The sequence below is a fragment of the Synechococcus sp. CS-205 genome, from assembly GCF_025128255.1.
GTDB lineage: Bacteria > Cyanobacteriota > Cyanobacteriia > PCC-6307 > Cyanobiaceae > Regnicoccus_A.
This window is the reverse complement of the sequence record NZ_JAHLZB010000039.1, coordinates 1-51,412: the sequence shown is the minus strand read 5'-3', so window position 1 is coordinate 51,412 and position 51,412 is coordinate 1. Positions and strand designations below refer to the sequence as shown.

The window sequence follows — 51,412 nt, the reverse complement described above, 5'->3', positions numbered from 1 at the left end:
TGGAGCGGGTCCAGGCCGCGATGGCAGCGGAGGCCACAGCTGTGGGTGTCTGATCGTGGCCGCCACAGGTGGTTCGGGTCCTGCAAGTCGCTCGGCCATGGGATCGGCGATGAATCACCAGCACTGCCCCGGCCCGCCTGGCGGACGCCAGGCTCGGCGCGGTCTGGCGAGGGTTTCACGAGCCGCTGTGCGGCCCTTGCCAGGCCGCACCGGCCGGGGCGATGGGGCGGGCGTTCCTCGCCTCCTTCCCATGGCCTCCTCTGCTCCCCTGGCCTGCCCGATCCGCCAGCTGGTGGTGCACATCTATCCCGCTGGCCTCAAGGTCGCCGGTGCCGAGAGGCTCACGGTCTTCTATGGCCGTCGCGGTCGCCCGGTCAAAAAGCCCCGCTACATGCCGGCTGAGCGGGCCCATGCGCTGGCGCGCAAGCTGGCGGCCAAGCGCCTCGGCACCGTCTCGGTGCTCTGAGGCGGCGGCCTTTCTGGCCCGGCGCTGCCGGGCCTTTCTGCTGCTCAGCGGTGGGAGCCGCGGCCGCTGGTCACGAAGCCAGCCCGGTAGAGCTCACTGGCACTCATGGCATGGGGGTTGAGCACTTCCCCGAAGCCACTGGCCGTGGCAGGGGCTGCCGTCAGGGCGCTGGCGGCCCCCATCGCCCCGCGCTGCTGAAACAGGAAGCCGTAGACGGGATGGATGCGCAGCTGATCGAGGAACTCGGCGGTGCTCAGCGGCCGGCCGTCATCCCCCAGCAGCGGCTGGCCCTGGCCGTCGAGCGGTTCGAGCACGTCGGTGCCGTCCTTGTCGCTGCTGAGGCGGAAGCTCTCGCCCAGCTGGCCCTTGAACACATCAAAGAACGTGCCGCGGCTGTCACCGCCATTGCGGCCCTCGGCTTCTGAGAAGGCGCGCTCCAGCAGCCGTTCCTTGCGGAGCTGCAGCACCAGGGTGGAGGCCGCATCGCGCTCAGCGGCCACAGCCGCCACCTTCTTGGCGGAGGCCTCCTCCATCTGCCGCTCGCGCAGCTCCACCTGTTGCTCCAGCAGCTGCTTCTGGCGTTCGGCCTCCTGGAGGCGGGAGTATTCCTCCGGGTTGATCTCCGAGAAGCGGGTCAGCTGCTGGCGCAGACCGCGCAGTTCTTTCTCCAGCTGGTTGGTGCGGCGGCGTTCGGCCTTGAGGGCCTCGCTGAGGCCGTCTTTCCCCTGGGGGGCCGGATCGATACCGCTGGGAGACGGATCGCCGGACTCTGTGGCGAAGGTCTCGCAGCTGCCGGCCCGTGCATCAGCATCGCCCCCGTCCTGGGGGTCGTCGCTGTAGGAGCGCGGCTCGAGCTGGTCCGTCTTGCTGGGCGCACCTCTCGGTGCGACCTGATCGGTGCTGGTGCTGCTGGTGCTGGTGGCCATGACCCGTCGCGGCTGTCAGTGGATCGGCAGCCCGTCGCGGCGCTGCCTGTTCCCTGTTGCCGAGGAGCTCAATCAGCAGCCCTGAGCCACATAGACAGGGATGCTCACAGAGTCCCCTGGCTGACCGGAGTGGATACGGAGAGCACCGTTCCCACCCGAGGTCTCGTAGCCCGTGCGCTTGGTTGTGAAGGTCAGATCCACCTGGTAGTTGCCTGCCCTGCCGCTGTAGACGCTGGGAGTGCCTGCAGGAGCCCCCTCAATCGGATCCGAGCGGGTATAGGCGATCGAGCGCAACTGGTCATCGAGTTTCAGCACCATCGAGCCGTTGAAATCCCAGGCGGCATACAACGGTCCCTCCCAGCCTTTGCTGCCTCGACTTGAGGCGGCACCACTGCAGCCCATGATCCCCGTGTCAGAGAAGGCAAAAGTGCCCACGGCTGGGACCGCAGAGACAGCTGCCGGCATCAGCGCCAGGCTGAAAGCCCCCAGAGACAACCAGAGTTCTTTCATGGGGACTGCATCAGTGGTCCCAAGCTATTCAGAGCGGCGCCGTTGGTTCGATTGGGCTTGAGGGTTCCAAACACTCGCTCACCGATCAGGGGCTGAACCAGGGCGCCGATGCCGCCGGAGCCGTAGTTGGCGCCGAACTCCAGCACCGAGAACTCTGTGTCCTGGGCGTAGGGATCCACATCGGCATCACCGGCGGGGTTGAGCAGCGACAGGTTCCCCAGCCAGATCCAGCCCTCGCAGGGGGCCACCACGGTGATGCCGCCGGAGGCCACCCGCCGGCCGTGTTGCTGCCAGACCAGATCGCTGCTCAGCCAGAGGGCACCGGGGTTGGGCGGCAGGCGGGCGCTGCGGCAGAGGGTGCCGTTGTAGGTGAAGTCTCCGGTGTCCACGCCGGGGCCGTTCTCCTTGGCGGAGATGTAGTTGGCGCGCTCGAGGAGGCACTCGAGCACGTGGCTGGCCACCACCGCGGAGCTGGTGTCGCCAAGGATGGCGTTTTCGGCCAGCAGCAGACGGGCATTGGCGAAGGGCTGCAGGGGGGTGGGGCCCCACAGAGCTGCATTGCGCTGGTGCTGGCTGCTGGTGCAATGGCGCGGGCTGATCATTGCCATCGCTCAACCCCGCAGCAGAGCCGTGCTGCCCAGCGTCCCGGCGGCGGCAGCTCTGAACTGAACCCAGCTGGCCAACGCTGGCAGGAGCAGCAGGAGCTGCTCGGAGTAGCGTCGTCGCTGGCTGAGCAGGGCCGCCGAGCTGGAGCGGGGATTGGCGTAGACGGTTTCGCTCTCCTGGCGCAACAGAGCGGTGTCGTAGGCGATCACGTCGGCTTTCTGCAGCGGGGCATCCCCAGCGGCTGCCACTGAGCCGGCGATTGGTCCGGAATGGGAGTGCTTCTCGATCGCCTGCTCCTGCTCGGGGCCGGCCGCTAGCAGTTGCTGATCGATCAGGGCCACTGCATCGAGCAGGGCGCGGGCGCAGAGCACGCCGGCGGGGTGGTGGCGCTCCAGATCCGCCATCGCCCGGCCGATGGCATCGAGGCAGGGCACCGTGGCCGGTAGGGCCAGAGCCTGCCGGATCGACTCTTGATCGCTGGGTTGCCAGATTGCAGCCAGGGTTTGTGAATCCGGCACGGCGGTGGCGATCGAGAGGACAACTCCTGTTGCCGGGGGCCTGGTGCTGGGGTTCGATGCGGCCTGGACGGCGCATCAGCCCAGTGGTGTGGCCCTGGTGCAGCAGCACGGAGATGCATGGTCGTGTGTGGCCCTGGCTCCCAGCTACCAGGGCTTCATCAACCTGGCCCATGGCACCCCTGTGGACTGGGCGGCACGGCCGCAGGGCAGCAGGCCAGAGATCGATGCACTGCTGGACGCCGCTGAACGCCTTGGCGGTCGGCCGGTGGATCTGATCGCCTTCGACATGCCGCTTTCCACCGAGCCGATCGCCAAGCGACGTGCGGCCGATCGCGAGGTGTCGCGGTTGTTCGGCAACCGGGGCTGCGCCGTCCATAGCCCAACGGCTCTACGGCCAGGAGCCATCGCTGACCGGATCCGTCAGGAGCTGCAGAGCAGGGGCTACCCCCTGCACACCGCCACAGATTGCCCTGGGCCTCGCGGGGTGATCGAGGTCTATCCCCATGTCGCCCTGCTGGTGCTGCTGGCGCGCGACTACCGGGTTCCCTACAAGGTCAGCCGCTCGCTTCTGTACTGGAAGGCTGAGCACTTGCCGGTTTCCGAGAGGATCCGCCGGCTACTGGTGGAGTTCCGGCAGATCCGAACCGCCCTGAATCAGCACATCGGGGCCATTGCCCTACCTCTGCCGGAGCCTGAGCAGGTGTCCGCACTTGCTGCCCTCAAGCCGCTGGAAGACAGCCTCGATGCACTGGTCTGCGCCTGGGTGGGGATGGAGCACCTACAGGGCCGCACGCGGGGCCTGGGCGATTCCATTGCCGCAATCCGGTGCCCTGAACAGGCCTTCCGCTCATGGAAGGATTCGCCGGGTTAGGTGGGGGCTGGTGCCACACCGGCCAGATCCCCCAGCCATTGCTGCAGGGCGGCGTCGCTGACGATGCCCCTCTCGTGCAGCTGCAGCATCTCCGTCACGGTGGGCTGGGGTTTGGGTGCCGGTGCGAGCGGGCTGATCTCCACCACCAGTGCTGGCCCCGTGCCATCGGGACCGCCCTGCTGCGGCAGCGGTTCACCGGTGATGGCGCACCAGTGCTGCAGCAGCGACGAGAACATCGAGGCTTTCTGGATCGCCTGGCTCTGCAGCAGGGCATAGGCCTGGGAGGCCGCCATCGAGATCTCCATCGCCGTGCGCGGTGCTCCCTGGGCGGCAGCCGGGATCAGGGCATCGCGGCGCATGCCCCGATCGAGCGACTCCAGCCAGGCCCGGTGCTCGGCCAACGAGCGGGCCTGGATCTCCACGAACTGGAAGCTGGCACCCTCCGGCAGGTCGATCACGGTGTTGGGCCCCAGCACCACCGGTTCACTCGGCTGTCCCGTCCCTATCGGACCTGCCACACCGGTGCGCACTCCCACCGGTAGGGCTGTTCGGTAGAGCAGCTCCTGGTAGTCGCTCTGACAGCGGAAGTGGTTGAGGTATTGGTGTGCCAGGCCCAAGTGGGGCAGCTCCCCTTCCCCGAAGGGCGCGCCATGGCTGGCGTACCAGATGGCGGGGAGTTGGCTGATGCCGCGGTAGTGGCGCTGATCCAGGCGCTGCTTGCGCCAGCCCGATGGCGCCTGGGGATCGACCACCAGGGTCTCGGTCGTCAGGGTCATGCCAGGCCCCCCGGGGCCATCGGTAACAAGTGAGGCCGTCAGGTACTGCCAGCGGTGGGGCGGGGGATCCTGCGGTGGGGCGCCCTCAGAAGCCAGGGTGATGGTATTGGGGCGCCGCTCCCGCCAGGTGATCGCATCCGGCAGCGCATGGTTGCCAGGGAGGTGCCAGTGAAGAACGTCTCCCCGCTCAAGCAGCAACAGCCGCGGCAACGACAGGCGATCGCCATTTCGCAAGGCCTGCTGCCGGTCCCCTTCGCTGGGCCAGAGGTGGGCCGGTGGGATCACCGCCACCAGGGCCGCCCCATCGCGCAGCACCAGCAGATCGGCGGCTTCCAGGAACACTCCCAGGTCGGTGCCGCACCCGTCCACGTCACTGATCACCTCCTGCAGCGAGGTCGGCAGCTCGCGCCAGTGACTGGAAGCCAGCATCCCGGCAAAGGTGCGCAGGGCGTCGCGGAAGAAACCCGAGGGCAGGGCAGCGTCGACCCGGCGTCGGTAGGCGGACTCAGGCTCCCGCTCGCCGCGGGGCAGGTAATGCTCCTTGCGGCCTGCCCCGGTGGGGCCGGCGAGCAGGTGCCAGCAGTCCTGCACCAGCTGCAGGCGGGGCAGCAGAGCCGCCAGGGTGGGGTGAAGCGGCCAGGAGAGGGGATCCGAGGAGAGCTGGGACAAGCCCGATCAGCGGCTGTTGGCTATTGCCGGTGAAGCGCACCATGCAGTGCCACTGGTCCCGATCAGAAAGGCGGCAAGACCTAAGGACCTGAGTCCGGGTGGTTCTCAGACCCGCGAACACCACCTACGGTTTGAGGGGATCAGCTGAAAACCACTGCAATCACAACCGGCTCAACCCGTTCAGCCCATGATTTGCGGCTGGATATCGGAAAGAGATTTACCCCTCGGAGTGGTTCACGGAAACCACCGAAGAATAAGTTGTACCTACCCCTAAGCTATGTGTCATCAATTCATTGACTGTTGCCAAGCCATCAATTATGTGCTATAGTTGCCGAAAATAATGAAACTTGCATGAAAGGCACTGTTTCGCCAGAGCTGCGAACTATCTTCTGTGATCCGGAGATGCGCAAAAAGTTTATGATGGGATTCTCCGAGTCAGATCATACAAGTAATGCAATTATCGACTTGGGCAATGATCAGAATGTCGTTGTAACTAGATTTTCGGCAACTCGCCCTTCACCCAAAACCACAAGGAGCTGTAGAAGAAGGCGAAATATATTTGAAATCCTGAGCGGCAAGTAGTTCTGAGTGAATATCGCATTTAGCGCAGTTATTATATTTGCGCTTTTGCTGCCAGGCTTGATTTTCTTAAGTGCATATCAGAACGGAATAAGAAGCTGGATAAGCCCTGATGGCGGCGACTCGCTTGCGAGGGATATTGCCGGAGCTTTAATTGTATCTATTGTGCTCCATTCTGCCTGGATTGGCCTTGCCTCCAAGGTTGGGTATACCATCGATTTTCAGTCAGTGCTGGTTTTCCTTACTGGATACAGCGAGGAGAAGGCTAGTCTCTTTGCGAATGCTATTCAATCTGCAGCCAAGTCGAGCCAGCTGCTGGCAATATACTTTTTAACGCTTTATTTTGGTGCTGCGGCCTCAGGGTTTCTTTTTCATTCGGTTGTTGTATGGTTTGGGCTTGACGGAATTATACCTCTACTGAGACTCCGAAATCACTGGAGCTACCTATTGTCTGGCAGGCTTTCATGCTTTAGCGAGCTTGCACAGGAATTTGGTGGAAGGCCTGTCTACGGAGTATTTGCCACGGCAGTCGTAAGGCACGAAGAGGGCTCATACCTATACCGAGGTCTAATAGTTGATTGGGTATGCCGCTCTAATGGTGAGCTTGATCGCATTATCATAGAAGGTGCGCACCGAAGGAGACTTGATGATGATCGAAAACCTCGGCGAACTCGATTGCCATCTGATTACTATCTACGAGCAGATAAGCGCTATTACTGGATAGAGGGAAACTATTTCACCTTAAGATACTCCGAGATTAGCACGCTTAATCTTGAATATATTCCTGATTTCCAGTTCAAGCCTGTAAGTCGACGTTTCCCGATGAACTGGTGGGATTTCCGTCGGGTGCTGTGGATTAACTATCTGAAGCGGCTGGCAAGGTGGAGAAGTTTCGTAAGAATCAGAGTTCGACCAGCCATCGCTTCATGGAAGGAAAGAGTACGCAGTGTGTTTCATTCTTAGTTTCTTAGATAGCGTGGCGGCAGAGGTCCAACATCATCGTTCACCCGACCCGGCGAAGGGGGTCGGCAAGGCGGCTATGATTTTTGCAGGCGGGTGATGATGTGCGTTAGCTCCACCGCCACCACCGGTTCAACGAGAATTACAAAGTATTTCCAGCTAGTTACGGGCATAGAGAGGTTTGTCGTAGTTTATGAGCAAGAGGAATCCAAGTATGTCTACTAACCCACAGCTTCTTGACGAATTAACTCCAGATCAAGTTGCCGCATTTAAAGAGAGAGCTCTTCAGAATCAAAGATCATCTCTACTTAGAGTAGCAGGAATTGATTCGATGAGAAATAGTCCCCTCAGTATGTGGGCTGAAGTGCCTGAGCAAGCGGATCTTCCTCGGCTTGAGCTGAGCTCGGAAGGCGCGAGACTTGGCCCAGTCATTGCGGAAGGCGATTCCTGGTTTGATTATTTTCCTGGAATTGATGTTATCGATCAGTTGCGTGCATTGGGTTATGTCTTTGACAAAAACTACGCAAAGGCGGGAGACACCCTGGAGAATATGATTTATGGCTCTAAGTACGATACATTGACTTATGCTCGATTATCTCCAAGTCTCACCGAAGTCCTCAAACGCCTTGAATCGACTAAACACAAGATTTTCTTTTTTTCGGCGGGAGGAAATGATGTAGCAGGCGATGGGTTCGCTCAATTTCTGAATCATAAAGATTCGGGTCTACCCCCATTTCGCGAATCACACGCAGAAATAGTAATTAGTCAGATCTTCAAGAAATACTTGATTGATCTAGTTGATAAGGTCTCGAGTGTTTCGCCTACAACAGTAATAATGATGCACGGCTATGGTTACACCATGCCAACAGGAAAAGCTGTAATTAATGCTGGACCGCTACGCTTCGTTGGACCATGGCTTAGGCCAGCGCTTACCGAAAAAGGCATTATTGATCAAACCGAGCAACAAGACATCGTTTTTCGAGTTATCGACATGTATAATGAAACTCTTCAGGCAGTTGCAGCCGAAAAGCCATCTTTTAAATATGTTGATCTTCGCGGATTAATTGATTCCAAACAGGATTGGGTCAATGAGCTTCATCTGCGAAACTCAGCATATTATAGAGTTGCTCGGCATATCCACTCGGAAGTCATGAGCCTCTTTGGGATGGGCATGTGAAGATAGAAGTGAATATCTAGGTCCGAGGGGCTAACACGGCCATTCAGCAGAGCCGCCACTAAGGAATATGCTGATTAACTGAGAGGGGAACTGCGGCCCGCTGACGGCAGCGTTGATAGTAGACAGAAAAGAGAGGCATAGCCCATGAAGAAAGTGAACAAGGCTGGGGCGTCCTGGTCAGACGTCAAGAGCAAGGTTACAAAGCTGGACTCACCTCAGCTGGTCAACCTAGTCGCAGACCTTTATCGGCTCTCCAAGGAGAATCAGGCCTTTCTTCATGCTCGGCTAGCGGTCGTTGAAGACCCGCTGGAGTTCTACAAGAAAATCATCAACGAATGCATGTACCCGGATGTTCACAAGAACAAGCCTATCCAGATTGCAAAGGCCAAAAAAGCCATCAGTGACTACAGCAAGGCCGTCGGCGACGCATTGGGAGAAGCGGAGCTGATGACTTTTTTCGTGGAGCAAGGAAACGCCTTGACGATCGACTACGGCGATATCGATGAAGGATTCTACGCTGCCCTCAACCTGATGTTTCGTCGCGCCATCGAAAAGGTTTGCAGCTTGCCCGACTCAAGCCGGGACGCGTTCAAAGTGAGACTGGAAGCCATTATGAGGTCTTCTGCTCATATTGGCTGGGGTTATCACGATGAGCTGCGCGCCGACTATTTCCGCGCCTTTCCAGAGGACAAGTAGTCGGCGAACAAGGCGCTGGTTCACACCAGCGTGGGCGCCTGCCACTCAGGTGCAGCGTTAACCCCCCAACTCCTCATCAGCACTCACCGCCATTGCCACCACGCGAACGGCACAAGCCTGGCAGATCTCAGCCCAACGATCGATGGTGATGCCCAACCGCTCTGGAATCTCGTGGGCTGCTGTTCCCTCCCGCAGCAACTTCTGCCCTCGCGCATGCAGCTCCCGCCAGCGCCCCGGCACCGAGATCAAGAACCCCTTGTCGCGCAGGTAGTGGGTGATCTCACCGTTCACGTAGGGCCTGGCGTAGGCGATGAAGTGATTAGGGCTGCGGCCGGGACGCTGGTTGTCGTAGCGGCGTGAGGCCTTGATCAGACCGATCGCCGCCAGCTGCTCCAGGTCTTCTCTGGGGTGGCCGGTGCGGCGGGCGTAGTTGGCCGCCACTTTCGCCGCAAAGGGCAGGTGTTCCACCACCAGGGCATCCGTATCGGCATGGGGTGAGCGCAACGCGCCGCGCCGGTTGCTGGGCGGTGTTTTGCCTGGCGCACCTCTCGGTGCGACGACCCGGGCGGTGGCCTGCTGGGGCCTGGGGCGGTGGGTAGGTGGGTCCGTGGTCATCGTCAGAGGGGGTATTGCTCGGGGCCTGGCCCCTCAGCGGGAGAACAGCAGCGGCCGGGGGGCGGCCTTGCCGCTGCCGCGCCAGTGCTGGGTCTGCAGCCAGATCACGCCCTGGCAGAAGGCATCCACGAGGTCGTCGTGGGCGGCATTGGGGAAGCCCAGCAGCTCGGTGATCAGGGCGTCGTTGCCGCTGCGGAAGGCCAGCTGGCCGGCCTCGAGCAGCGGGGCCACGGCATGGGCGCGGCTCACCTTGCTGCCCTGCGGACGCACGGCGATCAGACCAGGGATCTGGCGCCGGAGCAACTGGCAGAGGGCCGGGCCATTGGCGGCGTCCTCGATCAGCACCGCATCGGGACTTAGACCCTGGCCCAGCGATGCCAGGGTCTGGCTGAGGAATTTCATGACACCCGGCAGATCGAGGCGGTGGTGCTGGCTCCAGAGCACCTCGATCCGGTGGGCAAAGCCCCCCTGCTGATCGGCTTGGGCCGTTGCCGCCATCGATGGCATGGGCTGCGACGGGGGCCGCACCCGGGCGGCAGTGGGGTGCAGGTGCTCACCCCTGGCCTTCGCCTGGGCGACGGGATGACGGGAATCCGGGTCCGGCAGCAGACCCAGCAGGCAGAAGCCGCAGTAGTCGTTCTCCTGCCCGCCCTTGAAGCTCAGGTCGCAGCTGAGCACCACCGCCGCATAGGGCCGCTGACCGGTTCGCCCGCCTGGAGCAGGGGCAGGGGTGCCCGTGCAGCGACGGATCCAGGAGCGCTGAAACAGCAAGCCCTCCGCCGGCGACGGTCGCTGCTGGTAGAGGGCGTTCCACCAGTAGCTGCCGGCGCGGATGCGGATCTGCTCCAGCTCCTGAGGCGGAAAGCGCTCGGGGCAGAGGGCCTCGCCCGGCTCCCGCCAGTCCGGCTCCAGGCTGCAGCTGGCCGGGAAGACCAGTTGCTGTTGCTTGGGTTCGGCGATGGCCGGCAGATTCAGTACATGCCAGTGCTGGGGCGCATCGCCCGCTTCCTGCGCCAGCAGCCAGCCGATCAGGTCGTCCTGGTGCCAGCGGGTCAGCACCACCACCTGGGCGGCCCCTGCAACACCCCGTTGCGAGGGCCCCTCGGGGGCCGGTTCGGCGCGGGTGAGCCACACCGACTGGAACCACTCGATCAGCTTCAGGCGCTGGCCGGCAGAGTTGGCGTCTTCCGGACCCTTGTAGGGGTCATCGATGATCCCGAGCGCGTAGCCCTTGCCCGTGAAGGGGCCGCGCACACCGGCGGCGATGCAGCCGCCGCGCTCAGGGGTGAGCCAGTTGCCGACGGCGGTGGAGTCCCTGGAGAGGGCATGGCCGCAGGCCCGGTAGTAATGCCGCGCCTCGCGGCTGTGGGCATAGGCCAGCTCCGCCGAGTAGGAGGCGATGGCGCAGAAGCGCTGCGGGTAGCGGCTCACCCAGTAGGCGGGGAACAGCTTGGAGACCAGGAGGCTTTTCCCCAGCCGCGGCGGGCAGCAGACGATCAGGCGGTTGAGATCACCATCGGCCACACGCTGCAGCAGGGCGATCAGACGTTCGGCCCAGGTGTGGAAGGCGTAGCCGGGATAAGCGGCCACGATGAAATCGCGGAAGGCCTGCTGGAGGTGGCGCTGCTGCTGCCGATCTGGATCCGGCACGCCCAGCAGGCCCCAGTCGGCCCAGAGGTCGGTGGCTGGATCGAGCAGCAGGCCAGCAGTTGTGGCAGCAGGCGAACTCAAGGCCGGCTCTCCGGTGGCTTGATCGGCGCGCGCAGCAATCCACCAATCTCAGCGATCACCCGAAAAGCACCCACCGCCGCTGAAAACTGATCGGCGTCCATGGCCCGCCGGGCGCAGTCGTTGAGGGCAAAGATCTGCTCGGCCTGGTGTCGGCGCCGGTCGGAGATGAGTTCTTCCACCATCCGCTCGCGGGCGAGGTTCAGATAGCGATTGATGGTCTGGCTGTTGTTCACCCCCCAGCTTTCACGACCTTTTTCGTAGATCAGGGCCAGCGGAATCCGCTGGGCGATCCACAACTGAGCCTCGGCGACGCGCCGCTCCACCTCCAGCCGCGAGGGCCTCGGTGGCCGTTGGGCCGCCATGCCCTTCGGGCGGCGTGGGGGGTTGGCATGACCGATCGGCCGAGCGGGATCGGTGGGCTCATAAAGCGGCTGGCCGTTGTCATCTTCTGCGCTGGCAGCGCAGCGCAGGTCCTCCACCGGATCGGCAGGCACCTGGCAGTGGGAGCGCAGGGGCATCGGCTCAGAGCGGCAGGGCCTGTGCCTTGGGCGCTCGGATGGTCCAGAAGGGCCTGCCGCGCTTCTCGGTGGCGCTGCTCTGCTGGATCGCCGCATCACGGGCGGCCTTGAGCTGCTGCTCGATCTGCTGCACAGCCAGGGGGAAGTCGTAGCTCAGCCGACCCGGGTTGTGGCTGAACGCCCAGTCGTTGTGCGAGAACGCCGGATCCAGCTCACCGGCGTCCATCGCCGCGCTGAGCGCCTCGAGCAGGGGTTCGAGCTCCTGCTCCAGCTGCTTCTGCTGCGCCTTGAGCGCGGTGACGGCATCGAGCAGGGCCTCGATTGGCTCCGCCGCCGGAACAGCGGCATCAGCGGCGGCAGGGGCGATGGTCATGACGGCCGGCACAGCAACAAGCAGGCCAGGGGAATGGAGCCTGGCGATCAGCTCACTGTATGGGCTCTGCTCTTTGAGCCGCAATCACAACAGCTGTTAATTCCTAATGGGTGCTGGTTGAGGCTCAGAAGGGTCTGTGGGCCTGGCAGTAGCGGCTCCAGGCGGCGGCCCAGGCCGCCAGGCACTGCTCACGGCTGTAGAAGGTGCTCGTGAACGCCTCGCCCGGCTTGCTCCAGATCGTCTGGCCCAGCTCGTAGGCGTTCCCCTGAGCAGCCTCCAGCACCATGTAGCCCCCCAGCTGGGCGGCAGTGGAATAGGGCTTCCCGTGGGCGGAGAGGGTCTTGAGGTCGTAGAGCACCCGCACCTCGCGGCCCCGGCGCTCGCTGAGGGCCGGTGAGATGTAAGCGCCGTCAAAGGCGCCGGCCACGTTGCGGCTGAGGCAGCAGCTGAGCCGCTCGCTGGCGATCACCTGCACCTCCTCCCAGAGCGGCAGCTGCAGCAGCGGCAGGATCCAGTCCCGGTAGGCGTGATGCCCCGGCAGCTCCTCCACCGCCAGCAGGGCATCGGCCTGGCCACAGCCCACCAGGAAGCGGGCCTGGGTGTAGCGCTCCAGGGCCGCATGCACCGTCACCCCACGCGGCTCCCAGACGGGCCGCGTGGCCTCGATCGCCCGGCGGGCCGTGGCACTGAGGCCATGGGCCAGCACGCCGGTGATCGACACCGGGAACAGGTGATCGCCCAGCCAGTAGCGGTGGGCCGCCTCATCCCGCCACAGGCCGGGGATGGGATCAAGCCAGGTGCTGGTGGTCAGCATGGCCGTTGCACCAGCAACCCGGCGTGACAGAGCGCGTCACGCCCCAGATCCCGCTCGGCAGCAGAGATCTGGAGCAGCCCCCGCTTGAGTAACCATTCATCTATCAATAAAGGCATTAGCAAGCAGCAGGGAGTCAGGGAGATGGGGTGAATCGGGGGGTGTGAGTAGGAGGGTGTCTCTCCCCCCAGCCAAACCGTCACGCTGTTACAGCCACCGAGAACGACTGCACTGCAGGCGGTCTGGCCATAACTGCAGGGTGTTTCCGGCGCTTGTGGCAATGACATGGGCGCTCAGAGAACCGCCAGGGGGATGGCCACCGCGCGTGTGACCATGCCGGCGCCGCAGAAGCGCACCGGCCCGCGGCGCTGGGCGCCACTGAGCCGCAGCAGCAGCACCGACCAGCCATTGGCCCAGGCCGTTTCCCGCAGGATCGCTCCGATCGGCTGGGCCGTGTTGCTCACCAGCAGCTGGTCCTGCTCCAGCCGGAGTCCCTGGCGAGCCAGGGTCTGGGCCGCCAGCTCGGCGCTGATCTCCAGGTCGTGGGCCTGGTGGGCCGCCAGCTCCACCAGCTCGCCGATGGTGCGGGTCACGGTGCGATCGGCGCACTCCACCCTGGCGGGGTACTGCAGGATCATCTGCAGGCAGCGCTGCTCATCGGCCAGCTCGGTGCTCTGGCTGTAGCTCTCCCACTCGTGGGAAGCGATGCAGAGCTCGGCCTCCGCTTCAGTGGGGGCCACATCACTGAGCAGTGACCAGGCGCCGGCCAGCAGGGTGCCGTACTGATCGCCGAGGCGCTGAGAATCGAAATGCCGCGCCGCCGCGCGGGTGAACACCCCGGCGGCCTGACGGATCATCGGGATCAGGCCCACGGTGCGGGCGATCAGCTGCCGGCCCAGCTCTGGGGTGATGTGGCGCTCAAGGTCCCGATCCAACCCAGCCCAGTGGGCCTCGCGTTCGGCTTTGGCCAGATCGGCGGGGTTGCGCAGGCTGAGCTGGGCAAAGCGGCTGTGGTCGGCCCCCTGCTTGAGGGCGGTGGCGATCGAACTGAGCAGGAACATCGAGCGCACCCGATAGCGGCTCACCTCACCGCTGGGAGAACCCTTGAGCAGGGCGGCGCCGCTCTCACTGCTGGCCACCCGCGCCAACGCCAGGATGCCCTGCATGCGCTGCTGATCCGGCCGCTCGTTGCTCTCGGCCTCGTCAAACACCACCGGCACCGCATCGGAGCCGATCGACTGGCGCAGCCCCGCTTCTGTGGTGGAACCGCTCACCAGCAGGGCGAAGTCCCCCAGCAGCGGGGTGACATAGCGATCGAGGATCGCGCTCTTGCCGGAACCGGCACCGGCGGTGAGCCAGATATGGGGACGCCAGCGCAGCGAGCCGCAGATCGGGCCCAGCACCACCCAGCCCACCAGCAGGGTGCCGGAGGCCGGCACATCCCAGCGGAAGCGGTTGGCGATGCCAACGATCACCGCCGCCTCCTGCACCGAAAGCGGTGCCACATCACCGGGCCCATCAAGGCGTGACATGCGCTGATAGACGAACCGCGAGCGATAGGGGGCCGTGATCGGCTGCTCACCCTCCTCAGAAACCAGGCGATCACCGAGATGCAGCAGCGGCCGGCCGTCGTCCCACCAGGCCCCGCGGCCGCGGACGCGCTCCGGGCAGAAGAGGCCGGCGGCGATCGAGCTCTCGTAGAGGTCGCTGGCCACTGCCGCCCAGTTCACCCCCGTACGGCTGGGGTAGAGAGTTTCCCAGTGGCGCAGCGGCGCCAGGGCTACCAGGTGGGTGGCGGTGTGGGCGGAGCGGGCCAGGCGCAGCACCTGCCCGCTGCGGCCGGAGCGGTAGTAGCTGGCCTCACCGTCGTAGCCGAGGCACTGAAACGGATCCCCGGTGCCGCCACCAGCAGGGGGCTCATCGGAAGCGGGCTCCTGGTCTTCCGGATCTGACGCCCCTGCCGGTCTTGCGGCCTCTGCTGGCAGGGGCTGCAACCACTGCTGCAGGTGCTCGGCTGCTTCTGCCAGGGTCCAGTTGGCGTCAGCCAGATCCCAGCCCTGCGGGAGTTCAGCTGACGGGTCCACCAGCTGCACGAGGCAGCCCTGATCCCTCAACAGAGCAGCCAGCCGCGCCATGGCCTTGCGGCCAGGAGCGTCGGCATCGGGCCAGAGCGTCACCGCCCGCCCCGTCAGCCCCAGTGGGGCCAGCGGTTGCCAGTCGGCCTTGCCGATTGCGTTGGTGCCGTTGGCCCAGCTGATCACCACGTGCTCTGGGAACAGCCGGGCGGCGGCATCGGCCGTTCCCTCTCCTTCCACCACGAGCACCGGTGCTTCTGAGCGTTGGCCCAGGCGCGGCAGTCCGTAGAGGGGCCGTGGCGCCGGCCACTCGCAGGAGAAGGGATCGCGGCGGCTGGGGCGGTGCCAGCCGCCATCGAGCCAGACCCGATGCAGAAAGCCCTTGCGGCCACTGCGGCCAGGGCAGAGCCGCTGAATCCAGAACAACTGGGCGCCGCTGGCGTCGCGATAACACCACTGGGCGATCGCACCCCGCTCCAGCTCTGGCGGCGCGGCGTCAGCAGGCGGCACCTCGGGTTGGCGCCAGGGCCGACTGCCGTGGCCGGGGAGTCCTGTGGCCGCAGGGGCCTTGCCTCCGCTGCCGTTGCCGCTGGACACCGGCTGGGGCCGATGCAGGCCATTCCCCTGCGGCTCCAGACCGAGATAGCGCTCCACCTCCTCACAGGCCAGGCGGAAGCTCCACCGGCGCACCCGCATCAGCAGGTCCATCCCGGTTCCCCCACCGCCCAGGTGGTCCTTGCCACCGCACTGGTTGCAGAACCAGGAACCGTTGCCATCGCGGTCGTCAAAGCGGTAGCGATCCCGCCCCCCACAGGCGGGGCAGGGCTGGTGGCGGTTGCTGAGCTGCTCGGCAGGCAGTCCTGCCAGCGCCTCAAGGATTTCGCGCCAGCGGCCGTTGGCCGCAGTCATCAGGTCGGTTGCCATGGCTGTCGCTGCGGATCAACGACGCTCAGCGGTTGCCACAAGCAGTGGCCCCGGCAGGGCCGGGCCGGCCTGCTCTGCAGCGATCGCCGCGTCGATCACCTGGCGCAGCACCGCCGAGCGACTGAGGGTTCCGTGCAAGCGGCGCTGGTCAAGCCAAGCCAGCTGCGCCTCGGTGATGGAGACGCTCAGAGGTGGCGCAAAGGAAGCCATGAATGCCTGGATTTCTGAGCACAGCCTAAGCGCACCTAGCAGAGCTTGATAAGTTGAACATCTCTGAGGCACCCGACTCAGTGCAAAGCCTGTCGACCCGCCCATGGTCCCGATCGTTCTGCGCGACTACCAGCAGCAGCTGCTGGCCGAGCTCCGCGCCGCCCTCAAGGCCCACCGGCGGGTCTGCGCCGTGATGCCCACCGGTGCGGGCAAGGGGCAGACCATCGGCGCCATCGTCCAAGGGGCGGCGGGCAAGGGCCGGCGGGTGCTGGTGCTCGCCCATCGGGCTGAGCTGATCGACCAGCTCACCGGCACAGTGAGGGCCTGGGGCCTGGAGCCCGACGTGATCGCCCCCGGCCACCAGCTGCTGGGCCGGCAGGTGGCGGTGGGCTCAGTGCAGACCGTGGTGCGGCGGCTCAAACGGCTGCCGGCGCCGGATCTGATCATTCAGGACGAGGCCCACCACCTGGTGGCCGGCAATGCCTGGGGCCGCGTCATCAACGCCTGGCCTGAGGCCCACCTGATCGGGAAGACCGCCACCCCCGAACGCCTCGACGGCAAAGGGTTGGGCGTGGAGGCCGGCGGCTATTTCGAGGCCCTGGTGCTGGGGCCCTCAGCCGCCTGGCTGGTCGAACAGGGCTGGCTGGCCAGGCCCAAGGTGTTCTCCTGGCCAGGTGCCAACAACAGCAAGGGGCAGGGCCCCGAGCTCCGCCGGCGCATGGGCGAGTTTGATCTCGAGCAGGCAGCACGCGCCTTTGGCGATCGGACCGCCATCGGCGATGCCGTCTCCCACTACCGCCGCCGGCTGCACCCGGGCACAGCCATCTGCTTCTGCTGCACGATCGAGCACGCCGAGCAGATGGCCGCGGCCTTCCGCAGTGCGGGAATTCGCGCAGCGATGGTTAGCGGCGGCACCCCAGCGGAAGAGCGCAAACGCCTGATCGCCGGGCTCGGCACTGGGGAGGTGGAGGTGCTCAGCAGCTGCATGATCATTTCCGAGGGCACCGACATCCCCTCAGTCGGCGGCGCGATCCTGATGCGCCCCACCGCCTCCTTGAGCCTGTATCTGCAGATGGTCGGCCGTGCCCTCCGTCCCGCACCTGGGAAACAGGAAGCCGTGATCCTCGATCACGTCGGCAACGCCCATCGCCATGGCCTGCCCACCGATGAGCGCGACTGGAACCTGGCCGGGCGGCGCCGCCGCGAGGGCGTCTCGATCCCCATCAAGGACTGCCCGGTCTGCTTCTGCAGCTGCCCCAGCGCAGCGCAGGTCTGCCCCGACTGCGGCCATCTGTTCCTGACCGATGAGCGCGATGAGCTGCGGCGAGGGGTCCTGCAGCTTGAGGGTGAACTGGTGGAAGTCACAGGCGCAGCCCGCCACCGGCCCAAGCCCAAGCAGCAACAGCCGCGGCGCACGCACCCGGCCGCAGGCTGCCGCACCTTCGAGGAGCTGCTGCAGCGCGAGCAGGAGCGGGGCTACAAGCCCGGCTGGGCCAGGCACGCCTGGGCGGCACGGCAGCGAACCACGGCTAGAAGCAGTACGCTTTGACGTACGGGCAGCAGGAATGCCATGACCACCGTTTCAGCCACAGAAGCCCGCAAGCGGTTGTACGCCCTGATCGATGAGGTGGGCCAGTCCCACGAGCCCGTGCAGATCACCGGCAAGCGAGGCAATGCCGTCCTGCTCTCGGAAGACGACTGGCGCGCCATCCAGGAGACCCTGCATCTGGTCTCGATCCCAGGCATGCGCGAATCGATCCTGGAAGGCATGGCCACCGAGGTCTCGGAGCTGAGCAGCGAACCGGGCTGGTGAGCTGGACCGTTCTCTTCACCAAGCAAGCCCAGAAGGACGCCCGCAAGCTCGCCTCCGCTTCTCCGGCGCTCAAGCAGAAAGCCCAGGCGCTGCTGGAACTCCTGGCCGTTGACCCCTATCAGCAGCCACCGCCCTATGAAGCCCTGGTCGGGGAGCTGCGCGGAGCCTGCTCACGGCGCATCAACATCCAGCACCGGCTCGTCTACCAGGTGCTCCGCGAGGAAGGAATCGTCAAGGTGCTGAGACTATGGTCCCACTACGAGTAGGCGCGCCGTTCGCGATCAGGACGTATTGGCGGCCGAGCCAGATCAGCCAATACAAGCCAGGTATTTGCTGATCAGCCAATACCTGCTGATAGCTGTCAACCAGCCCGGCAACAGGAGGCATGGCCTCCTCCTCTCCCAGCGAACACGAGATCCAGCAGCGCATTCGCCTGGCCTGCGGCCGCGGGTCGGTGCGGCTCTGGCGGAACAACACCGGTGCCCTGGTCGATCAGCAGGGCCGTTTCGTGCGCTTCGGGCTGTGCAAGGGCAGCAGCGATCTGATCGGTCTGCGGTCGCTGGAGATCACGCCCGAGCTGGTCGGCCTACGGCTCGCCCAGTTCGTCGCCCTGGAGGTCAAGACAGCCCAGGGCGTGCTCAGCCCAGAGCAGCGGGCCTTCCTGCGGCTGGTGCAGCAGCTCGGCGGCATGGCCGCGGCCTGCCGCTCTGTGGAGGAAGCCGAGCAGCTGCTTGCCGCGCCGAGGCATGTGCCGCTGGGACACTGATGGATCCGGCAGAACTGCAGCAGCGGCTGAACCGTCTCGCACAGGCCCATCCCGGCGAGCACCCCTACACCCTTGCTCTGAGGCTGCAGGCAGAGAAAGGGAAGATCATCACTGGGCAGCTTGCCAAGCAGATCCTGCAGAGGCTCGGACAAGATCAGACCTGATATGCCAGGTCGTGTCAGGAAGTGACTAGGAGTGCCAAGTTTGCCGTATGGTTTGGGAAATCCCATTCAGGATCCTGAACGTGGCCATCACCTACGCGGAGCTGCTTGAGCGCCAGGAGGAGAACCGCGCAGCGTTCGGTCGGATGCTGCTGAACTGGCGAAGAACCAACGGCTGGACCCAATACACCGCCTGCAGCTGGGCGGAAGAGGCCGGCTTCGATGCGATCTCCTACGGCAACCTCTCGGTGATCGAGCAGGGCAAGGCCGGCGAGCTGCGCCAGAAGGCCTTCTGGCAGCTGGGCGAACTGAACCGCCGAATCGCCGAGAAGGACTGGGGCCCGGTCAAGACCCAGGCGATCAAAGAGAAGCTGGAAGGCGCCATCCCGCTGGGCGACGACGAATGCCCGGCCTGGACGCCACTGGAACTGTGGGCCTGCTACTGCGGCCTGAGAGATGTGCCGGAAGCGTTCCGCACTACGCCCGCGCCGACCGTTGGTCAGCGCAAGGCCACGGAGCTCTCCAGCAAGTGGCGCAACCAGATGCGCCGGGTTGTCGACGAGTGCGGGCTGGAGCCAAGCGACGCCCTCAACTCCCTGGCGGTCGAGGCCAGCGAAGAGCACCGCAAGCGCTTCTTTGCCGTGCTCACGGGCTTCGGCGACTACAAACCGGAGGAGCTGGCGCCGCTGTGGATCGAGGGCGACCTCTACCTGCCCAAGCGCTGGCTGGACCAGTGGGAGGCCGCCAACAGAAAGGGCACCAAGTCCAGCGGCCGCAAAGGCAAGAAGCCAGTCACAGCCTGATGGCTAGGAATTAACAGCCGCTGTGAGTGCGGCTTCCAACAAAGAGCTCTAAGATCCGGATCAGCGGGCAACCGCCCGATTCGATCCGCCATGGTTCCACCATCCAGGCCCGCGGACGCCGAGCCCCTGCCGGCTGACCTGGGCCACGCCACCCCCGAGCAAGAGCTCACCCATGCCCTGGCCTGCTTCCAGGCCGAGGTGTCCCCCATCACCGCTGCCGATCTGGCGGAGGTGGTGCATTCAGCCCGCCCCGCTTTCCGCAGCGGCATCGGCTGGTCCGCCCAGCTGCGTGAGCAGCAAGGCCGCTCCAGGCTGCAGGTCACGGTGATGCATGTCGCCGGCGCCCGAGCTCTGCAGCGAGTCCTGGGCGGATGAGGCCAGCGATCTGGCCGAAACCACCGGCCTGATGCTGGCCATGCTGCTGGGCATTCCTGTGTCTTCGCAGGCTCGGGCTGTACAGCCCAATGCAAATGCCGAAAAGCAGACGGTCGAAAAGTCTGATGTGAATTCTACGCAGCAGGCTTGCCCAGATCCGCAAGCCGACGATCAGTCTCCACAGGAGCCAGTACCCCTGGCTGACTCCTGTGCTGATGGCAGTCCCGCAGACGGTGATCCAGCCCTGGCTCCCCTCTCCCCTGAGGAGGTCAGCGAGGTTCACCGCCGCGTCCTCGAACTGCCCCAGGCGAGCCGTCAGGAGCTGACCAAAGCTTTCCGCGAGCATTTCCAGGTGCCGCGCAATGCCCGCTCCATCGGTGATCGCATCACCCAACGGCAGCACAGCGACTTCATCGAGCTCTTCCTCGCAGAAGCGCAAGGCCAGGTGCAGGCGGCAGCTCCAGCGGAGCCAGGCCCATGAGCACAAGCCATCGCCCCCGGCCGCCACGCCGCTATGGCGAGCAGCCCCGTTCTCAGGCTGGTCGCCATTTCATCCAGACCCAGGTGCGCACCGATGTGTACCTACGGATCCGCGAGGTGATGGAGCGCCACAACATCTCAGCCAGCGGAGCGGTGCATCACCTGCTGCGCGAGCGCTTTGACCTGCCGCCCCTTCCCCCATTCGATCAACACCAAGATTCCACCGATTCATCCCATGGCTAAAGACATCTTCCGCACGCCCCTCGCTGAAGTGCGTTGGGCTCACCTGATCACCCCCAGGCATCAGCTCGACAAGAGCAAACCCAAGGCCTGGACGGCCGATCTGCTGCTTCCCAACAGCGACGAGAAGGCCCAGTCCTTCCTCTTGGCGATGGAGGACCAGTTCATCGCTCTGCACGGCAGCCGCAAGCGCCGCGCCGAGAAAGGCTTCCCCTGGAAGCCCGACAAGGAGAAGCCCAGCGAGATCACGGTGGTGCGCTTCAAGGTGCCGCAGTTCCAGCGGCGCGATGGCTCCCTGTCCGAGGGGCCGCGCATGGTCGATGCCAAGAAGCAGCCCTGGGATGGGGCCGCCATCGGCAACGGCTCCAAGGTTGTGGTGGCCTTCGACATCTACGACTGGGACGGCGAGAACGGCTGCGGCATGACCTTCCAGCCCCGCGCCGTTCAGGTCGTTGAGTTCGTGCCCTACGAGCAGGTGGATCCCACCGACGGGTTTGAGGAGGTCGAGGGCTACACCACCACCGGCAACGCGGCCAGTGATTGGGCAGCTGATGGGGCCGATGACGGCGAGGAGTTGTTCTGATGCCGCTCGATCGTCAGGGCATCAACTCCGGGGCCTGGAGCGGGAGGCCCCCTCACCGGCCCGGTCCCCAGCTGCCTGCGTTCTGCCGCACCCGCAGGCCCACCGTCATGGTCACGGCCTCCAGCCTGTCTTTCCTTCGCGGGCTGGTGCTGTTGGGGCTGGCGTTTCAGCTCAGCACCCTGCTGCTCGTGCTCGCCGGGCCCGTACCGCCGCGGCCAGTCACCAGCCCCAACACCGTCTTCCGCTCCGATTCCGGCAGTGATGCCGCTGAGCTCCCACCCGTCACATCGCTTTCAGACCGATGAACACCACGACGACGTCGTCCCATTCCGCTGCACCTGTCGCCTCGATGAATCACCCTGCTCTGGTCTCCCGCTCCTGGAACGGCACGCCAATTTCTCGGCGCACCACCGATGGCTACGTCAATGCCACAGCCATGTGCAGGGCCAACGGCAAGCAATGGTCGAAGTACCGGGAAAGCGACCGCTGCCAGACCTATCTCGATGCCCTGGCTGAAACCTCCGAAATTCGGATGTTTGACCTGATCGAGTCCCGCCAGGGCCAGGGCGGCGGTACCTGGGTCCATCCCCAGGTCGCAGTCGACCTCGCCCGCTGGATCAGCGCACCGTTCGCGGTCTGGATGGACGGTTGGTTCCTGGAGAGCGTCCAGCAGGCGCAGTCTGCACCGGTGGAGACGACTGCTGCGCCCCGGCTCCGGGAAGCCGAGATGATCAGACTGGTGGAATGCAGCATCGTCCTGTTTGAGCGCCTCGGCGGCCTGGATGAACGCGATCAGCTCCTGTTCAAGGACATCGTGCGCAGCAACGTGCTCACCGCGAGCTCGGGTCTGCTGCCCGGCGCCCCGACTGACCAGGAGCTCACCTTGGGAGATGCCTGGCTGGAGGTGTTTCAACAAGTGCTGCCGCGTAGCCAGTTCTGCGCAGCCGGCAAGCTCGTAGCCAGGGCTTACCGCGAGGAGTTCGGCGAAGACCCCCCGCGCCGCCAACAGTTTGTTGATGGGGCCCCGCGCCAGGTCAAGAGCTATCGCCGCTCCTGGTTGATCGACACCCTCAAGCGCTTCCGCGCCCAGTTGACTGGAGGCTGATGGACACGCCGACAACAGCTGCACGTCACCGGGTCTGGGTGACGACCGCAGAAGCCTGCGCAGCTCTGGGGATGAGCCGCGAAACCCTCCGCCAGCTGCGGCTGCGGGGGGTGCTCACCCCCGGTAAGCACTACCGCCGCTGGGGCTGCACCCAGGGCCGGGGGCCACTGCAGTGGCACCTCGAGAATGTGGAGGCCACCATCACCGGCTGGAGCCGGCGGCATCTGCGCCTCTGATGCTTGATCCGCCCGATTGCGGAGGCGGAAGAGCACTGAGGGTGATGAACAACCGCTCCGGTCGTCCTGGGAGGGGCCGGAACCCCATCGACGCGTAGAAGCTGTGCAGGCGTGCGCGTTCCGCGTCTCTAGCGGCGCCCGCCACATCGAGCAACATCAGCCGCACCCCGAGGATCTGCCCCGCCCGCTGGCACTGCTGCATGGCATCCACCAGCAGGATGCGCCCCAACCCCTTGCCTTGGTGTCTCCGGTCGACAGCGAGGTGACTGAGAAAAACGCCTGGAATCAGATTCGAGCGTGGTGCCCGCGGGACAGCATCGGCAGGGACATCAGCCACGCCGATGGCATGGGCATTGATGGCGTAGAAGCCGAGGCAGGCCCGAGGTTCGCCTGCCTGGGCGGTGTCAGTGGCGACGTAGAGCCGGGTGTAGCCATCACGCTGCTGCCGCTTGGCGGTGCGGCGCAGAAAGTTGTCCTGGCTGTCGCTGCCGCAGCGGAAGTCTTTGGTGTCGTGCAGGCCAGGGTCAAAAGCTTCGATCCGGTAAGCCACCGGTTCAGGAGCGCACGACCTGGTCCTGGTGCAGCTGCCAGGCCTCCAGCAGGGCGGGCGTTGGCGTGGTCTCTTCGTCGAGGGCGGCGAGCAGAGCCTGGTGATCGCCCTGGCTGAGCAGGGTCTGCTGCCTACCACTGAGCAGCTCCTGGGCACGCGCATACGCCGACATGACCACGAAGGCAGAGGCCTCAATGCCCATCAGGTCTGCTGCCGCCTCAATGCTGGCCTTCACCGAGGGCTTGGTGCGCTGATCCATCCGAGCGGAGCGGGGCTCGTCGATCGCTTCGATCGCCGCATGGAGCGTGGTCTCGACCGACGACATGGCACACGAGGAAGCTTCACCATTGTACGGGGGATGGCCGTACATGAGCGCCGCCTAATAGGGGCTGCCGCGTCGAGGTCAGCTCGTACCCCATCGCCCGGTAGCCCCGCAGCCGCCGCTCCCACATGCGTTGCGGCACCGGATGGCCAATATCGAGCCAGTCGATGATGCGGACGCTGGTCTTGCCGCTCTGCTGCCGGTGCAGCCGGCCGGCGTATTGCTGCAGCGTGCCTTTCCAGGACACGGGCATCGCCAGCAGCAGGGTGTCGAGCGGAGGATGGTCAAACCCTTCCCCCACCAGTCGCCCAGTGGCCAGCACGATGCGGGGCGCCTCAGGAGGCAGCTGCTCCAGCGCGGCCAGGGTGGCGCTGCGCTGGCGAGCGCTCAGGCGGCCATGCAACAGAAACAGGTTTGGCAGCTCCTCGGTCAGCGCGCCGGCGATCGCTGTGATGTGATCCGTGCGTTCGCTCAGCAGCAGCAGTTTCCGGCCCTCTTCCCAGGCAGCCAGGGCCTCGACCACAATGCATTCGGTGCGGCGCTGATCCTCCGCCAGCCGGCGCATCAGCTCCTGAATCGGCAGATCGGCGGGTAGTGCTGGGAGCTGATGGGTGCGGCTCACCAGTTCCAGGGTCTGGGGCGCCCCGGCAGGTCGCTGGGCGGTGTGGCGAATGGGACCGCACTGCATGAACAGGATCGGCTGCAGACCGTCCCGGCGCACCAGGGTGGCCGACAGCCCAAGCACGTGGCGGGCCTTCACCTGCCTGAGGATCGCTTCAAAGGAGGCGGCGGCGATGTGGTGGCATTCGTCGACGATCACCTGCCCGTAGCCCTGCACCACAGGGTTCACCTCTCCCTTCCGCACCAGCGACTGCATCACGGCGATGTCGAGTTGGCCGGTGGGCTTGGCTTTGCCACCACCGATGCAACCGATCGCCTCAGGAGCGACATCCAGGAAGGCTTGGAGCCGCTCCTTCCATTGGCGCAGCAGCTCAGCCCGATGCACCAGCACCAGGGTGTTGACACCGCGGCGCGCCAGGATCGCTGCTGCCACCACCGTTTTCCCGAAGGCGGTCGGCGCCTGCAGCACGCCGATGTCATGGAGCAGCATCGCCTCCACGGCGGCCTCCTGGTCATCACGAAGTAGGCCCGTGAACACCAGCTCCAGCGGTGAGCCGTTTTGCCGTTCATCCACCAGCTCCCAGTTGATCCCCTGCTCCTGCAGCAGGGTCTGCACGGGTTCCAGGCAGCCCCGCGGCAGGGCAATGTGCTGGGGAAAGTTCTCGGCGCAGCCGATCACCCGCGGTTTGTCCCACACCGACAGGCGCATTGCCTGGGCTTTGTAAAAGGCCGGGTTGGCGAAGGCGGCGAGGCGGATCAGGCGATTGAGCAGTGGCTGCGGCAGGCCCGAGCGCTCCACATAGAGGCGATCAGCCAGGGTGAGATTGAGGGAGGTGGGCAGCGGTCCCCTGAGCCGCGATAGCGGCACCGCTGCCTTCCAGGGAGTCGCAAGGTCCTCCTCGTCGATGAACGCCAGATCGAGGGAATGGGCACCGCCCGTGGCGCTCTGGATCAAGGTCTGCAGCCCCGCCACCGACAACCTCTGCAGGGTTGCCAGATAGGCCCACTGATCGGGATAGGGATTCAGGTCGTCATCCACGAACACGCTGCAACCCCGCTGCCGGGCTTCCTTCTGCAGCGGCAGGGCGATCAGGTTGCCGAAGCCCCCCTTGGGCATGCTGTCCTGATTGGGAAAGAGCCTGTCGTAGGAGCTCAGCTGCAGCTGGCGCGATGCCTGACAGGTGTGACTGATCAGGGCTGCCCCGAGCTGACGGGCCTCTCGGGCTGGTACCGCCTCTTCGAAGAACACCCACACATGAGCGCCCTCCCCGGAACGGGAAATCTCCAGGGCGGCCGGCACCGCCAGCTCCCGGCAGGAGCGCAGAAAGGCCCGGGCGTCCTCGCGCCAGTCCTGCTCATCGAAATCCACTGCCAACAGATGACATGTGTCGTCCTCCAGCAGGGGGTAGAGGCCGAGGGTGTGTTCGCCGGCCAGATGGCCGTAGATCGCCGCATCGGTGAGGGGCAACAGCTTCCGGTGATGGCAGTCGCGGCAGCTGATCCTGGGCTTCTCGCAGACGCCGGGTTGCCATTCATTGGCGCAGGCCGGTGCATACCCAGAGCGTCCGCTGCTGCGGCTCTGCCAGCGCAGGGCATAGACGTCGTCACGACCGCGAAACAAACGACGGAACAGTGCCACCTTCTGCTCCGCCGAACCGGGAGCACTGGCAGCGGGCTGAGCTGAGTCCGGGGGTGGTTCCGACCGCGGGGGTTCGCTGGAGCGCCAGGCGATGCCGTGAGCCTCCAGCAGGCCAATCAGACGAGCGTTTTCCCGGCGCAGCTGATCCAGCTCAGGGTGCATGGTGACGGCCATGGGTTAGAGCCTCAGCGCTGGTCAGGCTGCCGGTAGCCAGCATTGCGCTCCCGCTTGCCCACCGCCACGACACTTACTGTTAGCTGACGTCTGCGCTCGATGGCCAGGAGCGACGAGTCCTCAGATCAGCTAGGCAGCTTCCAAAGGTGGTCCAGAATCCAGTCTGCGGGCCGCCTTAGCAAAAGCGTCATCCACCACATCGTCCCCGCACCAGCGGCTGTAAGCCGCCAGGTGGGTCTGCACGCTGTGCCCCATCGCCGCGGCCACGACCTTGGGAGGCAGGTCGCAGATCACATGGGCGCGGTGGGCGTAGCCATGGCGACAGGAGTAGGGAACGAGCTTTTCGCCCTTGGCCTCGTACTCACGGCGTAGCTCCTTCCAGAGTGGCCGATTCATCAGGTAGTGGCCCACATAGCCGCCACCCAATCCCGGCTGCATGGGCGGCAGCTCCTGGGCTGGGAAGCGTTCCTCCAGGCGCCAACCGTCAGCCCAGTCGTCACAGGGCAGAGGCCGCAACACCCTTGGCCGGGTCTTGCCGCGGGAAGCGACCTTCTCATACATGCACCAAAGGCGACCCTGGCGGAGCTGGAGATGTTGGAGCTCCTCCGGGCGGAGTCCATAAGCCGCCATCAGCTGAAAGGTAAATCGCCAGCGGGCATCCGGGATGGCCCGCACCAACGCGAGGATGTGCTCCACCTCCAACGGCGTCGTGATGGCTTTGGCTGTACGCGATCGCCCCACGAACACCGACAGGTCTTGCGGCGGCTCCCAGTCCTCACCCAGCCGTCGCTCCGCCACGGCCCAACGCAACAGGGCAGCGGTCGACTGAATCTGGATCTGGCGGGTGCGCCCGCCTGGCTTATCCGCCCAGATTCTGGCCAGGGCCTCCAGCAGCTGCTTGGCGTTCTGAGGCGGGGCCGCCACTGCCACGGCACCGAGCACGTGGTTCATGTGGTGCCGGTAGACCCGATGCCAGGTCGATGGCTTGATCTCGCCACTGATCAGCTTGTGCTCCCGGAAGGCTGCAATCAAGGCATCCCAGTCCCCAGGAGCGTGGAGCGCCGCACCACCTCGATGCCTGGCGCCGCCACCCTGGCTCGAGGCCGGTCGGAGCACTGCCGCCCCATCTGCGCCCTGCTCCTCCGCACGGGGCATCCGGGCAACGCAGGCATCAGGCTCGATGCCCTGCTGGAACTCGTCGTAGACCTGAACCACGGCGTCGCGGATCTGATCGACCTGGTCGCACTCCCAGGGGATCGGCAGCAGCACCTGGCGACGCTTGCCCCCACCAGCACCAGCAGCAATGTTCAGGCGCGCATGACCACGGTGATTCAGCACCGTCCAGCCCCTGCGGCAGCCCCTTTGAGACAGCGCGTGAGACACGACGGCCCTGATCGTCACCTCCCAGCCACGGGCCGCCGGCATGTGAGACGTTTGGTGAGATGTTTCGTCTCACAGCCTGGCACGGCCAAACAGGCGCTGGCACAGACTGGAAGCCCTAACGCCAGTCGCAGCAAGGACTTTAGGCTGAAAGCCCTTATTGAGAAAAGGAAGCGGGCGGCGGGAATCGAACCCGCATCATCAGCTTGGAAGGCTGAGGTTTTACCACTAAACTACGCCCGCACCAGTACAAATGTACCTACGGTGAGCGCTCGTCCCGGCCCCAGCGGCCGTTGCGAACGCTTATCTGCAGCATTATGGCCTGCGCCTGGGACAACCCTTCTTGACCTCCCCCGAGACCACCCTGTGCCCCCAGGCGCCCAGAGAAGTCAGCGATGTCTCCAGCCTCAGCGGCGGGGACCGGCGGCGGATGCTCTGGTCCTATGGACTCGGCGATGCAGGCACCGGCATGGCCGCCACCCTGCTCGGGTTCTACCTGTTCGTCTTCTACACCGGGGTTGCTGGCCTGCCGGCCTGGATGGCGGGCCTGGTGCTGATGGTGATCAAGCTCTGGGACGGCATCAACGACCCGATCGTCGGGTTCCTCAGCGACCACACCAAGAGCCGCTGGGGTCCCCGCATTCCCTGGATCGCAGGCAGTGCCGTGCCGCTCGGGCTGGGCATGGCGGCGATGTGGTGGGTGCCCCCCGGCAACGACTGGCAGAAGTTCGGCTTCTTCGTGCTGATCCAGCTGGTGGCGATGGCGCTGTACACCTGCGTCAACCTGCCCTACGCGGCCCTGGCCTGCGAGCTCACCACCGACACCCCCCTGCGCACCCGGCTCAACGCCCTGCGCTTCACCGGCTCGATCATCGCTGGTCTGAGCGGGCTGGTGCTGGGGGCCCTGCTGGTGGGCGGAGGCGCCGCGGGCTACCAGCGCATGGGGCTGATCTCCGGTGGACTGATCACCGTCACCAGCCTGGTCTGCGCCTGGGGACTGGCCCCCTACGCCCGCAACTGTCAACGCCCCAGCGGCCATCCCGAACCGATCCGCCAACAGCTGCGGCGGATCAGCCGCAACGGCCGCTTCCTGCGGGTGCTGGGTCTCTACCTGCTGCTCTGGGGCGCCCTTCAGCTGATGCAACCCGTGTCGCTGATCTTCCTCACGGTGGTGATGCGCATCCCCGAGAGCTGGAGCACCTGGATCCTGATTCCCTTCCAGCTCAGTGCCCTCGCCGGGCTGCAGCTCTGGAGCTGGGTGGCCTACTGGCACGGCCGCGTCCATGCCCTGCGCTGGGGCGTGGGGCTCTGGATGGTGGGCTGCATGGCGGCGATGGTGCTGGTGCCCCTCAACCCTGAGGTCTCTCCCACCGGCTCGGCCGGCAACATTCTCAACCTGTCGCTGCTGGTGGCCACGATCCTGCTGGTGGGTCTCGGAGCCGCCACCGCCTACCTGATCCCCTGGGCCCTGCTGCCCGATGCCATCGATGCCGATCCCGACAAGCCCGCCGGGCTCTACACCGCCTGGATGGTGATCACCCAGAAGCTGGGCATCGGTGTGGCGGTGTTCGTCCTCGGCAACATCCTCAGCATCAGCGGCTACAAAGCGGCTCGGGGCCTGCTCCAGCCCGACTCCGCCCTGCTCACGATCAGGCTGTGCATGGGCATCATTCCGGTGGTGCTGATCCTGGTGGGGCTGGTGGTGATGCGACGCTGGCCCGAACGGCGCCGTCGCAGGCCGGTGCTTCAACCATGAGACTCCCCCGCTGGCTGCAGCGCCTGGGCAGCAGTGCCCTGATCGGCGGTCAGGCGATCTCGGCCCTCGCCAAAGGCCGCCTCAACATCAACGATCTGTTCGAGCAGATGCTCGAAGCCGGACCCGGCAGCTTCCTGATCGTGTTCATCACCGCCCTGGCCGTCGGCACGGTGTTCAACATCCAGGTGGCGGCCGAACTCACCAGCCAGGGTGCCGGCTTCTCCGTGGGCGGCATCCTGGCCCTCAGTCTGGCGCGGGAGATCGCCCCTCTGCTCACCGCCACTCTGCTCACAGGGAAAGTGGCCACCGCCTTCGCCGCCCAGCTGGGCACGATGCAGGTCACCGAGCAGATCGATGCGATCACGATGCTGCGCACCGACCCTGTGGAGTACCTGGTGGTGCCCCGGGTGTTGGCGATGGTGGTGATGGCGCCGGTGCAGTGCCTGCTGTTCTTCGTGGTGGGGGTCTGGTCGGGCCAGGTGAGCAGCACGTTCCTGTACTCGATCCCCCCCTCGGTGTTCTGGAACTCTGTCCGCACCTGGATGGAGCCCTCCGACCTCCCCTCGATGCTGGTCAAGGCCCTGGTGTTCGGCCTGCAGATCGCGGTGATCGCCTGCGGCTGGGGCCTCACCACCCGGGGCGGCCCCAAGGAGGTGGGCACCAGCACCACCGGCGCCGTGGTGATGATCCTGGTGACGGTGAGCCTGGTGGACGTGGTCCTCACCCAGGTGTTGTTCGGGACCTGAGGCAGCTGGAGGGGTCGCGGCGGGGCTCCGACGGAGGCGTGCTGGTCAGGTGGGGGGCAGGCACTGCAGCATGGGGTGATGACCTCTCCCTTGAGTCCTCCGGGGACCAGCCCGGAAACCAGCGAACCCGCAGCCCTGAGCGGCCCCGATCCAGCCGCCGGAACCATCCTGGCGCCACGGCCTTGGGTCCCCTTGGGCGTGATCGCCATCGGCCTGGCGCTTGTGCCCCTGCAACGCATCTGGAGCTGGGCGCCGATTGCGGCCGGGGTGGTGGGACTGCTCGGACTGTTTCTCCTCCTGCAGACCCTGTTGCTGCGGCTGCAGTTCAGCAGCGATGCCCTGCTGGTGTGGAGCCGCTCCACGCTGCTGCGCCGCTTCCCCTACAGCGAATGGACCGCCTGGACACTGTTCTGGTGGCCGCTGCCGGTGTTGTTGTATTTCCGTGAACGGCGGAGCCCCCACCTGCTGCCGGTGCTGTTTGATGCCACCGCCCTGCGCCAGCAGCTGGAACTCCACCTCAGCAGCCTGCCATGAGCGATTCCACGCCCACCACGCCCCCTGAAGCGGTGGCCGAGTCCCCCCCTGAGCAGGGGGGGGAGCGGACAGCCCTGATGGAGCTGGCCCTGATCGACCTGCGTGAGCGGCGAGCGGCCCTGCTGGCCGAGATCGAGGCCCTGGAACAGCGACGGAAGCAACTGGAGCAGGATCTCGATGGAACCCTCAGCGGCCGGGCCGACGGCATCGCCCGCCGGCTCAAGGGTTTCCAGGACTACCTGGTGGTGGCTCTGCAGGATCTGGCCGGCCAGGCGGAGCTGATGGACCTGGTGGTGCAGCCGCTGCAGGTGCAGCCCTCCCCCCTGGACCCTGCGCCGGAGGCGATGCCGACAGCCTCGCCGGTGGTCCAGCAGAGCCCTCCGGCGGCGGCGGGCCAGTTCAGCCAGGACGCCGAGCTGATCCGCGATCGCCTGGCCCTCTTTCAGGGCCAGCCCGATTTCTACGCCGATCCCTGGAAACTGCGGCGCAGCCTCGAACCTGCCGCCGCGGCCCTGCTCGACGACTGGTTCCTCAACCAGGGCGGGCGGGGAGCCCAGGCCAGCAGCGGCAGCCGCAACCGCAATGCCCTGATCACCGCCGGGGCCGTGGCGATCCTCGGGGACCTCTACGGCGACCGCTTCCAGACCCTGGTGCTGGCCGGAGAGCCGGAGCGGCTCGGTGAATGGCGCCGCGGGTTGCAGGACTGCCTGGGCCTTGCCAAGGAAGATTTCGGCCCGAACAGCGGCATCGTGCTGTTCGAGCGCCCCGATGCCCTGATCGAGCGGGCCGACCGGCTTGAGGAGCGCGGCGAGCTGCCCTTCATCGTGGTCGATGCCGCTGAGCAGGTGGTCGACATCCCGGTGCTTCAGTTCCCCCTCTGGCTCGCTTTTGCCGCCGCCCCCGACGAACTGGCCCTGGAGCAGGACCTGGCATGAGCTCTCCCCTGTTGCCGCTGCTGGTGCTGGCGGCTGGGTACCTGCTGGGGTCGCTGCCCACGGGCTGGCTGGCCGGCCGCTGGCTCGCCGGGATCGACCTGCGCCAGCTGGGATCGGGATCCACCGGCGCCACCAATGTGCTGCGGCAACTGGGCAAGGGTCCTGCCCTGGTGGTGTTCCTGGTGGATGTGCTCAAGGGCAGCGCCGCCGTGCTGCTGGCCAAGGCCCTGCTCCAGCCAACGGGGTTCACCCCCAGCACCGACTGGTGGGTGGTGGCTGCCGGCCTGGCGGCCCTGGCGGGCCACAGCTGGCCCATCTGGCTGGGCTGGAAAGGGGGCAAGGCCGTGGCCACGGGGCTGGGGATGCTGCTCGGCCTGGTGCCCGCGGTGGGTCTGGCCTGCTTCGGCACCTTTCTGGCCTGCCTCACCCTCAGTCGGATCGTTTCGCTCTCCAGTGTGGTGGCGGCCCTCAGCCTGCCCCTGCTGATGCTGGGATCCTTTGCCGCAGCGGGCACAGGTCTGAGGCCGGCTTACCTGGCCCTGGCCCTGCTCACCACCGTGCTGGTGGTCTGGCGTCACCGCAGCAACCTGAAACGGGTGCTGGCGGGAGAAGAGCCGCGCCTGGGGCAGAAGCCCTAGCCGGAATTGAGGGCCCGGCTGCGCTCCGCCGCCGCCAGCACGGCCTCGATCAGTGCACCGCGAACCCCTCCCCGCTCGAGCTCCCGCAGAGCCGCGATCGTGGTGCCGGCCGGGCTGGCCACCATGTCCTTGAGCTGGGCCGGGTGCAGACCCTGCTCCCGCAGCAGCGCCACCGAGCCGCTCATCATGCCCAGGGCCAGCTCCAGGGCCAGCGCCCGAGGCAGCCCTGAGGCCACACCGCCATCAGCCAGCGCCTCGAGCAGCACCGCCGCCAGGGCCGGACCGGAAGAGGCCAGGGCCAGCAGCCCATCCAGCTGGCTCTCCGGCAACACCTTCACCACCCCGACGCTGGCAAAGAGATCGCGCACCCACCGGCGCTGTTCGGCGGGGAGGTCTTCGGCCCAGGCCAGGCCCGTGATTCCGGCGCCCACCAGGCACGGGGTGTTGGGTACGGCCCGGACACATCGCCAGCCTGGGAAGGCCTGCTCCAGCCGCCCCAGGGTGACCCCGGCCAGCACGGAGAGCAGCAGGGGTGCTTCCTGACCAGCTGGCGGCGGTGGCGGCGCGGCGGAGGCCACCACCTCCAGCAACTGGGGCTTGACCGCCAGCAACACCACAGGAGCAGCCCAGGCGGAAGAGGGATCACACCCCACGGCCACCCCGAGCTCAGCCTGGAGACGCCGGGCGGACTCTTCACTGCCCACCACCGCCTGGACCTGATCACGGGGGATGATCCCCTGCTCAAGCAGCGGCATCAGCAGGGCCCGGGCCATGCGGCCCAGGCCGATCACGCCGAGACCGGAAGGCGTCAGAGGCCGAAACCGGTGGCGGAGTCCTGACGCCCCCAAGCGGGACTGGGAGCGGCCGGATCGGCCTCGGCGCCGGAGGAATCGGGGCTGGGAACGATCGTGGGTGAGGAGGGCTCCTCACCACTGGCCGTGGTGACCGTGACGCAGCTGGGGGCGAACAGGAAGATGCTCTCGCCCACCCGCTCCTGGTGGCCATCGATGGCGAAGGTGCCACCCGCCACGAAATCAACGGCCCGCTGAGCCTGATCTGGCTCCATCATCGTGAGGTTGAGGATCACGGTCTTGCGGTCGCGCAGGGCCTGGATGGCACGGGGCATCTCATCGAAGCTCCTCGGCTCCATCAGGGTCACCTCCGCCGCTGAGGACGAAAGCCCCGGCATGCCGATCACATTGCTGGGGGAGCTCACGGAGCCAAAGGGATCGTCTGCACCGAAGTCGCTCGTCAGGGCGAGGGCACTGCTGCTGGAGAGGGACCCACGACTGGGTGGAGCCGAGCTGGATGGCTCGTCGCCGGGGTCATAGTCCAGTTCGTCGTCGTAGTCGCCGTCGAGGTAGTCGTCTCCGGAAACGACGGCACGCAGGCGGGAGAACAACGACACCGTGGATACCTTCGGATGGAGATGTACTTACTTAGCGTCCCACGCCTTTGGTTGCAACTGGACACATCCTGGATACCGATTTCCGAAACACAGTTCAGGGCCGTGGGCCAAACAGGGCCGAGCCGATCCGCACCCAGGTGCTGCCGGCCCGAACCGCCTCCGGCCAGTCACCGCTCATGCCCATGGAAAGCTCCGTCAGGCCCAGGGTCGCGGCCAGCGCAGCGCAGTCCTGGAACAGGCTGAAGCGCTGGTCGGCCTCCAGCCCCAGCGGGGCGATGGTCATCAGGCCCACCAGGCGAAGAGGAGCCAGCCCGCGCAGCTGGGGCCAGTGCTGCTCGAGCTCCCGAGGATCAAAGCCCGTCTTGCCGGGATCCGGCCGCAACTTCACCTGCAGGAGCACCCGCGGGCTGAGCTGCTCCTCGGCGGCGATCCGCTGCAGACGCTCCGCCAGGGAAAGGCTGTCGACGGAATGGATCGTGCCGAAGTGGCGCAGCACGCCCCTGGCCTTGTTGGCCTGGAGCCGGCCGATGAAATGCCAGTCGAGGGGTTCGAGGTCGCTGAGCTCCGCCTGCTTGGCCTGGGCCTCCTGCAGGCGACTTTCGCCGAAGCTGCGCAGCCCGAGGGCCACGGCCTCGCGCAGGCGGGCCGCCGGCTGGCCCTTGCTGACCGCCAGCAATCTGGCTTGCGGCGGCAATTGCAGCTGCAGGGCCTTCAACCGCCGGGCCAGGGAGTCCGCGGGTGTGGAGGCTGCCGTGGCGTCGGTCATCCCGTCAGTTCGGGGGAAGATCGGGATCAGATGAAGGTCTGATCGAACAGCTGACGCCAGCGGGGCAGCTGGGCACTGCCATCCCGCCGTGCCCGCGCCAGATTCTGCTCCGCCACATGGCGGGCATCCATGAGCGGAATCACCTCGAACTGGGCCCCGCGCGGTTGCAGGGTCACCAGAAAGAACATCCGCTGGGCGTAGAGGGTGGCAAAGAGATCACGACCTTGACCCGCAGGAGCCACCCGGTAGAGGAGCCCGAACGTCGGATGGTTGAGATAACGCTCGGTGGTGGCGTCGACGCTCACTGTCGGATGCAATGGCTACCAATTACAGCGCACCGTACTGCCAGCGCAGTCCAAGAAACAGAAAAAGTGCGCTTGCCGCCACCAGATTGAGACTCCGGGCCGCCCGGCGGGCCAGCCGCATCTGCGCAGGTGGCACCCAGTGGCCGCCGCGGGCCATCAGAGCTTCGGCCCCCTGCTCGGAGCGCAGCAGCAGATTGGCGAGCAACCGCTCCGCAACGGCCAGCACGAGCCCGAAGCCACTTTTCCAGCCCAGGCTCCTGAGATTCACGGCCCGGGTGGCGATCGAGCGCAGCAGGTTCTGGAACTCCTCCTGCACCAGGGGGAGAAAGCGCAGGGAGAGGAGCAGGGTGAAGCCCAGCCGCTCCACCGGCAGGCCCAGGGCGCCCAGGGGGGTGATCCCCCAGCTCAGCGCCCAGACCAGTTCCTCCGGCGGGGTGGAGAGCAGCAGCAGATTGGCGCTGTGCAGGAGGGTGAACAGCAGCGTGGCGCTGTTGAGGCCGAGCTTGGCGGAGCGGCGGTTCACCACCAGCGGACCGATCGGCAGAGGACCGAGCTGGATGGGGCCCCAGCGCAGCACCTCCCAGCTCAGGCCCTGACGCTGCGGGGCTGGCTGCCCCTGGGGTGTGGGAGCCAGCTGCAGTTCCTGGGGCGAGCGCATCGCGCCGGCGGAGGCCACGACTCCCACAGGCACCAGCGACGCCAGCAGACCCACCAGCAGGCAGAGGGCCAGCAGCACCGGCAGGTTCCGCCGCCAGAGGCGCCAGGGCAGTCCGCAGACGGCCGTGATCAGCAGCAGCAGGGCCACCAGGGCCAGGCGCCACAGGGGTCCGGCCAGGATCGGGGTGATCAGGAAGGCCACGGTCCAGCCCAGCTTCAGGCGGGCATCGAGCCGCCTCAACCATCCCTTCTGCCCATCGACATACTGGCCAATCGGCAGCTGACGCAGCCAGTCCATCAGTGGCGCACCATCAGGAGGCTGATCATCAGGACGCTGAACGGCTCTGCTGCCGGGCCAGGTCCTTCTCGGCATCGCGCTGCTGCTTGCCGCGCCAGAACAGCCGGATCGGTGAGCCCTCGAAGCCCAGACCTTCGCGGATCTGGCGTTCCACGTATCGGCGGTAGGTCTCGCCGAACAGCTTCGGGTCGTTCACGAATAGGGTGAAGCTGGGGGGCCGGGTGGCCACCTGGGTGCCGTAATAGATGCGGCCCTGGCGGCCACCGCGGCTGGTGGGGGGCGACCGCCAGCTCACCGCCTCCTGCAGCACTTCGTTCACCACCGACGTGGTGACCCGGCGGCGGTGCTGCTCCACCGCCAGCAGCGCCAGGGCGAAGATGCTCTCCACCCGCTGGCCGGTGAGGGCGGAGGTGAACAGCATCGGCGCCCAGTCGAGGAAATAGAGCTTGGCGCGCAGCTCCTTCTCCATCGCCGCCATGGTGTGGCTGTCCTTCTCGATCGCATCCCACTTGTTGACGACGATCACGCAGGCGCGGCCGTCTTCTTCGATGCGGCCCGCCACCCGCTGATCCTGCTCCGTGACACCATCGAGGGCATCGATCACCAGCACACACACATCACTGCGCTCCACCGCCTTGAAGCTGCGGTTGATGCCGAAGTATTCGGGGCCGTAGCTGACGCTGCGGCGGCGACGGATGCCGGCGGTGTCCAGCAGTTTCCAGGTCTTGCCTTCCCGCTCGATCGTGGTGTCGATCGTGTCGCGGGTGGTGCCCCGGATCGGGCTGACGATCGCCCTCGCTTCGCCGCAGATGGAGTTGAGCAGGCTGGATTTACCCACGTTGGGGCGGCCGATGATCGCCAGCTGGATCGGTTCCTCGCTCTCCACCTCGGGGGTGGTCGGCAGAAAACCGATCACCTTGTCGAGCAGATCTCCGGTGCCGGCGCCGTGGATGGCCGAGACGGCATGGGGCTCACCCAGACCCAGGCCCCAGAAGTCGGCGGCCATGGCCAGGCCCTGGTCGGGCGATTCGCACTTGTTCACCGCCAGCAGCACGGGCACCTTCTGGCCCCGCAACCAATCGGCGATCGACTGATCGGCGGCGGTGAGTCCCTGCTGGCCATCGACGATCACCACAGCCACGGAGGCTTCCGCCAGGGCGAGGTTGGCCTGCTCGCGGATCTCAGGCAGAAACTCGCTGTCGTCATCGAAGACGAGACCGCCGGTGTCGACCACACGAAAGCGGCGATCCCCCCAGAAGCCCTCCTGGTAGGTGCGGTCGCGGGTGACACCGGGCTGATCGTGCACGATCGCCTCGCGGCTGCGGCAGAGCCGATTCACCAAGGTGGATTTGCCCACATTGGGCCGCCCGATGATGGCGACGACTGGAAGCGCCAAAAACTTTTATCTCAACAACGATGTCCTGGTACAACCCTACAGACTGAAGCTGCATCGATTCGCTCCTTCGATCCAGCAGGGATCACTGCACGGCTGGATCGCCGGGATGACCCAGGTCCGGCGACGCGGGAGGGGCCAGAGGTTCCGGAAGGGGGCCCTGCTCGGGCAGATCCTCCCCACGGGCAGCCAGATCGGCCAGCAGCCAGCTCACCGCCGTGGCCCGGCGGGTGCGGCGCGGCACGAGCTCACCGATCCGGTAGCCGGCGAAGCCCAGCTGGCTCTTGAGCAACTGCTTGTGCTCAGCGGGAATGGAGCGGGTCAGGCGCACGCTGGCGGGCCGCTCGGCGATCAGCTGCGGCGCCCGGGGAAAGGCCTCGGCCCAGGCGGCCGGCGTGGTGGGGCCTGCCTGCCAGAGCAACGGGCCATCAGGCGCGTAACCGAGCCGGCGCCAGATCAGCTCACAGACGAAACGGTCGCTGAGACGGTCCTCCAGGATCATCATCAACAGGGGACGGCTGAGCGGGTAGGGATCCGGCCCGCACTCCGGCTGCACCGCTGACATGGCCATGGCTCCCAGCTCCCTCCACGATGCACCCCTGAGCCTGCCGGGTCACGGCACGCCGCGGAGCCTGCGCTGCCGGGTGCTGCAGTCGCCCCTGGCCGGCGTGAGCGATCGGATTTTTCGTGGCTTCGTGCGCCGCTGGGCCCCTGATGCCCTGCTCTTCACGGAGATGGTCAACGCCACCAGCCTGGAGCTGGGCCACGGCAGCGACAAGATGGCGGGACTGGAAGCCGAAACCGGGCCGATCGCCGTTCAGCTCTTCGACCACCGGCCCGGCGCGATGGCGGAGGCGGCCCGGCGGGCCGAGGGGGCGGGTGCCTTCCTGGTCGACATCAACATGGGCTGCCCGGTTCGCAAGATTGCCCGCAAGGGGGGCGGCAGCGGCCTTCTGCGCGACCCCGCCCTGGCCTGCCGCATCGTCGAGGCCGTCAGCGCGGCTGTCACGGTTCCAGTCACCGTCAAGACCCGTCTGGGCTGGTGCGGCGACTCCTCCGATCCGGTGGGATTCGCCCTGGCCCTGCAGGAGGCCGGAGCCCAGGCCCTCACCCTGCATGGCCGCACCCGCGAGCAGGGCTTTTCCGGCTCCGCCGACTGGGACGCCATCGCCCGGGTGAAGCAGGCCCTCTTCATTCCCCTGATCGCCAACGGCGACATCACCGGCCCCGAGCAGGCCCTCGCCTGCCTGGAGCGCACCGGCGCCGATGGCGTGATGGTGGGCCGGGGCACACTCGGAGCCCCCTGGCTGGTGGGCCGCATCGACGCTGCCCTGAGCGGACGAGCGCTGCCGCCTCTGCCCGGTCCTGCGGAACGGCTGGCCCTGGCGCGGGAGCACCTCGAGGCCCTGGTGGCGGCCCGGGGGGAGCAGGGGCTGCTGATCGCCCGGAAGCACCTGGGCTGGACCTGTCAGGGTTTTGCCGGCGCCGCCCGGCTGCGCCATCAGCTGATGCGGGCCGCCAGCCCATCGGCGGCGCTGGAGCTGCTGGCTGGCGCCGGACAGATGCGCTTCTCGAAGTCGCAGGAGTAGATCGCCGGCTTCTGCCAGCTCACCGGAATCTCGAGCAGGTCGCGGCTGCCGGTGATCGCCTGAACAGCCAGCAGCACCACCACCAGGATGTTCACGCTCACATGCAGGCGGCGCATCTTCAGGGAGCGGAAGATCTCCGGTTTGGCCGACATCGAGAACAGCATCAAGCCGGTGAGCAGGACCCCGCTCCAGTAATGGGAGGCCCAGAACGACCCCTCGAAGGGGTTGTCGCTCAGTCGCCAGATCTCTGGCTGGCTGCCCAGCCCCAGCAGACCTGCCCAGGTGAGCAGCGCAAACGAGGCCCGCAGAGTCGTGGACTTCACCCGCCAGAGGGCCAGCAGGCTGGCGAAGATGCCCGCGCTCACCAGCAGCAGCAGAGCCAGGCGCTGGACGCCACCGGCGAACGGTGGCTCAGGGCTGATGAACTTGCTGGTGAAGGAGTAGATCAGGGCCACCAGCACCGCCACCACCATCCCTCCGGTCACCCAGCGGCCGTGATCGGCATGCTCCACCCCCACCGTGGGCGGCTGGGGGTGGATCTTCAGCCGTCGCTCCCTGGCCAGGATTCCCAGGCGAATGGTCGCCCCCACCACCGGATACACGAACAGGATCACCAGCACGGGGTGGAGCAGGGCGAACCAGTCGATTGGATTCATGGGCCTCCAGGCGGTTCACTCAGGCAAGCATCTCAGGCCTGATCAGCCCAGCTCCGGCGGTATCTCGGGAAGCACCTGGGGCCAGCCGCAGCGGATCAGCAGCAGGGAGAAGTAGGCGGAGGCACCCTCCCCTTCGGACGGCACCGCAGCGGCCGGTGCCACCAACTGCTCGGGCCAGCCCACATGCCGGGCGAAGAGGGCGTCCTCCAGCAGTCCCAGGTGCTCCAGCAGGGGGCGCACCCAGCTCCAGCGGGCACCCAGCTTGAGCAGGGCCAGCACTGGCCTCTGGCCTTCAGGACAGGCCATGGCTGCCTCTAGTAGCGCCTCCAGCTCGGCGGGATCATCCGGCGTGGGCAGCACCTGCAGGGTCTGGCGCTGCAGGGCGAGGGGCCAGGCACCGGCCGCCGCCGCCGCCGAAGCCGCCGTGATCCCCGGGATCAGGCGCAGCGGACAGTCCGGGTGGTGCTCCAGCAAAGCCAGCAGCACGTAGGAGGCACTGGCGAACAGGGAGACATCCCCCTCACAGAGCAGAACCACCCGCCGGCCGGCGGCCACCTCCAGCGCGAGGGCCTCGGCGGCCTGGCGCCAGGCCAGGCGGCGCGGAGCCGCCTCCGCCACCATCGGGAACACCAGCGGCAGGCGCCGCTGCTGCGGCCTCAGCCAGGGAGAGGCGATCCTGGCGGCCATCCCCTCCGCCTCCAGGCGCGCGACCGGATAGGCCACCACCTCCGCCGCCTGGATCGCCCGGACCGCGGCCACGGTGCAGAGCTCCGGATCGCCGGGGCCGACCCCCACCAGCACCAGGCCCGGTCCGGAGCCCGAAGCGGAGGCTGAGGCCAACACCGAGGCTGTATCCAAGCGATCAATCACAGAGGTGCTCCCGGCGGCGCCTGCCACCACGCTTTCTAGGCTCAGGCGCGATCCCCTCGCCGCTGCGCCGCCGTGAGCCGCCTGCAGATCCACTCCGTTCATCCACCCGCGCCGGGCCCGCTCGCCCAGCCCGAGCCCCTGCTCAGCAGCGAGGACGGCGCGGTGATCGCCGCCGAGCTGGCCGCCCATGGCCTGCGCTTCGAGCGCTGGCCGGCCCACAGCGAGCTGACGGAAGACGCCGACCAGGAGGCCATCCTCAGCGCCTACGCCGGCGAGATCGTCCGCATCCAGGGCCAGGGCCGCTACCCCAGCGTCGATGCGATCCGGCTGGGCCCGGACCACCCGGATCGCCAGGCCCTGCGCCTGAAGTTCCTGGCTGAGCACACCCACGCCGAAGACGAGGTGCGCTTCTTCGTTGAGGGGCAGGGCCTGTTCTGCCTGCACATCGGCGAGGAGGTGCTGCAGGTGCTCTGCACCAGGGGCGATCTGATCGCTGTTCCCGCCGGCACCCGCCACTGGTTCGACATGGGCGCTGCGCCCCGGTTCACGGCCCTGCGTTTCTTCGAGAATCCTGAGGGCTGGGTGGCCCAGTTCACTGGCGACAGCATCGCCAGCCGCTTCCCCCTGCTCGACCCGATCAGCTGTGCATCCGCGGCTGGGGGTGCAACCGGGCCAGTAGCTGGGCTTCCTCAGCGGCCAGCTGTTCCAACCGCTCGCTGACCACGGGGCGAGGCCAGCGCCGCTCACAGAGCACCCAGTAGAGGCCGAAATGACGGGCCTCACTGGCCAGCAGCTCCCCATAGAGCTCCCGCAGCTCCGGATCAGGGCTGTGGGCCGCCAGCAGAGCCATGCGTTCGTGACTGCGGGCCTCGATCAGACCAGCCACCAGAAAGCTGTCGAGCATGCGCTCGGGTTCCTGGCGACGGACCAGCTTGGCGAGGGCGGCGCCGTAGGGGGGAGCCGCCAGGGGGCGCAGGGCCTGGCCCCGCCGCCCCAGCAGAGCCAGCACCCGCTCGAAATGCTCCAGCTCCTCCCGCGCCAGGGGGCTGAGGGCCTCCGCTAGGGCCTCGTCGGAGGGGTAGCGGAACATCAGCTGCAGGGCCGCTCCGGCCGCCTTGCGCTCGCAGTGGGCGTGATCAATCAGCAGCTCCAGCGGATGGGCCAGGGCCTGCTCCAGCCACTGGGGACCGCTGGGCGCCGCCAGCCAGCGCACCCGGGCCACCGGCGTTGCCATCGCCGCAGCTGGGGCGCTCACAGGCGGCTGCGCAGGTGATCCACCAGGCCTTCGAGCGCCAGCCGGTAGCTGGTGGCCCCGAAGCCGCAGATCACACCCACGGCCCTGTCGGCGAGGACGGAGTGATGGCGGAAGGGTTCGCGGGCATGGGTGTTGCTCAGGTGCAGTTCCACGTAGGGGATGGCCACGGCCAGCAGCGCGTCGCGCAGGGCAATGGAGGTGTGGGTGTAGGCGGCGGCATTGATCAGGATGCCGGTGCTCTGGCCGCGGGCCTCCTGGATGCGGTCCACCAGGGCGCCCTCGTGGTTGCTCTGGAACCAGGCCAGATCGGCCCCCAGCGCGGCAGCCCGCTCGGTGAGGTCAGAGCGGATGGCCTCAAGGCTCAACGTTCCGTAGAGCCCGGGCTCGCGACTGCCCAGCAGGTTCAGGTTCGGACCATTGAGGGCGAGCAGCTGCATGAGGGAGGTCGGCTGGTAAGTTGTCGAGGTGTGGTTCGGGTCGGTGCCCGAGTGGTTAATGGGGGCGGACTGTAAATCCGCTGGCTCTGCCTACGTTGGTTCAAATCCAACCCGGCCCACCTTTCCACATGCCCTTGTAGCTCAGTGGTAGAGCACTCCCTTGGTAAGGGAGAGGTCACGAGTTCAAATCTCGTCAAGGGCTTATCCGACAACCATTCCTCTGGTCAGTAGGCGTTGCCCGAGCGGATCTTCAGGATTGTTTTGATCAGGATCTTGATATCCAGAGAAAGTGACCATTCCCGCTGGTAGCGCAGGTCGGCCTCGATGCGGTTGGCCATCGCCTTCACATCGGACGTCTCGCCACGCCACCCTTCCACCTGTGCAAGGCCGGTGATTCCGGGCTTGAACTGGTGACGTTGCATATAACCGGGGATGAGTTTGCGGTAAAGCTCGTTGTGCTCAACGGCATGGGGGCGCGGTCCCACCAGGCTCATGGAGCCAGTGAGCACATTGAAGAGCTGGGGCAGCTCATCCAGCGACCAGCGCCGCAGGATCCGGCCAATCGAAGTGATCCGGGGATCGTCACGCTGGGCCTGCCGCAGACCGGGTTGATCGCCGCATTCGGTCACCGTCATGGTGCGGAACTTGTAGATCTTGAACCGACGTCCATCAAGGCCGTAGCGGTCTTGGCAAAAGATGACAGGGCCCGGACTTGTGAACGCCACCAAGGCCCCTAACAGGACAAGAGCGGGCGCCAGACATATTACAACAGTTCCAGCCAGCAGCAGATCGCACAGACGCTTGAGCTGGCGATCGAGCAGAGATTCCTGACTGCCCCAGAGGCCCAGACAGAAACTGCTGCCGATCTGATCGACATGGAAGCGCATCGAGGGGTGGCTCCAGGGCGGAATATAAAAGACCGGCTTGCAGGTGTCCCCGAAGAACTGGATCAGCTGTTGCATCGAAAGATCCTGATTGCTCACATAACTGAAGAAAATCAGATCGACATCATTGGCATCCAACCAGCGGCGCAGCTCCATCAGCCCTCCGCCGCTGTTGGGCATCCCGGGCGGCAGGGGTGGCAGGGCAGCATTGGGTGGCTGAAACCAGGCCACCAACCTCAGACCGAGATGGGGAAGATCGGTGAGCTGCTGGTAGAAGTCCACGGCACTTTCTGGGGATCCCCAGAACAGCAGAGTGCGGGTGTTGCCACCGTTGATGCGATGCAAACGCAGCAGCAAGCGGCCTCCCACATGCGTGCAAACCAGAATCAGCCAGACAACAAGAGCCCAGATGCCGTACTCAAGGCGAGAAAAACGGGCGGTGAATTTGGTTGCGAAACCCAGCAGAAGTAAGGCGGTGATCACCTGCGACCAGCTGAGGGTGATGCGGCGCAGCAAGGTGAGCAGGCTGATCTGGCGGTAGGTCTGGTAGATCTTCCCGAGGTGGAAGAACACCATGGAGAACAACAGCACCAGCAGAACACCGGGCCAGAGGATCTCGGCAGGGAGATCGCTGCCGCTCCACGTGGGGATCAACCAGAAGAGCACTGCGGCAAGCAGCGGATCAATAATGCGCTGCAGACGGGCAAGATCATGTCCGTAGAGCCGAAGCACACCACCACGCATGAGTTCAGGAGTCAATCAACAGTGGGACATCTGCACGGGAAGGGAGCCGCCAAACGAGGGACAAGCAGCTGGACAACGACGAGCAGTTGGACGAACGGAGGATACTCTGTCATACTAAGAACTTAGGCTTTCGTTCTTGATCGAGTTCTGACTTGAGAATCTTAATCTATGGGATCAATTACTCCCCAGAACCGGTGGGTATCGGTAAATACAATGGCGAGATATCGACTTGGCTGGCGTCACGACATCATGACGTGAGGGTGATCTGCGCGCCACCTTATTTTCCGCACTGGCAGGTGGGCCTGCGGGGCGTGGTCCATACCGGTTTTTACCGTAATGCCTACCGGAAGGAATCGGTCGACGGCATTCGCGTGCAGCGATGCCCGCTCTGGGTGCCGAGCCGGCCCACAGGTCTGACCCGTCTGCTGCATCTGGCCAGTTTCGCGCTCAGCAGCCTGGTGCCGCTGCTGGCACAGGCCCGCTGGAAACCGGATGTGGTCTTCACCGTGGCGCCGGCGTTCTTCTGTGCCCCGGGGGCGTTGCTGCTGGTGAGGCTGTGCGGGCGCCGCAGCCGCAGCTGGCTCCACATCCAGGATTTCGAACTGGATGCCGCGTTTGAGCTCGGCATGCTCCGGGGCCGGCTGGTGCGGCGGCTGGCCGAGCGCTGGGAGCGCTCCGTGCTGCGCGGCTTCAAGCGGGTCAGCAGCATCAGCGAGGCGATGGTGCGGCGGCTGGAGGAGAAGGGGGTGGATCAGCAGCGCACCGCGCTGCTCCCCAACTGGGTGGATCTTGAAGCGATCCGGCCGCAGGGCGCTGCAGAACGGGCCACCAACCCCTACCGGCAGGAGTTGGCGATCGGGCCGGAGCAGATCGTGCTGCTCTATTCGGGTTCGATGAACAAAAAACAGGGTCTGGATCTGCTGGCCCAGGTGATCCAGCGGCTGACGGATCGGCGCGATCTGGTGTGGCTGCTCGCGGGTGAGGGGCCCACCAAGGCGGAGCTGGCGCGGGCCTGCGAGGGGCTGCCTCAGGTGCGGCTGCTGCCGCTGCAGCCAGTGGAACGGCTGAATGACTGGCTGAATGCGGCAGACATCCACCTGCTGCCCCAGAAAACCGTGGCCGCCGATCTGGTGCTGCCCTCGAAGCTGCTGGGGATGCTGGCCAGTGGCCGCCCTGTGATCGCGACTACACCGGAAGGGAGTGAGCTGGCCGAGCTGGCTGCCGAAGCCGGCCTGTGCGTGCCACCGGAGGACGTGGAAGCCTTCACGGCGGCGGCAAGGCGGCTGGTGGACGATCCGGCGCTGAGGGCTGCCCAAGGAGTGCGGGCCCGGCAGCTGGCCGAGCAGCGCTTCGGGCGGGAGGCGGTGCTGCAGAGGCTGGAGCACCAGTGGCTGCAAGAGCTTGAATTGCAGTAACTCCACCCGCTCACATTCGGCCCTGGAAGGCATAGAGAAGAGTGGCTGCCGTTTCCCGAAGGGCCAGACGGTTCTGCTGCCGGGGCGGGAGCCGAGGATCAACCGCCACGGGCGTCACCGACAGCTGCTGGCGCTGAAAGGCCCGACTGGCGCGCGGCAATTGCCAGGGATCGGTGATCAGCAGCAGCGGCGGCGTTGGGGCGGTTCGTGACGTGTGATCGCGGATCCAGGCGTTGGTGATGGTGGCGTTCTCCCAGGTGGTGCGGGCGCAGCTGTCTCCGGCGATGCGGGCGGGCGATACGCCGAGCTGGAGCAGTCGCTCGGCAGTAGCGGAAGAGTCGCCGGACACATAGATCCGCTCCACATGGCCATCGCGCACCATGCGGGCAGCCAGAGTGGTGGTGGCAGCCGCAATCTCGGGGCCCCGCCCCACCAGCACCGCGAGGGCCGATCCGGTGGGTGAAGGCGATGGGGCGGGGAGCTGGCTGGTGAGCCAGGCGCTGAGCGCTGCGGTGCTGAGGGGGCTGTAGAGCAGAGAGAGGAGGGCAACGGCGAGCCCACTGACCAGGGCACGCCAGGCCCAGCCCAGGCCAACGGTGGCGGAAAGCAGCAACACCAGGCCTGCGAGCAGGGGCAGCAGCAGAGCCGGGGTGGTGATCAGGTGCAGGATGGGTTCCCGCAGGCCAATCCAGGCCATCGGCTCCGGCGGGCATGGGGTCCAGTCGACGGAGGGCGGCAGCATGGATGGTGTGGTGGCGATCGCCGAGCTTCTGCCACTGCAATCGGTGAATGTGTCGTCGACGGCGTCAGCCGAGCCACTCCTGAACGAGGTCGGGGATGGCACGAAACTCCGGGTCCTTGTGCAGGAGACTGGCCCCAGCCAGTTGGGCAGCAGCGGCAATCCAGGCATCCGCCATCGAGAGGGGGTGCCTGGCCTTGAGGCTGGCTGCGCGCTCCAAGAGGGGTTCACCGGCTTCCACCCATTGGATCGGCAAGGCCTGCAGCTGCTCATAGGCCAACCGGCCGGCGCGCTCCCCCTCGTCTTTCCATACGCGGTAGAGCACTTCCATACGGCTGAGAAAGCAGACCAGACAACGATCGGGACCGTTGAGAAGCGCCTCGACGCGATCGGCTCCTGGCTCGTCATCGCGCAAGGTAAGGAGGGCTGATGTGTCGAACAGCACGAGGGTGCTCATCAGAGCTGGGCGGCCGCTTCAGCGGCGCGATCGGCCACCAGACGGTCGGCACCACCGCCCTGGATGCCTTGACCACGAAACGCCTTCACCGGGGAGGGATCCACAGGAATCACACGGATGGAACCGTCGGCTTCCACCAGCCACTCCAGACGCCGGGAGGGGCCCAACGAGAAGCGCTCGCGGATGGGAGCAGGGATCACGGTTTGGCCGCGGACGGTGATGGTGCTGCGCATCGACCCACACCTGCACATGAATTACTAAATCAGATTAGTAGTAATTCACCCTTCGGTGCGACCCCGGGCCGTTCATGACGAGGGGAGTCGTTTCCCTTCCACCAGATCGGGGCAGAGCGGCGCGAAACCGCGGACTGAGACGCAGGTCCCAGGGGAGAGCCACAGGCTCAAGCGGCGAACCGGAAGGACTGCGGGGACGTGCAAGGTCATGCAGCGAGCAGCCGCGCTCATGGTCAACGGTAAGAGAATTCAGAAGCAGAACCCCACTCCACTGGCCCGATGATGCGAGCGAGGCTGAAGAAGGCCATTGCCAAGCTGCGGCTCTACCGTCTGGCTGCCTGGCTGTATGAGACCTATCGCCTGGTGGCCAAACCCCACAGCCATGGAGCACTGGTGGCAATCTGGTGGGGAGAGCGGCTGCTGCTGGTGCAAAGCAGCTACCGCGACACATTGTCATTGCCGGGAGGCGGACTTGAAGCTGGCGAAACGGCGCAACAGGCAGCGGTGCGCGAGCTGGCCGAAGAGCTGGATCTCGTTGTGGAGCCAGACCAGCTGAGCGATCCCTGGACGATCACCGAGCGATCGAAGCGGGGCAGCAACACGGTGACGATCGTTTCATGGCACGTGGCTGATCAGCCCACCATCAGGATCGACAACCTGGAGATCGTGGGATGCCAGTGGCTGACGCGAACGGAAGCGCTGGCACAGCCGATCACCAGCCACCTGCGGGCGTATCTGACGCCGTGGGAGGAGGGGAAACAGCCATGACCGTTTCTCATTGTGGTCATCGCCCCTAGAATCGCAACAATGAGAAACGCATCAGCATGCCCTCGGCCGCACCGCCACCCCAGGGCCGCTGCACGCAGCGCCTGCAGGCCATCGGCGAACGGATCCGGGAACGGCGGCGGCAGCTGGGCATCACGGCGGTCGCCACGGCAGAGGCGGCCGGGATCTCGCGGGTGACCCTGCACCGCATCGAATCCGGCTCAGCCTCCGTCACGGTGGGGGCCCTGATGAATGTGCTGGATGCCCTGGATCTGCAGCTCCATCAACTGGAGAACCCGCAGGCCAGGGATGCATCGCCTGAAACGGCCACGATCCCGGTGGTGATCGAGCTGGCGGCCTATCCACAGTTGCGGCAGCTGGCCTGGCAATTGCAAAGCACGGCCACGCTGAGCCCGGCGGAAGCGGCCGGGTTGTACGCACGCCATCGCCGCCATCTGAACCTGGAGGCGATGGATCAGGAGGAACGTCAGCTGATGGAGGCCTTGGATCAGGGCTTTCGGAGGGTGCATGTTCCAGCGTGAGCACCACCGCCGAATTGCCCGCGTGCTCGAGCAGCTCGATGGCGAGCTGCTGCGCCGGCATCACTGCCTGTTCGGTGGCGGCACGGCCATTGCCCTGCTGTATGGAGAGTTTCGTGAATCGGTTGATCTCGACTTTCTGGTGTCCGATCGGGAGGGCTATCGAGGGCTGCGGCAGAGTATCCGCCGGCAGAGCAGCCTGAAGGCACTGTGGAGAACAGACGGCCTCCCCATGAATGAGGAACGGGAGCCGCTCGCCGATCAATACGGAATCCGCGCCAGGGTGTTGGTGGACGAGGTGGCCGTCAAATTCGAGATCGTGCTGGAGGGCCGGATTGAACTGGCCTCTCCAAGCTTTGAGGATCAGGTGTGCGGTATCACCTGCCTGACGCTGGGCGACATGGCCTGCGGCAAGTTGCTGGCCAATTCAGATCGCTGGAACGATGACAGCGTTTTCAATCGCGACGTCCTCGATCTGGCCCATCTGCCGCTGTCGGCACCGGTGCTTGAAGGGGCCATCGCCAAGGCTGAGCAGGCCTATGGAGAGGCTATTCGCAGTGATCTGGAGAAGGCGTTGGTTCGGCTGAAAGAACGGACTGGCTGGCTGGATCGCTGCCGGCAAGCTCTGGCCATTGAGGAACCGCGGGCGCTGTTGTGGCAGAAGCTGTCGAACCTGCAGCGTTTGGCGGGCAAAGGCTGACAGGACAACGCGATCAGGCTTGACCAGGTAGTTGCAGCGGTGCTCCTGGGTGAGGCGACGGGACCACACATCCGCCCCGAGATCGCGCAACGGCTCAGGCTTGCCGAGGCCGGTACTGCTGGTGGATCTGCTGCTGGTGCGCCGCTTGCAGCCTCTGCACGCCAATGTGGCCAAACGGCACGTGAAATCAGCCAAGGTGTATGTGTGCGAAAGCGGGCTGCTGCATCGCCTACTGGGACTGGATGATCGGGATGCGGTGTATGGCCATCGCGTGGTTGGCGGCAGCTGGGAGGGTTTTGTGGTGGATCTTCCCGGCGGGCAACGCTGGGGGATTGAGGTGAAGCGGGCGTTGGCGGCGAAGCTGGGCAAGGGCAGTGCAGCATTCGCGGCCTCCGTGATGCCGACGTTGCCTGCTTCGTGGGGGAAGGGAGCCGTTGACCGACGAGATCAGCGAGGCCTCTGAACTCGGGATCCGGTCCACCTCAGCGATAGGCCGAGTCGTGATCAGGGTGCAGCGACAGCAACCGCAGCCACGGGCCATCGCGCCAGCCCACGGCACGGCAGCTGCGGCTGATGCGCAGGGAGTAGAGCCTCTCCCCCGCAGGCCCCTGGCGGCTTTGGATCAGTTCCCAGCGCAAACCCTTGCTGCGCTGGAGCTGCTCCCAGTTCATGGCCTGCAGAAGCCGCAAGGTCTTGAGAACAGACCAGGCCTCCTGTTTCTCCAACGCCAGCAAATTGGCCTGAAACTCGGGATTGTTGAGGTCGAGCTGGATCACTGCAGCCCAAGATGGCGCTCCAGGGCATCGAGGTCGGCATCCTCAGGAAGCGCTGCCATGGAGGCCATGGCGCGATCGAGCCTCGCTGCTGCTTCAGGTTGATGGAGCCAGAGCTCGTCGTCGGGGATGGTCTGGGCGGTCTTGATCACCCAGACCCCGGGCTCGGGACGATCGACCAGCACGGTGCGACCAGCGAACTCCTTGCCCAGGGAGAGCTGGCCACTGGACCCGATCTGCTTGACGAGAGGACCCCGCGGTTTCATGCAAGAGCTTTTTTCATGCCTTCATGCTACTGATGCGTGTCAAGTGGGAGCGAATCACAGGGTGATCCGCCCAAACGCCATGTCAGCCGAGCTGCCAGCGCAGAAAGCGGCCAAAGGTACCTCGCAGATCTCGGCTGGCAGGCGGATGGCGGAGAGTCCAGCTTCAACGCCTGGTCGATCGCTTTGGCGAGGCAGGCCTGACCTGCGGCGGTGTAAGGGTGGATGCCGTCGCTGGAGAGGCGCTCGATCGGGCCGCAGGAGCGGAACACGGGGCCGGCCTGCAGGCTTCCTCGCGATCCGCGAACTGCACGGCCGCCACACGGGCACCACTGGCGCGGGCCAGCTGCAGGAAGGCGCGCACCTCCGCCAGCGCCTGCTGCACCCGGGGATCGGCAGGGCTGGTGGGCTCAGCCAGGGTCGCTGGAATGGCGACTGAGACCGAGCCGTGGCAGCAGATCGCGCTCCACACCTTCGACCAGGGCAGACATCGGCGGTGTGAGGAGGTGGTTGAGCCGACCTCTGCTGGAGCCAATGAGGAGTAGCCGGCACCAGCACCCAGGTCTGGCTGATGCCTCGGCGCATGTTCTGGTGGGCGTTTCGCTGCAAAAGCCGTCCAACGCCGGTTCGCCGCAGGCAAAGGCTGAGCGGTTGTGGCGTTTGGGATCGAGCAGCTGCTCGTCAAACACGCTGGACGCGGGCTACGACCTGGTTCAAGGCCTGTGACAGCGCCTCGTTGGGGCGGAACGGCTCAGCCAGGGCAGCGTGGAACGTTTCGTAGTCGCGCCGGGAGAGGGTCACGGCCCGCTCCAGCTGGATGGCAGCAGCAGCACGCTGCTTGGCGGCAGAGCGAACGAATGCCGCAACCGAGATGCCTTCGATTGCGGCCGCTTGCTGAAGAAGCTGCTTGTCGCTGCTGGAAAGCTTGAGATTGAGGCGATCGGTGCTGGCGATGACACCCTGCACTGTTGACACAATGATACGGGAAAAAGCAGTACCGGCCCCGAAAACCTTGATACGAGAGCGTTGACCACCAGGTCGGCCTGGGCCTGTCGTTCAGCCGACCCCTCAATAGTGATAACGCCCCTGCAGAAACTCCACCCGATCAGCTTTGACCAAATAGACGCAGCGGTGCTCCTGGGTGATGCGACGGGACCACACATCCGCCCCGAGATAGCGCAACGGCTCAGGCTTGCCGATGCCGGTGAAGGGATCGCGCAGGATCGCTCGCATCAGATCCAGTAAGCGCTTAGCCGTGCGGCGATCGTGCTGCACCCAGTGCTGCAGGTCTTCCAGAAACTCAGGCTGGCAGACAGCGACCCGATCAGCGGCCATGGCCCGGCAGAGGGGGCTCGGCGTTGAGGGTGGCCTCCAGGTCGGACAGGTCGGTGGGGGGCAACGGGGACACCTGGGCGCGGTTGAGGGCCGCGAGCAGACGGGCCGCATTGCGGGGCGAGCGCAGCAGGTGGGCGGTTTCGAGCAGGCTCTCGAGCTCATCCGCCGCGATCAGGGCCACATCACCCCCATGGCGACGGCGCACCATCACCACCTCACGATCGGCAACGGCGCGATCCATCAGAGCCTTCAGGGACTGACGGGCCTGGCTGTAGGTCGCCTCCATGGGCTCCTCTGGCTTTGTACCGTATAACTGTACAAGCCAAGCGAAGGCGCTCTGTCGGCCGGTGCTGACCACGTCAACAGCCCCTGAACGTACGGACAGCGCACGGCGCATTGGAGCGTGTGAAGCCGCGCCCCAACCCATCACCCAGGCTGATCTCGCCTTGGCGGCTGGGGCTGGTCTTGCGGGTGATCGAGGCCCTGGGCGGATCCCTGGATCTGGGTGATCTCGGCATGTCGATCCGCCAGGACGAAGGAAATGATGACAGGTGACATCCCCCCGGCGCTGGATGTGTGGCTGCTCGACCAGCGTGCGGGAACTTTGTGGCTTGAGGAGGGTCGGCTGCGCTTTCAGTACAGCGCGCTGTGGTTGGAGCAACCGCAGGCAATCCCCCTCTCGCAGAGCCTGCCCCTGCAGGCCGAGCCGTTTGAAGATCAGGCTTGCCGCCCCTTTTTCTCTGGATTGCTGCCAGAGGGTGTACTCAGGCAGCGAATTGCCCAGCAGTGCCAGATCTCCCGATCAAATGATTTCGGCCTGCTGGCGGCGATCGGGGGTGACTGTGCCGGAGCGGTGAGCCTGGCGGCTGGCGATCAACTTGATTGACCAGCGCTGTGCACTCACGCTGAAGGTGCTCAGCACAGCTAGGAGGCTGTTGCACGAATAATCAGCGCGCCACTGCCGTGACAGCCCTGCCGTGGCTCAGATCTGCTGCGATTCCAGCGTCGGCGCTCTGAGTCCAGCGCCTTGACCTGTTGGCAGCCCCCGGTGGCTCCCGCCGGG

The 51,412-nt window shown here is 65.8% G+C and carries 67 protein-coding genes and 3 tRNA genes (1 of these 70 cut by a window edge); 33 read left to right on the top strand and 37 right to left on the bottom strand.

Going from position 1 to position 51,412, the window contains the following annotated elements:
- Positions 1 to 53 carry the 3' portion of a hypothetical protein gene (locus KQ297_RS10205; protein WP_255143106.1) on the top strand. Its footprint begins 247 nt before the window's first position, so the window shows 53 of its 300 coding nt (coding positions 248-300); its start codon lies off the left edge, out of view; its stop codon occupies positions 51 to 53.
- 197 nt (positions 54 to 250) lie between these two features.
- Positions 251 to 466 carry a hypothetical protein gene (locus KQ297_RS10200; protein ID WP_259739322.1) on the top strand — a complete coding sequence of 72 codons (216 nt, stop codon included), beginning with the start codon at positions 251 to 253 and terminating at the stop codon, positions 464 to 466.
- Positions 467 to 510: 44 nt separating this feature from the next.
- Here KQ297_RS10200 and KQ297_RS10195 read toward each other — a convergent pair whose 3' ends face one another.
- The 4 genes from KQ297_RS10195 to KQ297_RS10180 all read right to left on the bottom strand — a co-directional run bounded on the left by KQ297_RS10195 (position 511) and on the right by KQ297_RS10180 (position 3,026).
- Positions 511 to 1,392 (bottom strand): hypothetical protein, encoded by an 882-nt coding sequence (locus KQ297_RS10195; RefSeq protein ID WP_259739321.1) that lies wholly within the window; start codon positions 1,390 to 1,392, stop codon positions 511 to 513.
- Positions 1,393 to 1,464: 72 nt separating this feature from the next.
- A complete protein-coding gene (locus KQ297_RS10190; protein ID WP_259739320.1) occupies positions 1,465 to 1,902 on the bottom strand; it encodes a hypothetical protein in 438 nt (145 codons plus the stop codon).
- On the bottom strand, positions 1,899 to 2,510 hold the full coding sequence (locus KQ297_RS10185; RefSeq protein ID WP_259739319.1) for a hypothetical protein: 612 nt from the start codon (positions 2,508 to 2,510) through the stop codon (positions 1,899 to 1,901). The genes KQ297_RS10190 and KQ297_RS10185 overlap by 4 nt, the downstream gene beginning before the upstream one ends.
- Before the next feature lie 3 nt (positions 2,511 to 2,513).
- Complete coding sequence (locus KQ297_RS10180) at positions 2,514 to 3,026, bottom strand: hypothetical protein (RefSeq protein WP_259739318.1); 513 nt, start codon at positions 3,024 to 3,026, stop codon at positions 2,514 to 2,516.
- 4 nt (positions 3,027 to 3,030) lie between these two features.
- Between KQ297_RS10180 and KQ297_RS10175 the strand changes: the two genes are divergently transcribed.
- Complete coding sequence (locus tag KQ297_RS10175; protein WP_259739317.1) at positions 3,031 to 3,897, top strand: DUF429 domain-containing protein; 867 nt, start codon at positions 3,031 to 3,033, stop codon at positions 3,895 to 3,897.
- Here the strand turns inward: KQ297_RS10175 and KQ297_RS10170 are convergent.
- Positions 3,894 to 5,342 (bottom strand): DUF4055 domain-containing protein, encoded by a 1,449-nt coding sequence (locus KQ297_RS10170; protein ID WP_259739316.1) that lies wholly within the window; start codon positions 5,340 to 5,342, stop codon positions 3,894 to 3,896. The genes KQ297_RS10175 and KQ297_RS10170 overlap by 4 nt on opposite strands.
- A gap of 588 nt (positions 5,343 to 5,930) precedes the next feature.
- On the opposite strand from KQ297_RS10170, the gene KQ297_RS10165 reads away from it, so the two are divergent.
- From KQ297_RS10165 to KQ297_RS10155, 3 genes are all read left to right on the top strand, one after another.
- Positions 5,931 to 6,884, top strand: coding sequence for a hypothetical protein (locus KQ297_RS10165; protein ID WP_259739315.1), 954 nt, complete (start codon positions 5,931 to 5,933; stop codon positions 6,882 to 6,884).
- A 211-nt stretch (positions 6,885 to 7,095) separates the two neighbouring features.
- A complete protein-coding gene (locus tag KQ297_RS10160) occupies positions 7,096 to 8,058 on the top strand; it encodes a hypothetical protein (protein ID WP_259739314.1) in 963 nt (320 codons plus the stop codon).
- Between the two features lie 144 nt (positions 8,059 to 8,202).
- Entirely contained in the window at positions 8,203 to 8,754 is a 552-nt protein-coding gene (locus KQ297_RS10155) for a hypothetical protein (protein WP_259739313.1), read from the top strand.
- A gap of 57 nt (positions 8,755 to 8,811) precedes the next feature.
- Here the strand turns inward: KQ297_RS10155 and KQ297_RS10150 are convergent, their stop codons facing one another.
- The 7 genes from KQ297_RS10150 to KQ297_RS10120 form a co-directional block, all read right to left on the bottom strand.
- A complete protein-coding gene (locus tag KQ297_RS10150) occupies positions 8,812 to 9,369 on the bottom strand; it encodes a sigma-70 family RNA polymerase sigma factor (protein ID WP_259739312.1) in 558 nt (185 codons plus the stop codon).
- Between the two features lie 33 nt (positions 9,370 to 9,402).
- Positions 9,403 to 11,100, bottom strand: a complete 1,698-nt coding sequence (gene terL / locus KQ297_RS10145) for a phage terminase large subunit (protein ID WP_259739311.1) — start codon at positions 11,098 to 11,100, stop codon at positions 9,403 to 9,405.
- Complete coding sequence (locus KQ297_RS10140; protein WP_255142448.1) at positions 11,097 to 11,618, bottom strand: hypothetical protein; 522 nt, start codon at positions 11,616 to 11,618, stop codon at positions 11,097 to 11,099. Before KQ297_RS10140 ends, terL begins: the two co-directional genes overlap by 4 nt.
- Before the next feature lie 4 nt (positions 11,619 to 11,622).
- Positions 11,623 to 11,991 (bottom strand): hypothetical protein, encoded by a 369-nt coding sequence (locus KQ297_RS10135; RefSeq protein ID WP_259739310.1) that lies wholly within the window; start codon positions 11,989 to 11,991, stop codon positions 11,623 to 11,625.
- Positions 11,992 to 12,115: 124 nt separating this feature from the next.
- Positions 12,116 to 12,805, bottom strand: a complete 690-nt coding sequence (locus KQ297_RS10130) for a hypothetical protein (RefSeq protein WP_259739309.1) — start codon at positions 12,803 to 12,805, stop codon at positions 12,116 to 12,118.
- Between the two features lie 290 nt (positions 12,806 to 13,095).
- A complete protein-coding gene (locus tag KQ297_RS10125; protein WP_259739308.1) occupies positions 13,096 to 15,801 on the bottom strand; it encodes a primase-helicase zinc-binding domain-containing protein in 2,706 nt (901 codons plus the stop codon).
- Positions 15,802 to 15,816: 15 nt separating this feature from the next.
- Positions 15,817 to 16,011 (bottom strand): hypothetical protein, encoded by a 195-nt coding sequence (locus KQ297_RS10120; RefSeq protein ID WP_259739307.1) that lies wholly within the window; start codon positions 16,009 to 16,011, stop codon positions 15,817 to 15,819.
- A 103-nt stretch (positions 16,012 to 16,114) separates the two neighbouring features.
- On the opposite strand from KQ297_RS10120, the gene KQ297_RS10115 reads away from it, so the two are divergent.
- The 12 genes from KQ297_RS10115 to KQ297_RS10060 all read left to right on the top strand — a co-directional run bounded on the left by KQ297_RS10115 (position 16,115) and on the right by KQ297_RS10060 (position 22,573).
- Positions 16,115 to 17,560: a DEAD/DEAH box helicase gene (locus KQ297_RS10115; protein ID WP_259739306.1), complete on the top strand. Its 1,446-nt coding sequence runs from the start codon at positions 16,115 to 16,117 to the stop codon at positions 17,558 to 17,560.
- A gap of 21 nt (positions 17,561 to 17,581) precedes the next feature.
- Positions 17,582 to 17,824: a type II toxin-antitoxin system Phd/YefM family antitoxin gene (locus KQ297_RS10110; protein WP_190545118.1), complete on the top strand. Its 243-nt coding sequence runs from the start codon at positions 17,582 to 17,584 to the stop codon at positions 17,822 to 17,824.
- A complete protein-coding gene (locus KQ297_RS10105) occupies positions 17,821 to 18,090 on the top strand; it encodes a Txe/YoeB family addiction module toxin (protein ID WP_259739305.1) in 270 nt (89 codons plus the stop codon). The genes KQ297_RS10110 and KQ297_RS10105 overlap by 4 nt, the downstream gene beginning before the upstream one ends.
- A 119-nt stretch (positions 18,091 to 18,209) precedes the next feature.
- Positions 18,210 to 18,590 (top strand): VRR-NUC domain-containing protein, encoded by a 381-nt coding sequence (locus tag KQ297_RS10100; protein ID WP_259739304.1) that lies wholly within the window; start codon positions 18,210 to 18,212, stop codon positions 18,588 to 18,590.
- Positions 18,591 to 18,834: 244 nt separating this feature from the next.
- A complete protein-coding gene (locus KQ297_RS10095; RefSeq protein ID WP_259739303.1) occupies positions 18,835 to 19,554 on the top strand; it encodes an XRE family transcriptional regulator in 720 nt (239 codons plus the stop codon).
- A gap of 90 nt (positions 19,555 to 19,644) precedes the next feature.
- Complete coding sequence (locus KQ297_RS10090; protein ID WP_259739302.1) at positions 19,645 to 19,929, top strand: hypothetical protein; 285 nt, start codon at positions 19,645 to 19,647, stop codon at positions 19,927 to 19,929.
- Entirely contained in the window at positions 19,886 to 20,410 is a 525-nt protein-coding gene (locus tag KQ297_RS10085) for a hypothetical protein (RefSeq protein WP_259739301.1), read from the top strand. Before KQ297_RS10090 ends, KQ297_RS10085 begins: the two co-directional genes overlap by 44 nt.
- On the top strand, positions 20,407 to 20,652 hold the full coding sequence (locus KQ297_RS10080) for a hypothetical protein (RefSeq protein WP_259739300.1): 246 nt from the start codon (positions 20,407 to 20,409) through the stop codon (positions 20,650 to 20,652). Before KQ297_RS10085 ends, KQ297_RS10080 begins: the two co-directional genes overlap by 4 nt.
- Positions 20,645 to 21,232 carry a hypothetical protein gene (locus KQ297_RS10075; RefSeq protein ID WP_259739299.1) on the top strand — a complete coding sequence of 196 codons (588 nt, stop codon included), beginning with the start codon at positions 20,645 to 20,647 and terminating at the stop codon, positions 21,230 to 21,232. Before KQ297_RS10080 ends, KQ297_RS10075 begins: the two co-directional genes overlap by 8 nt.
- Complete coding sequence (locus KQ297_RS10070; protein WP_259739298.1) at positions 21,232 to 21,537, top strand: hypothetical protein; 306 nt, start codon at positions 21,232 to 21,234, stop codon at positions 21,535 to 21,537. Before KQ297_RS10075 ends, KQ297_RS10070 begins: the two co-directional genes overlap by 1 nt.
- 44 nt (positions 21,538 to 21,581) lie before the next feature.
- On the top strand, positions 21,582 to 22,337 hold the full coding sequence (locus KQ297_RS10065) for a KilA-N domain-containing protein (RefSeq protein ID WP_259739297.1): 756 nt from the start codon (positions 21,582 to 21,584) through the stop codon (positions 22,335 to 22,337).
- Positions 22,337 to 22,573, top strand: coding sequence for a helix-turn-helix domain-containing protein (locus KQ297_RS10060; RefSeq protein WP_259739296.1), 237 nt, complete (start codon positions 22,337 to 22,339; stop codon positions 22,571 to 22,573). The genes KQ297_RS10065 and KQ297_RS10060 overlap by 1 nt, the downstream gene beginning before the upstream one ends.
- Here KQ297_RS10060 and KQ297_RS10055 read toward each other — a convergent pair.
- The 5 genes from KQ297_RS10055 to KQ297_RS10035 form a co-directional block, all read right to left on the bottom strand.
- Complete coding sequence (locus KQ297_RS10055) at positions 22,539 to 23,123, bottom strand: N-acetyltransferase (protein ID WP_259739295.1); 585 nt, start codon at positions 23,121 to 23,123, stop codon at positions 22,539 to 22,541. The two genes, KQ297_RS10060 and KQ297_RS10055, sit on opposite strands and share 35 nt — an antisense overlap.
- Positions 23,124 to 23,127: 4 nt before the next feature.
- On the bottom strand, positions 23,128 to 23,448 hold the full coding sequence (locus KQ297_RS10050; protein WP_259739294.1) for a DUF1778 domain-containing protein: 321 nt from the start codon (positions 23,446 to 23,448) through the stop codon (positions 23,128 to 23,130).
- Positions 23,449 to 23,464: 16 nt separating this feature from the next.
- Complete coding sequence (locus KQ297_RS10045; RefSeq protein WP_259739293.1) at positions 23,465 to 25,879, bottom strand: TOTE conflict system archaeo-eukaryotic primase domain-containing protein; 2,415 nt, start codon at positions 25,877 to 25,879, stop codon at positions 23,465 to 23,467.
- A 129-nt stretch (positions 25,880 to 26,008) separates the two neighbouring features.
- A complete protein-coding gene (locus KQ297_RS10040) occupies positions 26,009 to 27,217 on the bottom strand; it encodes a hypothetical protein (RefSeq protein ID WP_259739292.1) in 1,209 nt (402 codons plus the stop codon).
- 214 nt (positions 27,218 to 27,431) lie between these two features.
- A tRNA-Gly gene (locus KQ297_RS10035) sits at positions 27,432 to 27,502 on the bottom strand.
- A gap of 100 nt (positions 27,503 to 27,602) precedes the next feature.
- Between KQ297_RS10035 and KQ297_RS10030 the strand changes: the two genes are divergently transcribed.
- The 5 genes from KQ297_RS10030 (at position 27,603) to plsY (ending at position 31,868) form a co-directional block, all read left to right on the top strand.
- Positions 27,603 to 29,015: an MFS transporter gene (locus KQ297_RS10030; protein ID WP_259739291.1), complete on the top strand. Its 1,413-nt coding sequence runs from the start codon at positions 27,603 to 27,605 to the stop codon at positions 29,013 to 29,015.
- Positions 29,012 to 29,761: an ABC transporter permease gene (locus KQ297_RS10025; protein WP_185467231.1), complete on the top strand. Its 750-nt coding sequence runs from the start codon at positions 29,012 to 29,014 to the stop codon at positions 29,759 to 29,761. The genes KQ297_RS10030 and KQ297_RS10025 overlap by 4 nt, the downstream gene beginning before the upstream one ends.
- A 78-nt stretch (positions 29,762 to 29,839) precedes the next feature.
- On the top strand, positions 29,840 to 30,295 hold the full coding sequence (locus KQ297_RS10020; protein WP_259739290.1) for a DUF3119 family protein: 456 nt from the start codon (positions 29,840 to 29,842) through the stop codon (positions 30,293 to 30,295).
- Entirely contained in the window at positions 30,292 to 31,230 is a 939-nt protein-coding gene (locus KQ297_RS10015) for a DUF3086 domain-containing protein (protein ID WP_259739289.1), read from the top strand. The genes KQ297_RS10020 and KQ297_RS10015 overlap by 4 nt, the downstream gene beginning before the upstream one ends.
- A complete protein-coding gene (plsY, locus tag KQ297_RS10010; protein WP_259739288.1) occupies positions 31,227 to 31,868 on the top strand; it encodes a glycerol-3-phosphate 1-O-acyltransferase PlsY in 642 nt (213 codons plus the stop codon). The genes KQ297_RS10015 and plsY overlap by 4 nt, the downstream gene beginning before the upstream one ends.
- Here plsY and proC read toward each other — a convergent pair.
- From proC to KQ297_RS09975, 7 genes are all read right to left on the bottom strand, one after another.
- Positions 31,865 to 32,641 (bottom strand): pyrroline-5-carboxylate reductase, encoded by a 777-nt coding sequence (proC, locus tag KQ297_RS10005; protein WP_399251595.1) that lies wholly within the window; start codon positions 32,639 to 32,641, stop codon positions 31,865 to 31,867. The genes plsY and proC overlap by 4 nt on opposite strands.
- Positions 32,642 to 32,676: 35 nt before the next feature.
- Positions 32,677 to 33,276 (bottom strand): cell division protein SepF, encoded by a 600-nt coding sequence (locus KQ297_RS10000; RefSeq protein ID WP_185467235.1) that lies wholly within the window; start codon positions 33,274 to 33,276, stop codon positions 32,677 to 32,679.
- Between the two features lie 94 nt (positions 33,277 to 33,370).
- The gene (locus KQ297_RS09995) at positions 33,371 to 34,042 is read right to left on the bottom strand and encodes a YggS family pyridoxal phosphate-dependent enzyme (protein ID WP_259739287.1); all 672 of its coding nucleotides are present in this window, start codon (positions 34,040 to 34,042) and stop codon (positions 33,371 to 33,373) included.
- A 26-nt stretch (positions 34,043 to 34,068) separates the two neighbouring features.
- A complete protein-coding gene (locus tag KQ297_RS09990) occupies positions 34,069 to 34,347 on the bottom strand; it encodes a PipX family protein (RefSeq protein ID WP_185467237.1) in 279 nt (92 codons plus the stop codon).
- A 22-nt stretch (positions 34,348 to 34,369) separates the two neighbouring features.
- Positions 34,370 to 35,302: a CbiQ family ECF transporter T component gene (locus KQ297_RS09985; RefSeq protein WP_259739286.1), complete on the bottom strand. Its 933-nt coding sequence runs from the start codon at positions 35,300 to 35,302 to the stop codon at positions 34,370 to 34,372.
- Between the two features lie 28 nt (positions 35,303 to 35,330).
- Positions 35,331 to 36,698 carry a ribosome biogenesis GTPase Der gene (der, locus tag KQ297_RS09980; protein WP_259739285.1) on the bottom strand — a complete coding sequence of 456 codons (1,368 nt, stop codon included), beginning with the start codon at positions 36,696 to 36,698 and terminating at the stop codon, positions 35,331 to 35,333.
- 82 nt (positions 36,699 to 36,780) lie between these two features.
- Positions 36,781 to 37,266 (bottom strand): DUF1823 family protein, encoded by a 486-nt coding sequence (locus tag KQ297_RS09975; protein WP_259739284.1) that lies wholly within the window; start codon positions 37,264 to 37,266, stop codon positions 36,781 to 36,783.
- Here KQ297_RS09975 and dusB point away from each other — a divergent pair.
- Positions 37,265 to 38,284 carry a tRNA dihydrouridine synthase DusB gene (gene dusB, locus KQ297_RS09970; protein ID WP_259739283.1) on the top strand — a complete coding sequence of 340 codons (1,020 nt, stop codon included), beginning with the start codon at positions 37,265 to 37,267 and terminating at the stop codon, positions 38,282 to 38,284. The genes KQ297_RS09975 and dusB overlap by 2 nt on opposite strands.
- On the opposite strand, the gene KQ297_RS09965 is transcribed toward dusB, so the two are convergent.
- Together KQ297_RS09965 and KQ297_RS09960 are read right to left on the bottom strand one after the other, a co-directional pair.
- Entirely contained in the window at positions 38,197 to 38,940 is a 744-nt protein-coding gene (locus KQ297_RS09965; protein ID WP_259739282.1) for a DUF4079 domain-containing protein, read from the bottom strand. The genes dusB and KQ297_RS09965 overlap by 88 nt on opposite strands.
- Before the next feature lie 42 nt (positions 38,941 to 38,982).
- Positions 38,983 to 39,903: a precorrin-2 C(20)-methyltransferase gene (locus KQ297_RS09960; protein WP_259739281.1), complete on the bottom strand. Its 921-nt coding sequence runs from the start codon at positions 39,901 to 39,903 to the stop codon at positions 38,983 to 38,985.
- Between KQ297_RS09960 and KQ297_RS09955 the strand changes: the two genes are divergently transcribed.
- Entirely contained in the window at positions 39,883 to 40,530 is a 648-nt protein-coding gene (locus KQ297_RS09955; protein WP_259739280.1) for an acireductone dioxygenase, read from the top strand. The genes KQ297_RS09960 and KQ297_RS09955 overlap by 21 nt on opposite strands.
- Here KQ297_RS09955 and KQ297_RS09950 read toward each other — a convergent pair.
- A complete protein-coding gene (locus tag KQ297_RS09950) occupies positions 40,448 to 41,044 on the bottom strand; it encodes a tRNA-(ms[2]io[6]A)-hydroxylase (protein WP_259739332.1) in 597 nt (198 codons plus the stop codon). The two genes, KQ297_RS09955 and KQ297_RS09950, sit on opposite strands and share 83 nt — an antisense overlap.
- A gap of 17 nt (positions 41,045 to 41,061) precedes the next feature.
- Entirely contained in the window at positions 41,062 to 41,502 is a 441-nt protein-coding gene (aroQ, locus tag KQ297_RS09945; RefSeq protein WP_259739279.1) for a type II 3-dehydroquinate dehydratase, read from the bottom strand.
- Between the two features lie 37 nt (positions 41,503 to 41,539).
- Between aroQ and KQ297_RS09940 the strand changes: the two genes are divergently transcribed.
- Together KQ297_RS09940 and KQ297_RS09935 are read left to right on the top strand one after the other, a co-directional pair.
- Positions 41,540 to 41,621: transfer RNA gene (locus KQ297_RS09940), tRNA-Tyr, on the top strand.
- An 11-nt stretch (positions 41,622 to 41,632) separates the two neighbouring features.
- A tRNA-Thr gene (locus KQ297_RS09935) sits at positions 41,633 to 41,704 on the top strand.
- A gap of 22 nt (positions 41,705 to 41,726) precedes the next feature.
- Here KQ297_RS09935 and KQ297_RS09930 read toward each other — a convergent pair.
- The gene (locus KQ297_RS09930; RefSeq protein WP_259739278.1) at positions 41,727 to 43,145 is read right to left on the bottom strand and encodes an exopolysaccharide biosynthesis polyprenyl glycosylphosphotransferase; all 1,419 of its coding nucleotides are present in this window, start codon (positions 43,143 to 43,145) and stop codon (positions 41,727 to 41,729) included.
- Positions 43,146 to 43,282: 137 nt separating this feature from the next.
- Here KQ297_RS09930 and KQ297_RS09925 point away from each other — a divergent pair, with 137 nt between their 5' ends.
- Positions 43,283 to 44,545: a glycosyltransferase WbuB gene (locus KQ297_RS09925; RefSeq protein ID WP_259739277.1), complete on the top strand. Its 1,263-nt coding sequence runs from the start codon at positions 43,283 to 43,285 to the stop codon at positions 44,543 to 44,545.
- A 10-nt stretch (positions 44,546 to 44,555) separates the two neighbouring features.
- Here KQ297_RS09925 and KQ297_RS09920 read toward each other — a convergent pair whose 3' ends face one another.
- The 3 genes from KQ297_RS09920 to KQ297_RS09910 form a co-directional block, all read right to left on the bottom strand.
- Positions 44,556 to 45,287, bottom strand: coding sequence for a YdcF family protein (locus tag KQ297_RS09920; protein WP_259739276.1), 732 nt, complete (start codon positions 45,285 to 45,287; stop codon positions 44,556 to 44,558).
- 64 nt (positions 45,288 to 45,351) lie between these two features.
- The gene (locus KQ297_RS09915; RefSeq protein WP_259739275.1) at positions 45,352 to 45,741 is read right to left on the bottom strand and encodes a PIN domain-containing protein; all 390 of its coding nucleotides are present in this window, start codon (positions 45,739 to 45,741) and stop codon (positions 45,352 to 45,354) included.
- Entirely contained in the window at positions 45,741 to 45,974 is a 234-nt protein-coding gene (locus KQ297_RS09910) for a type II toxin-antitoxin system PrlF family antitoxin (RefSeq protein WP_259739274.1), read from the bottom strand. The genes KQ297_RS09915 and KQ297_RS09910 overlap by 1 nt, the downstream gene beginning before the upstream one ends.
- A 282-nt stretch (positions 45,975 to 46,256) precedes the next feature.
- Between KQ297_RS09910 and KQ297_RS09905 the strand changes: the two genes are divergently transcribed.
- From KQ297_RS09905 to KQ297_RS09890, 4 genes are all read left to right on the top strand, one after another.
- Positions 46,257 to 46,742 carry an NUDIX hydrolase gene (locus tag KQ297_RS09905; protein ID WP_259739273.1) on the top strand — a complete coding sequence of 162 codons (486 nt, stop codon included), beginning with the start codon at positions 46,257 to 46,259 and terminating at the stop codon, positions 46,740 to 46,742.
- A 56-nt stretch (positions 46,743 to 46,798) separates the two neighbouring features.
- Positions 46,799 to 47,281 (top strand): helix-turn-helix domain-containing protein, encoded by a 483-nt coding sequence (locus KQ297_RS09900; protein ID WP_259739272.1) that lies wholly within the window; start codon positions 46,799 to 46,801, stop codon positions 47,279 to 47,281.
- The gene (locus tag KQ297_RS09895; protein WP_259739271.1) at positions 47,268 to 47,978 is read left to right on the top strand and encodes a nucleotidyl transferase AbiEii/AbiGii toxin family protein; all 711 of its coding nucleotides are present in this window, start codon (positions 47,268 to 47,270) and stop codon (positions 47,976 to 47,978) included. Before KQ297_RS09900 ends, KQ297_RS09895 begins: the two co-directional genes overlap by 14 nt.
- Positions 47,979 to 48,099: 121 nt before the next feature.
- Positions 48,100 to 48,441 carry a DUF4143 domain-containing protein gene (locus KQ297_RS09890; RefSeq protein ID WP_259739270.1) on the top strand — a complete coding sequence of 114 codons (342 nt, stop codon included), beginning with the start codon at positions 48,100 to 48,102 and terminating at the stop codon, positions 48,439 to 48,441.
- Between the two features lie 19 nt (positions 48,442 to 48,460).
- On the opposite strand, the gene KQ297_RS09885 is transcribed toward KQ297_RS09890, so the two are convergent.
- From KQ297_RS09885 to KQ297_RS09865, 5 genes are all read right to left on the bottom strand, one after another.
- The gene (locus KQ297_RS09885; RefSeq protein ID WP_259739269.1) at positions 48,461 to 48,754 is read right to left on the bottom strand and encodes a hypothetical protein; all 294 of its coding nucleotides are present in this window, start codon (positions 48,752 to 48,754) and stop codon (positions 48,461 to 48,463) included.
- Entirely contained in the window at positions 48,751 to 49,017 is a 267-nt protein-coding gene (locus KQ297_RS09880; RefSeq protein WP_259739268.1) for a hypothetical protein, read from the bottom strand. Before KQ297_RS09880 ends, KQ297_RS09885 begins: the two co-directional genes overlap by 4 nt.
- 678 nt (positions 49,018 to 49,695) lie before the next feature.
- Positions 49,696 to 49,989, bottom strand: a complete 294-nt coding sequence (locus KQ297_RS09875; protein WP_259739267.1) for a DUF1778 domain-containing protein — start codon at positions 49,987 to 49,989, stop codon at positions 49,696 to 49,698.
- 93 nt (positions 49,990 to 50,082) lie between these two features.
- A complete protein-coding gene (locus KQ297_RS09870) occupies positions 50,083 to 50,349 on the bottom strand; it encodes a Txe/YoeB family addiction module toxin (protein WP_259739266.1) in 267 nt (88 codons plus the stop codon).
- A complete protein-coding gene (locus KQ297_RS09865) occupies positions 50,339 to 50,635 on the bottom strand; it encodes a type II toxin-antitoxin system Phd/YefM family antitoxin (protein ID WP_259739265.1) in 297 nt (98 codons plus the stop codon). The genes KQ297_RS09870 and KQ297_RS09865 overlap by 11 nt, the downstream gene beginning before the upstream one ends.
- Before the next feature lie 258 nt (positions 50,636 to 50,893).
- Between KQ297_RS09865 and KQ297_RS09860 the strand changes: the two genes are divergently transcribed.
- Entirely contained in the window at positions 50,894 to 51,235 is a 342-nt protein-coding gene (locus KQ297_RS09860) for a HipA N-terminal domain-containing protein (RefSeq protein WP_259739264.1), read from the top strand.
- Positions 51,236 to 51,412 lie beyond the last annotated feature (177 nt).

What these genes read in the sequence shown, in the direction of transcription:
- KQ297_RS10200 (WP_259739322.1), top strand. Translation starts at nt 251, where the DNA reads ATGGCCTCCTCTGCTCCCCTGGCCTGCCCGATCCGCCAGCTGGTGGTG.
- KQ297_RS10195 (WP_259739321.1), bottom strand. Translation starts at nt 1,392, where the DNA reads ATGGCCACCAGCACCAGCAGCACCAGCACCGATCAGGTCGCACCGAGA.
- KQ297_RS10190 (WP_259739320.1), bottom strand. Translation starts at nt 1,902, where the DNA reads ATGAAAGAACTCTGGTTGTCTCTGGGGGCTTTCAGCCTGGCGCTGATG.
- KQ297_RS10185 (WP_259739319.1), bottom strand. Translation starts at nt 2,510, where the DNA reads ATGGCAATGATCAGCCCGCGCCATTGCACCAGCAGCCAGCACCAGCGC.
- KQ297_RS10160 (WP_259739314.1), top strand. Translation starts at nt 7,096, where the DNA reads ATGTCTACTAACCCACAGCTTCTTGACGAATTAACTCCAGATCAAGTT.
- KQ297_RS10155 (WP_259739313.1), top strand. Translation starts at nt 8,203, where the DNA reads ATGAAGAAAGTGAACAAGGCTGGGGCGTCCTGGTCAGACGTCAAGAGC.
- KQ297_RS10150 (WP_259739312.1), bottom strand. Translation starts at nt 9,369, where the DNA reads ATGACCACGGACCCACCTACCCACCGCCCCAGGCCCCAGCAGGCCACC.
- KQ297_RS10140 (WP_255142448.1), bottom strand. Translation starts at nt 11,618, where the DNA reads ATGCCCCTGCGCTCCCACTGCCAGGTGCCTGCCGATCCGGTGGAGGAC.
- KQ297_RS10135 (WP_259739310.1), bottom strand. Translation starts at nt 11,991, where the DNA reads ATGACCATCGCCCCTGCCGCCGCTGATGCCGCTGTTCCGGCGGCGGAG.
- KQ297_RS10130 (WP_259739309.1), bottom strand. Translation starts at nt 12,805, where the DNA reads ATGCTGACCACCAGCACCTGGCTTGATCCCATCCCCGGCCTGTGGCGG.
- KQ297_RS10125 (WP_259739308.1), bottom strand. Translation starts at nt 15,801, where the DNA reads ATGGCAACCGACCTGATGACTGCGGCCAACGGCCGCTGGCGCGAAATC.
- KQ297_RS10120 (WP_259739307.1), bottom strand. Translation starts at nt 16,011, where the DNA reads ATGGCTTCCTTTGCGCCACCTCTGAGCGTCTCCATCACCGAGGCGCAG.
- KQ297_RS10115 (WP_259739306.1), top strand. Translation starts at nt 16,115, where the DNA reads ATGGTCCCGATCGTTCTGCGCGACTACCAGCAGCAGCTGCTGGCCGAG.
- KQ297_RS10110 (WP_190545118.1), top strand. Translation starts at nt 17,582, where the DNA reads ATGACCACCGTTTCAGCCACAGAAGCCCGCAAGCGGTTGTACGCCCTG.
- KQ297_RS10100 (WP_259739304.1), top strand. Translation starts at nt 18,210, where the DNA reads ATGGCCTCCTCCTCTCCCAGCGAACACGAGATCCAGCAGCGCATTCGC.
- KQ297_RS10090 (WP_259739302.1), top strand. Translation starts at nt 19,645, where the DNA reads ATGGTTCCACCATCCAGGCCCGCGGACGCCGAGCCCCTGCCGGCTGAC.
- KQ297_RS10085 (WP_259739301.1), top strand. Translation starts at nt 19,886, where the DNA reads ATGTCGCCGGCGCCCGAGCTCTGCAGCGAGTCCTGGGCGGATGAGGCC.
- KQ297_RS10080 (WP_259739300.1), top strand. Translation starts at nt 20,407, where the DNA reads ATGAGCACAAGCCATCGCCCCCGGCCGCCACGCCGCTATGGCGAGCAG.
- KQ297_RS10075 (WP_259739299.1), top strand. Translation starts at nt 20,645, where the DNA reads ATGGCTAAAGACATCTTCCGCACGCCCCTCGCTGAAGTGCGTTGGGCT.
- KQ297_RS10070 (WP_259739298.1), top strand. Translation starts at nt 21,232, where the DNA reads ATGCCGCTCGATCGTCAGGGCATCAACTCCGGGGCCTGGAGCGGGAGG.
- KQ297_RS10065 (WP_259739297.1), top strand. Translation starts at nt 21,582, where the DNA reads ATGAATCACCCTGCTCTGGTCTCCCGCTCCTGGAACGGCACGCCAATT.
- KQ297_RS10060 (WP_259739296.1), top strand. Translation starts at nt 22,337, where the DNA reads ATGGACACGCCGACAACAGCTGCACGTCACCGGGTCTGGGTGACGACC.
- KQ297_RS10050 (WP_259739294.1), bottom strand. Translation starts at nt 23,448, where the DNA reads ATGTCGTCGGTCGAGACCACGCTCCATGCGGCGATCGAAGCGATCGAC.
- KQ297_RS10045 (WP_259739293.1), bottom strand. Translation starts at nt 25,879, where the DNA reads ATGGCCGTCACCATGCACCCTGAGCTGGATCAGCTGCGCCGGGAAAAC.
- KQ297_RS10025 (WP_185467231.1), top strand. Translation starts at nt 29,012, where the DNA reads ATGAGACTCCCCCGCTGGCTGCAGCGCCTGGGCAGCAGTGCCCTGATC.
- KQ297_RS10020 (WP_259739290.1), top strand. Translation starts at nt 29,840, where the DNA reads ATGACCTCTCCCTTGAGTCCTCCGGGGACCAGCCCGGAAACCAGCGAA.
- KQ297_RS10015 (WP_259739289.1), top strand. Translation starts at nt 30,292, where the DNA reads ATGAGCGATTCCACGCCCACCACGCCCCCTGAAGCGGTGGCCGAGTCC.
- plsY (WP_259739288.1), top strand. Translation starts at nt 31,227, where the DNA reads ATGAGCTCTCCCCTGTTGCCGCTGCTGGTGCTGGCGGCTGGGTACCTG.
- proC (WP_399251595.1), bottom strand. Translation starts at nt 32,641, where the DNA reads ATGGCCCGGGCCCTGCTGATGCCGCTGCTTGAGCAGGGGATCATCCCC.
- KQ297_RS09995 (WP_259739287.1), bottom strand. Translation starts at nt 34,042, where the DNA reads ATGACCGACGCCACGGCAGCCTCCACACCCGCGGACTCCCTGGCCCGG.
- KQ297_RS09985 (WP_259739286.1), bottom strand. Translation starts at nt 35,302, where the DNA reads ATGGACTGGCTGCGTCAGCTGCCGATTGGCCAGTATGTCGATGGGCAG.
- dusB (WP_259739283.1), top strand. Translation starts at nt 37,265, where the DNA reads ATGGCTCCCAGCTCCCTCCACGATGCACCCCTGAGCCTGCCGGGTCAC.
- KQ297_RS09975 (WP_259739284.1), bottom strand. Translation starts at nt 37,266, where the DNA reads ATGGCCATGTCAGCGGTGCAGCCGGAGTGCGGGCCGGATCCCTACCCG.
- KQ297_RS09965 (WP_259739282.1), bottom strand. Translation starts at nt 38,940, where the DNA reads ATGAATCCAATCGACTGGTTCGCCCTGCTCCACCCCGTGCTGGTGATC.
- KQ297_RS09950 (WP_259739332.1), bottom strand. Translation starts at nt 41,044, where the DNA reads ATGGCAACGCCGGTGGCCCGGGTGCGCTGGCTGGCGGCGCCCAGCGGT.
- aroQ (WP_259739279.1), bottom strand. Translation starts at nt 41,502, where the DNA reads ATGCAGCTGCTCGCCCTCAATGGTCCGAACCTGAACCTGCTGGGCAGT.
- KQ297_RS09920 (WP_259739276.1), bottom strand. Translation starts at nt 45,287, where the DNA reads ATGCTGCCGCCCTCCGTCGACTGGACCCCATGCCCGCCGGAGCCGATG.
- KQ297_RS09915 (WP_259739275.1), bottom strand. Translation starts at nt 45,741, where the DNA reads ATGAGCACCCTCGTGCTGTTCGACACATCAGCCCTCCTTACCTTGCGC.
- KQ297_RS09910 (WP_259739274.1), bottom strand. Translation starts at nt 45,974, where the DNA reads ATGCGCAGCACCATCACCGTCCGCGGCCAAACCGTGATCCCTGCTCCC.
- KQ297_RS09905 (WP_259739273.1), top strand. Translation starts at nt 46,257, where the DNA reads ATGCGAGCGAGGCTGAAGAAGGCCATTGCCAAGCTGCGGCTCTACCGT.
- KQ297_RS09900 (WP_259739272.1), top strand. Translation starts at nt 46,799, where the DNA reads ATGCCCTCGGCCGCACCGCCACCCCAGGGCCGCTGCACGCAGCGCCTG.
- KQ297_RS09895 (WP_259739271.1), top strand. Translation starts at nt 47,268, where the DNA reads ATGTTCCAGCGTGAGCACCACCGCCGAATTGCCCGCGTGCTCGAGCAG.
- KQ297_RS09880 (WP_259739268.1), bottom strand. Translation starts at nt 49,017, where the DNA reads ATGAAACCGCGGGGTCCTCTCGTCAAGCAGATCGGGTCCAGTGGCCAG.
- KQ297_RS09870 (WP_259739266.1), bottom strand. Translation starts at nt 50,349, where the DNA reads ATGGCCGCTGATCGGGTCGCTGTCTGCCAGCCTGAGTTTCTGGAAGAC.
- KQ297_RS09865 (WP_259739265.1), bottom strand. Translation starts at nt 50,635, where the DNA reads ATGGAGGCGACCTACAGCCAGGCCCGTCAGTCCCTGAAGGCTCTGATG.
- KQ297_RS09860 (WP_259739264.1), top strand. Translation starts at nt 50,894, where the DNA reads ATGACAGGTGACATCCCCCCGGCGCTGGATGTGTGGCTGCTCGACCAG.